General features: G+C 65.3%; 33 protein-coding genes (1 of these 33 running past the window's edge). 12 read left to right on the forward strand and 21 right to left on the reverse strand.

The features are described 5' to 3' along the window. A partial coding sequence (locus tag ACK4S9_RS09990; RefSeq protein WP_409725094.1) for an IS3 family transposase occupies nt 1-86 on the forward strand: 86 nt, incomplete at its 5' end. A gap of 88 nt (nt 87-174) precedes the next feature. Here the strand turns inward: ACK4S9_RS09990 and ACK4S9_RS09995 are convergent. The 14 genes from ACK4S9_RS09995 to ACK4S9_RS10060 form a co-directional block, all read right to left on the reverse strand. Next, nucleotides 175-702 (reverse strand): porin family protein, encoded by a 528-nt coding sequence (locus ACK4S9_RS09995; protein ID WP_409724916.1) that lies wholly within the window; start codon nt 700-702, stop codon nt 175-177. Between the two features lie 354 nt (nt 703-1,056). Beyond that, on the reverse strand, nt 1,057-2,895 hold the full coding sequence (typA, locus tag ACK4S9_RS10000) for a translational GTPase TypA (RefSeq protein WP_409724920.1): 1,839 nt from the start codon (nt 2,893-2,895) through the stop codon (nt 1,057-1,059). A gap of 222 nt (nt 2,896-3,117) precedes the next feature. After that, nucleotides 3,118-4,038 (reverse strand): tRNA pseudouridine(55) synthase TruB, encoded by a 921-nt coding sequence (gene truB, locus ACK4S9_RS10005; protein WP_409724922.1) that lies wholly within the window; start codon nt 4,036-4,038, stop codon nt 3,118-3,120. A 6-nt stretch (nt 4,039-4,044) separates the two neighbouring features. Continuing rightward, on the reverse strand, nt 4,045-4,452 hold the full coding sequence (gene rbfA / locus ACK4S9_RS10010) for a 30S ribosome-binding factor RbfA (RefSeq protein ID WP_409724925.1): 408 nt from the start codon (nt 4,450-4,452) through the stop codon (nt 4,045-4,047). 292 nt (nt 4,453-4,744) lie between these two features. After that, complete coding sequence (infB, locus tag ACK4S9_RS10015; RefSeq protein ID WP_409724927.1) at nt 4,745-7,597, reverse strand: translation initiation factor IF-2; 2,853 nt, start codon at nt 7,595-7,597, stop codon at nt 4,745-4,747. 46 nt (nt 7,598-7,643) lie between these two features. Continuing rightward, nucleotides 7,644-9,209: a transcription termination factor NusA gene (gene nusA / locus ACK4S9_RS10020; protein ID WP_409724930.1), complete on the reverse strand. Its 1,566-nt coding sequence runs from the start codon at nt 9,207-9,209 to the stop codon at nt 7,644-7,646. Beyond that, nucleotides 9,206-9,694: a ribosome maturation factor RimP gene (gene rimP, locus ACK4S9_RS10025; protein WP_409724933.1), complete on the reverse strand. Its 489-nt coding sequence runs from the start codon at nt 9,692-9,694 to the stop codon at nt 9,206-9,208. The genes nusA and rimP overlap by 4 nt, the downstream gene beginning before the upstream one ends. Before the next feature lie 337 nt (nt 9,695-10,031). Further along, nucleotides 10,032-12,017, reverse strand: a complete 1,986-nt coding sequence (gene rluB / locus ACK4S9_RS10030) for a 23S rRNA pseudouridine(2605) synthase RluB (RefSeq protein WP_409724936.1) — start codon at nt 12,015-12,017, stop codon at nt 10,032-10,034. After that, on the reverse strand, nt 12,004-12,750 hold the full coding sequence (gene scpB / locus ACK4S9_RS10035; RefSeq protein WP_409724938.1) for an SMC-Scp complex subunit ScpB: 747 nt from the start codon (nt 12,748-12,750) through the stop codon (nt 12,004-12,006). The genes rluB and scpB overlap by 14 nt, the downstream gene beginning before the upstream one ends. Nucleotides 12,751-13,079: 329 nt before the next feature. Next, nucleotides 13,080-14,093, reverse strand: coding sequence for a glucokinase (locus ACK4S9_RS10040; protein WP_409724940.1), 1,014 nt, complete (start codon nt 14,091-14,093; stop codon nt 13,080-13,082). Between the two features lie 143 nt (nt 14,094-14,236). Beyond that, nucleotides 14,237-15,181, reverse strand: coding sequence for a rhodanese-like domain-containing protein (locus ACK4S9_RS10045; RefSeq protein WP_409724942.1), 945 nt, complete (start codon nt 15,179-15,181; stop codon nt 14,237-14,239). 54 nt (nt 15,182-15,235) lie between these two features. Beyond that, the gene (locus ACK4S9_RS10050; RefSeq protein ID WP_409724944.1) at nt 15,236-16,927 is read right to left on the reverse strand and encodes an ABC transporter ATP-binding protein; all 1,692 of its coding nucleotides are present in this window, start codon (nt 16,925-16,927) and stop codon (nt 15,236-15,238) included. Next, entirely contained in the window at nt 16,924-17,946 is a 1,023-nt protein-coding gene (locus tag ACK4S9_RS10055; protein ID WP_409724946.1) for an ABC transporter permease, read from the reverse strand. The genes ACK4S9_RS10050 and ACK4S9_RS10055 overlap by 4 nt, the downstream gene beginning before the upstream one ends. After that, nucleotides 17,943-18,881 carry an ABC transporter permease gene (locus ACK4S9_RS10060; protein WP_409724949.1) on the reverse strand — a complete coding sequence of 313 codons (939 nt, stop codon included), beginning with the start codon at nt 18,879-18,881 and terminating at the stop codon, nt 17,943-17,945. Before ACK4S9_RS10060 ends, ACK4S9_RS10055 begins: the two co-directional genes overlap by 4 nt. A 346-nt stretch (nt 18,882-19,227) precedes the next feature. On the opposite strand from ACK4S9_RS10060, the gene ACK4S9_RS10065 reads away from it, so the two are divergent. Next, nucleotides 19,228-22,161 carry a TonB-dependent receptor domain-containing protein gene (locus tag ACK4S9_RS10065; protein ID WP_409724952.1) on the forward strand — a complete coding sequence of 978 codons (2,934 nt, stop codon included), beginning with the start codon at nt 19,228-19,230 and terminating at the stop codon, nt 22,159-22,161. A 60-nt stretch (nt 22,162-22,221) separates the two neighbouring features. On the opposite strand, the gene aroG is transcribed toward ACK4S9_RS10065, so the two are convergent. Further along, nucleotides 22,222-23,280 (reverse strand): 3-deoxy-7-phosphoheptulonate synthase AroG, encoded by a 1,059-nt coding sequence (aroG, locus tag ACK4S9_RS10070; RefSeq protein ID WP_409724955.1) that lies wholly within the window; start codon nt 23,278-23,280, stop codon nt 22,222-22,224. Nucleotides 23,281-23,843: 563 nt separating this feature from the next. Between aroG and ACK4S9_RS10075 the strand changes: the two genes are divergently transcribed. After that, nucleotides 23,844-26,720 carry a TonB-dependent receptor gene (locus ACK4S9_RS10075; RefSeq protein WP_409724957.1) on the forward strand — a complete coding sequence of 959 codons (2,877 nt, stop codon included), beginning with the start codon at nt 23,844-23,846 and terminating at the stop codon, nt 26,718-26,720. 130 nt (nt 26,721-26,850) lie between these two features. Beyond that, the gene (locus ACK4S9_RS10080) at nt 26,851-29,532 is read left to right on the forward strand and encodes a TonB-dependent receptor (protein WP_409724960.1); all 2,682 of its coding nucleotides are present in this window, start codon (nt 26,851-26,853) and stop codon (nt 29,530-29,532) included. A gap of 166 nt (nt 29,533-29,698) precedes the next feature. Here ACK4S9_RS10080 and tldD read toward each other — a convergent pair whose 3' ends face one another. Beyond that, nucleotides 29,699-31,159 carry a metalloprotease TldD gene (gene tldD, locus ACK4S9_RS10085; RefSeq protein ID WP_409724963.1) on the reverse strand — a complete coding sequence of 487 codons (1,461 nt, stop codon included), beginning with the start codon at nt 31,157-31,159 and terminating at the stop codon, nt 29,699-29,701. Nucleotides 31,160-31,284: 125 nt separating this feature from the next. Here tldD and ACK4S9_RS10090 point away from each other — a divergent pair, with 125 nt between their 5' ends. After that, a complete protein-coding gene (locus ACK4S9_RS10090; protein ID WP_409724966.1) occupies nt 31,285-31,668 on the forward strand; it encodes a hypothetical protein in 384 nt (127 codons plus the stop codon). Between the two features lie 281 nt (nt 31,669-31,949). Here the strand turns inward: ACK4S9_RS10090 and ACK4S9_RS10095 are convergent, their stop codons facing one another. Both ACK4S9_RS10095 and ACK4S9_RS10100 read right to left on the reverse strand, forming a co-directional pair. Next, nucleotides 31,950-32,747 carry a carbon-nitrogen hydrolase family protein gene (locus ACK4S9_RS10095; RefSeq protein ID WP_409724969.1) on the reverse strand — a complete coding sequence of 266 codons (798 nt, stop codon included), beginning with the start codon at nt 32,745-32,747 and terminating at the stop codon, nt 31,950-31,952. Nucleotides 32,748-32,753: 6 nt separating this feature from the next. Then, nucleotides 32,754-36,968 carry a YhdP family protein gene (locus ACK4S9_RS10100; protein ID WP_409724972.1) on the reverse strand — a complete coding sequence of 1,405 codons (4,215 nt, stop codon included), beginning with the start codon at nt 36,966-36,968 and terminating at the stop codon, nt 32,754-32,756. Nucleotides 36,969-37,138: 170 nt separating this feature from the next. On the opposite strand from ACK4S9_RS10100, the gene glnE reads away from it, so the two are divergent. From glnE to map, 4 genes are all read left to right on the forward strand, one after another. After that, nucleotides 37,139-39,853, forward strand: a complete 2,715-nt coding sequence (gene glnE / locus ACK4S9_RS10105) for a bifunctional [glutamate--ammonia ligase]-adenylyl-L-tyrosine phosphorylase/[glutamate--ammonia-ligase] adenylyltransferase (RefSeq protein ID WP_409724975.1) — start codon at nt 37,139-37,141, stop codon at nt 39,851-39,853. A gap of 309 nt (nt 39,854-40,162) precedes the next feature. Then, a complete protein-coding gene (locus ACK4S9_RS10110) occupies nt 40,163-43,060 on the forward strand; it encodes a TonB-dependent receptor domain-containing protein (protein ID WP_409724978.1) in 2,898 nt (965 codons plus the stop codon). 327 nt (nt 43,061-43,387) lie between these two features. After that, on the forward strand, nt 43,388-46,285 hold the full coding sequence (locus ACK4S9_RS10115; protein ID WP_409724981.1) for a TonB-dependent receptor domain-containing protein: 2,898 nt from the start codon (nt 43,388-43,390) through the stop codon (nt 46,283-46,285). 151 nt (nt 46,286-46,436) lie between these two features. Next, nucleotides 46,437-47,201, forward strand: coding sequence for a type I methionyl aminopeptidase (map, locus tag ACK4S9_RS10120; protein WP_409724984.1), 765 nt, complete (start codon nt 46,437-46,439; stop codon nt 47,199-47,201). Between the two features lie 141 nt (nt 47,202-47,342). Here map and gap read toward each other — a convergent pair whose 3' ends face one another. Continuing rightward, on the reverse strand, nt 47,343-48,353 hold the full coding sequence (gap, locus tag ACK4S9_RS10125; protein ID WP_409724987.1) for a type I glyceraldehyde-3-phosphate dehydrogenase: 1,011 nt from the start codon (nt 48,351-48,353) through the stop codon (nt 47,343-47,345). Nucleotides 48,354-48,432: 79 nt separating this feature from the next. Further along, nucleotides 48,433-50,430 (reverse strand): transketolase, encoded by a 1,998-nt coding sequence (gene tkt / locus ACK4S9_RS10130; RefSeq protein ID WP_409724990.1) that lies wholly within the window; start codon nt 50,428-50,430, stop codon nt 48,433-48,435. 119 nt (nt 50,431-50,549) lie between these two features. Here tkt and ACK4S9_RS10135 point away from each other — a divergent pair, with 119 nt between their 5' ends. Further along, a complete protein-coding gene (locus ACK4S9_RS10135; RefSeq protein WP_409724993.1) occupies nt 50,550-51,275 on the forward strand; it encodes a 16S rRNA (uracil(1498)-N(3))-methyltransferase in 726 nt (241 codons plus the stop codon). Nucleotides 51,276-51,371: 96 nt separating this feature from the next. On the opposite strand, the gene ACK4S9_RS10140 is transcribed toward ACK4S9_RS10135, so the two are convergent. Next, nucleotides 51,372-54,356, reverse strand: a complete 2,985-nt coding sequence (locus ACK4S9_RS10140) for a carboxypeptidase regulatory-like domain-containing protein (protein ID WP_409724996.1) — start codon at nt 54,354-54,356, stop codon at nt 51,372-51,374. Nucleotides 54,357-55,372: 1,016 nt separating this feature from the next. Here ACK4S9_RS10140 and ACK4S9_RS10145 point away from each other — a divergent pair. After that, nucleotides 55,373-56,989: an NAD(P)/FAD-dependent oxidoreductase gene (locus tag ACK4S9_RS10145; RefSeq protein ID WP_409724998.1), complete on the forward strand. Its 1,617-nt coding sequence runs from the start codon at nt 55,373-55,375 to the stop codon at nt 56,987-56,989. Between the two features lie 65 nt (nt 56,990-57,054). Then, nucleotides 57,055-57,671, forward strand: partial view of an EamA family transporter gene (locus tag ACK4S9_RS10150; RefSeq protein WP_409725096.1) — the 5' portion only. The gene runs 178 nt beyond the window's last position; 617 of the gene's 795 nt are visible here — the first part of the coding sequence; its start codon is at nt 57,055-57,057; the stop codon falls past the right edge of the window.

Here is a 57,671-nt window from a genome sequence, read left to right on the forward strand (position 1 = left end):
TTCACTATTACAACCACAACCGCATCAAGCTCAAGTTAAAAGGCCTGAGCCCTGTTCAGTACAGGACTCAGGCCTTGGCTGCCTAGAGAACTTAACCGTCCAACTTTATGGGGTCAGTTCACCCGCGCCAGGCGCGGGAGAGCTTTTTTGTTATGCGACTGCCGTTGGAAACTGTTAGAAGCCGTACTTCAGGCCCGCGCTCCAGACGTTGGCGCGGGCGCCGAAGTCCTTGGTCTTGCCGTAGCGCTCATATTCCGCCACCAGCGCCGTGTTCTGGTTCAGCTTGTACTCCACGCCAATGCCGGCGTAGCCGCTGGTGTCGTCCTGCTTGAAGTTGCCCACGTTGGTGTTCAGCTTGCGCTCGTTGTGCGAAATGCCCAGCTTGCCGTAGGCCGACACCTGTTCGTTGACCGGCATGGTGTATTTGGCGGCCACGTAAGTGCCATAGCCTTCGGTGTTGCCGCGCACCGCGCCGTTGGCGAAGTCGGTCTTGTGATGGTTGGTCCAGCCCGCCTCGACACCGAGGCGCTCGTCGAACTGGTAGCCGGCGAACAGCTTGGCGTCGGCCTTGTTCGCATCCACGGTCGAGTTCTTGGCAGTCACGGCGCTGGCGCCGACATAGCCACGGCCGGCATTGGTCTGGGCCTGGGCGGTACCGGCGACAGCGGCGGTGGCGATCAGTGCAATCATCAGCTTTTTCATACGAACTCCCTTCAAAGATCTTCATCTGTGTCGCAATTCCCAATGAATCGCGTTGTGTAGACACAATAGCATCCGGTACTGTGGAGCCCAAGAGAGCGGCTGGTAAGAACTGTAACAAGATGCAAAATGAAGACCAGATCTGCACTTATGTGCGCCAGATGACCGACGATCGCCTCAGCCTGGCGAACGCTACTATCCCTGAGGGTCATATCCCTGAGGGTCAGGTCTGACATTCGGACACGAACTCGAGCATATTGTCCTGTTCAGCTTGTGTCCAAACGTCAACCCTCGGTGTAAAGGCATAAAAAAACCCGCTGCAAGCAGCGGGTTTTATCGAACAAGCCTGGAGGCGAATTATGCGCCTTCGCGGCTCGCCTTCTTGCGCTCGTGTTCCTTCAGGAAACGCTTACGCAGGCGGATCGACTTTGGCGTGATCTCGACCAGTTCGTCGTCCTCGATGAACTCGACGGCGTATTCGAGCGACATCTGGATCGGCGGCACCAGGCGCACGGCTTCGTCGGTACCCGACGAGCGCACGTTGGTCAGCTGCTTGCCCTTGATCGGATTGACGACCAGGTCGTTGTCGCGCGAGTGGATGCCGATGATCATGCCTTCGTACACCGGGGTGTTGTGCTCGACGAACATGCGGCCGCGGTCCTGCAGCTTCCAGATCGCGTAGGCCACGGCGGCGCCGTCGTCCTGCGAGATCAGCACGCCGTTGCGGCGGCCGGCCAGGTCACCCTTGCTGGTGTCGACCGGTGCGTATTCGTGGAACACGTGGCTCATCAGGCCGGTGCCGCGGGTCAGGGTCATGAATTCGCCCTGGAAACCGATCAGGCCACGGGCCGGGATCAGGTATTCGAGGCGCACGCGGCCCTTGCCGTCCGATTCCATATTCTGCAGGTCGCCACGGCGGCGGCCCAGCTCTTCCATCACGCCGCCCTGGTTCACTTCTTCCACGTCGACGGTCAGGTTCTCGAACGGCTCGCACTTGACGCCGTCGATTTCCTTGAACACCACGCGCGGACGCGACACGGCGAGCTCGAAACCCTCGCGACGCATGTTTTCCAGCAGAATGGTCAGGTGCAGTTCACCGCGGCCCGAGACTTCGAAGATGGTGTCGTCGTCGGTCGGCAGCACGCGCAGCGCCACGTTCGACTTCAGTTCGCGCTCGAGGCGGTCGCGCAGTTGGCGGCTGGTGACGAACTTGCCTTCGCGGCCGGCCAGCGGCGAGGTGTTGACCATGAAGTTCATGGTCAGGGTCGGCTCGTCGACGGTCAGCATCGGCAGCGCTTCCGGGGTATCCACGGCGGTGACGGTCACGCCGATGCCGATGTCTTCGATACCATTGATCAGGACGATGTCGCCAGCGACGGCTTCTTCCACCTGCACGCGCTCCAGGCCCTTGAAGTTCAGCACCTGGTTGATGCGGCCCTTGACCGGGTTCTTGTCATCCTGGCCGTTCAGCACCAGCACATCCATCCCCGGCTTGATGCGGCCGCGGTTGATGCGGCCGATGCCGATCTTGCCGACGTACGAGGAGTAGTCGAGCGAGGTGATCTGCATCTGCAGCGGACCGTCCGGATTGTCGTCACGCACCGGCACGTATTTCAGGATGGCATCGAACAGCGGCTTCATGTCGCCGTCGCGCACGCTCTCGTCCAGGCCGGCGTAGCCGTTCAGGCCCGAGGCGTAGACGATCGGGAAGTCCAGCTGCTCGTCGGTGGCGCCGAGCTTGTCGAACAGTTCGAAGGTCTGGTTGATCGCCCAGTCCGGACGTGCGCCCGGACGGTCGACCTTGTTGACCACGACGATGGGCTTGAGGCCCAGGGCCAGCGCCTTGCGGGTCACGAAGCGGGTCTGCGGCATCGGGCCTTCCTGGGCATCGACCAGCAGCAGCACCGAGTCGACCATCGACAGCACGCGCTCGACCTCGCCGCCGAAGTCGGCGTGGCCCGGGGTGTCGACGATGTTGATGTGGGTGCCTTCGTACTCGACCGCGCAATTCTTCGACAGAATCGTGATACCGCGTTCTTTTTCGATGTCGCCGGAGTCCATCACGCGGGTGTCCACCGCCTGGTTTTCACGGAAAGTGCCGGATTGGCGCAGCAGCTGGTCCACCAGGGTGGTCTTGCCGTGGTCAACGTGGGCGATGATTGCGATATTACGAATCGCGCGTTTGGTGTCTGACATGTGTGTTTTCAACAGTGAATGTTGCGTGATGGTCGGAGGCGGCGATGATCATTACCGTTTACCGTAGCCCGCTACTATAGCACGCTATGTGGCTTGCTGCGCTGCAGCGAGCGGGAATTTCGACGAAAACTACCGTCGATACTAGCGCCAATCCATTGCTGGTGGTTGACGTTCTGGCCGCCGCTGGCGCGCCGTAGCGCGCCAGCAACGGTAAGCGGGCGCTTACTGCTGCGCTGCGATCAGGCGCTCGGGCGCCAGGATCGCATATTCCTGCAGGTGCGCGGTACCGAGCAGCTTGCCCTCATGGTAGACCCGCACCCGGCCCAGCTCGCCCGGGACGACCACGGATTCCTTGCCGAGCGCCAGGCGCTGGCCGTTCAGGAAGCGCTTCGCCAGCTCCGCCGTGAGCTCGACCGACGGGAAGCTCGACAGCAGTGCATCGACCGGGGCCAGCAGCGAGAGCGGATCGGCGTGCGCCTGCAGGTCTTCCAGCGAGATCATGCGCTCGGTGGAGAGCGCGCCCACCTGCACCCGGCGCAGCGCGTTCAGGTGCGCGCCGCAGCCGAGCGCGGCGCCGATGTCCTCGCCCAGCACGCGCACATAGGTGCCCTTGCTGCAAGTGACCAGGATCTTCAGCAGCGGCGCCGTATACTCGACCAGGGACAAGGCGTGGATGGTCACCGGCCGCGCTTCGCGCTCGAGCGTGATGCCCTCGCGCGCGTACTCGTACAGGGCCTTGCCGTCGCGCTTGAGCGCGGAATACATGGGCGGGACCTGGAAGATGGGACCGCGAAAGCGCGCCAGCGCGGCTTCGACCTGCTCGCGCGTGACATCCACCTCGCGCTGCTCGATGACCTCCCCTTCCGTGTCGCCGGTGGTGGTCATGATGCCGAGGTGGACCGTCGCCTCATAGGTCTTGTCGGCTTCCAGCAGGTCTTGCGAGAACTTGGTCGCTTCGCCGAAGCACAGCGGCAGCAGGCCGGTGGCGAACGGGTCGAGGGTGCCGGTGTGGCCGGCCTTCTTGGCGTTGAAGACGCGCTTGGCCTTCATGAGGGCGTCGTTCGAGGACAGGCCGACCGGCTTGTCGAGCAGGAGGACGCCGTCCACGAGGTCGCGCGGCTTTTTCGGAGGGCGTGCGTTCACTTGCGCTTACTCGCTGTCCGCATCTTCGTCCTGGCCGAAATCGGCGGCGCGGGTCGCGTTGGCCTGGTCGATCAGGGCCGACATGGCCAGGCCGCGCGTGGTCGAGGTGTCGTGCACGAAGTGCAGTTGCGGCAGCGTATGGATGTGCAGGCGCTTGCCGAGCAGGTTGCGCAGGTAGCCGGCCGCTTTCGACAGGCCTTCGAGGGTCTGCTTCACTTCTTCCGGGCTGTCCTTCAGCAGGGTGAAGTAGACCTTGGCGTGGGCGTAGTCGGGGGTCAGCTTGACTTCGCTGATGGTGACCATGCCGACGCGCGGGTCCTTGAGTTCGAAGGCGATCAGTTCCGACAGGTCTTTCTGGATCTGGTCGGCGACCCGCAGGCCGCGCTGGGGAATGCTTTTGCTGTGTTTTGCCATGATGTTGCTGCTGTGTTGTTCTTTTCTGGTTAGCTGAACTGTCGTGGCATCGTTATTGCCACTACAGCACCGTCATCCCGGCGCAGGCCGGGATCCAATTTTGTGTGTATACCAACTAAGTTCGAAAACAGCGGCAGCGCTACGAAATTGGGTTCCGGCCTTTGCCGGAACGACGACTCAAGGGTCGCGGGCCGATCCTCACTGACGGCGTCCGCCCTAAAAAACAAGGGCCAGGCCCTCGCGGCATTCGCCGCGAAGCGTCCTGGCCCTCATGGTACGCCCAATGTCGAAATTACAGCGTACGCGCCACTTCCGTGACTTCGAACACTTCCAGGACGTCGCCAACCTGGATCTCGTTCATGTTCTTCAGCGACAGGCCGCACTCCAGACCGGCACGGACTTCCTTCGCGTCGTCCTTGAAGCGCTTGAGCGAGTCGATCTCGCCGGTCCACACGACGATGTTGTTGCGCAGCAGGCGGACCGACGAGGTACGCTTGACCACGCCATCGGTGACCAGGCAACCCGCGATCGCGCCGACCTTCGACACCAGGATGACCTGGCGGATTTCCACCTGGCCGGTGATGGTCTCGCGCTTCTCCGGCGCCAGCATGCCCGACAGTGCCGTCTTGATCTCGTCGATCGCATCGTAAATGATGCTGTAGTAACGGATGTCGACGCCGTTGGCTTCGGCCAGCTTGCGTGCGGAGGCGTCGGCACGGGCGTTGAAGCCGATGATGACTGCCTTCGAGGCCACCGCCAGGTTGACGTCGGATTCCGTGATGCCGCCGACCGCCGCATGGACGATCTGCACGCGCACTTCCGAGGTCGACAGCTTCTGCAGCGAACCGACCAGCGCTTCCTGCGAACCCTGCACGTCGGTCTTGACGATGAGCGGCAGGTTCTTGACTTCGCCTTCGGCCATCTGGTCGAACATGTTCTCCAGCTTGGCGGCCTGCTGCTTCGCCAGTTTGACGTCGCGGAACTTGCCTTGACGGAACAGGGCGATCTCGCGCGCCTTGCGCTCGTCGGCCATCACCATCACTTCTTCACCGGCGCTCGGTACTTCGGTCAGGCCCTGGATCTCGACCGGGATCGACGGGCCGGCGGTTGCCACCGGCTTGCCATTCTCGTCGAGCATCGCACGGACGCGGCCGAACGAGGAACCCGCCAGCACGACGTCGCCGCGCTTCAGGGTACCCGACTGCACCAGGATGGTCGCCACCGGGCCGCGGCCCTTGTCGAGACGGGCTTCCACCACCAGGCCACGCGCCGGTGCTTCAGTCGGCGCCTTCAGTTCCAGCACTTCGGCCTGCAGCAGGACTTGCTCCAGAAGGTCGTCGATACCGGTACCGATCTTTGCGGACACCGGGACGAACGGCGAATCGCCGCCGTATTCTTCCGGCACCACGCCTTCGGCCACCAGTTCCTGGGTGACGCGATCGGTATTCGCGCCCGGCTTGTCGATCTTGTTGATCGCCACCACCAGCGGGACGCCGGCAGCTTTCGCGTGGGCAATCGCTTCCTTGGTCTGCGGCATCACGCCGTCGTCCGCCGCTACCACCAGGATGACGATGTCGGTGGCTTTGGCGCCGCGGGCACGCATGGCGGTGAACGCCTCGTGGCCCGGGGTGTCCAGGAAGGTGATCATGCCGCGCGGGGTATCCACGTGGTATGCGCCGATGTGCTGGGTAATGCCGCCGGCTTCGCCCGACGCCACCTTGGCGCGGCGGATGTAGTCCAGCAGCGAGGTCTTGCCGTGGTCGACGTGACCCATGACGGTCACCACCGGGGCGCGCGAGGTCGATTCGAACTCGGCGTGCTCGCCCTGGTCGGCCAGCAGCGCTTCCGGATCGTCCACGGCAGCCGGGAAGGCCTTGTGGCCCATCTCTTCCACCAGGATCATCGCGGTTTCCTGGTCCAGCACCTGGTTGATGGTGCACATCTGGCCCAGCTTCATCAGCTGCTTGATGACCTCGGATGCCTTGACCGACATCTTGTGCGCCAGTTCGGCCACGGTGATGGTTTCCGGCACGTGGACTTCGCGCACGATGGCTTCGGTCGGGGCCTGGAAGTTGCTTTCACGGTCGTCGCTGTGCGAACGACGGCCACCGCTGCGGCCGCCCGCACGCCAGCCGTCACGGCCAGTGCCGCCGCCCGGACCGCCACGGCCTTTCGGTCCGCTCGGTGCGCCGCGCTTCTTGGCGTCGTCCGACCAGGTCGAGGAGACATTGGCCGATTTGATCGATTTCTTGTCGCCCGGCTTCTTGTCGCCCGGCTTGGCGTCCGCCGGCTTCTTGTCGGCGCTGGCGGCAGGCTTGTGCAGGGTCCCGGCCGGTGCGGCAGGCGCCGCCGGCTTCGGTGCCGGTTCCGGCGCCTTGATGACGCGGCGCGGCTGGCTCATCATGAGCTTGATCTGGGCCACTTCGTCGGCCACGGCCTTGCGTGCGCGCTCGGTGGCGGCAGCACGTTCGGCCGCTTCCTTGGCGGCTTCCTCGGCGCGCTTCTTGGCTTCGTCGGCTTCGCGCTTGGCCTTTTCTTCGGCAGCGTTGTCGACGGCGGCCGGTGCGGCAGCGCTCGGCGCCGGCGCGGCGGCGGCGGCCTTGGCGGCGGCGTCGCGCTTGGCCTGTTCTTCGGCTTCGCGCTTGGCCTGCTCTTCGGCGGCTTTCGCCTGTGCGGCTTTTTCTTCCTCGAGCTTGGCCAGTCGCTCCTGCTTTTCACGCAGGTCGGCTTCCTGGCGGGCGATCAGCTCGGCCTGGCGGCGCGCTTCTTCATCGCGGCGCGCCTGCTCGGCTGCATCGACCACCGGGGCGGCGGCTTCGGCGGCTTTCGGGGTGACCAGGTCGTCACGCTGCACGAAGGTACGCTTCTTGCGCACTTCGACCTGGATGGTACGCGACTTGCCGCTGGCGTCAGCCTGCTTGATCTCGGTGGTCTCCTTGCGGGTCACCGTGATCTTTTTCTTCTCGCCGGTTTCGGTCGCACCGTGGGTACGGCGGAGATGGTTCAGCAGCTTGTCCTTATCATCTTTCGACAAGGGATCTGACGTCGAACTTTTTTCGACGCCGGCCGAGCGCAGCTGTGTCAGCAGCAGGTCTGCGGGCATCTTCAGTTCGGTGGCAAATTGGGCTACGTTGTTACTCGCCATTCAGTCCTCTTTTCTATGTGTCGCTGAGATGATAAAGATTTGCAAATTACGCCTTGGCCGTTTCTGCCAGGCTCCAGGCCTTCGCCTGCAGCGCCTTGGCGCGGTCATCGTATTTGCTGTCGACCAGCTTCATCTCTTCGTCGGTCACATCACTAAATTCATTCTTGATCAGGTCGCGGGCACGGTCCGACGACAGCGCCAGGATGGCACCGAATTCGTCGTAGGCGAGTCCAGCGAATGCTTCGACCGTCTTGATGCCAGCCAGGCCAAGCTTGCCGGCGGTGCTGCGGTCCATGCCTTCCAGGTTCACGAGGGCTTCTTCCATCCCTTCGAGGCCTTCTTCCGAAGCGATCGCTTCGGTCACCAGCGCATCACGGGCACGGGTGCGCAGCTCGTTGACGGTATCTTCGTCGAACGACTCGATTTCCAGCATTTCGGAAATCGGGACGTACGCGATTTCTTCAAGGCTCGAGAAGCCTTCATCCACCAGGATGTCGGCCACTTCCTGGTCGACGTCCAGCTTTTCCATGAACAGCGCGCGGATCGCGGCGGTTTCCTGGGCCACCTTGTTGGCCGATTCCTCGGCCGTCATGATGTTGATCTTCCAGCCGGTCAGTTCCGAGGCCAGGCGCACGTTCTGGCCCGAACGGCCGATCGCGATCGCCAGGTTCTCTTCGTCGACCACCACGTCCATGGCGTGCTTGTCTTCGTCGACCATGATCGACGACACGTTGGCCGGGGCCAGGGCGCCGATCACGAACTGGGCCGGATCGTCCGACCACAGTACGATGTCCACGCGCTCGCCGCCCAGCTCGCCGGTAACCGCTTGCACGCGCGAACCGCGCATGCCGACGCAGGTGCCGATCGGGTCGATGCGCTTGTCGGCGGTGAACACCGCGATCTTGGCGCGCACGCCGGCGTCACGGGCAGCCGACTTGATCTGCAGGAGGCCCTGCTCGATTTCCGGCACTTCCAGCTCGAACAGCTTCATGATGAATTCCGGCGCGGTGCGCGACAGGATCACCTGCGGGCCGCGCATGTTGCGGTCCACGCGCAGGATGTAGGCGCGGACGCGGTCGCCGATGCGCAGGTTTTCCTTCGGGATCATCTGGTCGCGCGGCAGGCGCGCTTCGATCTTGCCCGATTCCACGATGGCATCGCCGCGCTCCATGCGCTTGATGGTGCCGGTGACGAGCGAGTCGCCGCGCTCGAGGAAGTCCTGCAGAATCTGCTCGCGCTCGGCATCGCGCACGCGCTGCAGCACGACCTGCTTGGTGTCCTGGGCAAAGCGGCGGCCGAACTCGACCGATTCGATCGGGTCTTCGATGTATTCGTCCACTTCGATGTCGGGAATCTGTTCCTTGGCTTCGAAGTGCAGGATTTCCTGGTCGGGCAGCTGCAGGCCGGCCTCGTCGGGAACAACGTGCCAGCGGCGGAAGGTCTCGAATTCACCGGTGTCGCGATCGATGCTCACGCGAATGTCGACATCGCCTTCATAGCGCTTTTTCGTAGCTTGCGCGAGCGCGAACTCGAGCGCCCCGAAAACCACTTCCTTATCGACGTTCTTTTCGCGCGCGAGCGCATCCACCAGCAATAAAATTTCGCGACTCATGCTTTGCGACTCCTAAAATCCACCTGTGGCACGAGGCGTGCCTTGTCCAATTCGGCCAGCGTAAATTCCAACAACGCTGCGCCATCTTTATTATCAAATTCCAGACCGACCTTGTCGCCCTCGACGCCGCGCAGGATACCGGTGAAGGTTTTCCGGTTCGCGGTGCCCGGCATGGCGACGCGCAGTTTCACCGTGCATTCGTGCCCGGCAAAGCGCGCAAAGTCGGCCAGGGTCCGCACCGGGCGATCGAGGCCCGGCGACGATATCTCAAGCCGTTCGTAATCCACATTCTCGACGGTGAGCACGTGCGACAACTGGTGGCTGACCGTGGCGCAGTCCTCGACCGTGATCGGGCCCTTCTCTTCCACGACGTCGGCGGGGAAATCGATATACACGCGCAGGATCCCGCGCTCGCCCCGTTCGACGTCCACGAGTTCGTAGCCGAGGCCACTGACTGTTTTCGAGATGAGTTCAAACTGCTGCACGGCGCTTCTCCGAGGCTTTAATAAACGATTTACCAAAAAAAAAATGGGCATCTGCCCATCTTTTTGTATTCACAACCCAACCAGATGAAAGCACTTGCACCAAGAAAATACTGGGAAGAACTTCGATTAGGCTGCAAATTATACAGCTTTCCCGCCTCTCTCGCAATCACCGGGGCAAAAATGGGCGGCAGCTAGAGAGAAAAGCAACAGTTGGCAGGATGACCATACCGGGGCATGGGCTGCATTCTACGGCATTGCAGCATCGCGTGCCCGGCGACGCAGAAATTTCCTGCTGTCTGCAGGGTGGACGGCTCGGCCGTCCACCCTGCAAAGCCGATCAGCCGCGCCGGCCGCGGCGCGGCAGGCCGTGCTCGGAGCCGCGCGGACCCTGGCCGCCACGGCGTCCGCCGCCGGTGCCGGCAAAACCGAAGGTGGTCTGCAGCGGGTCCGGCTGCTTCGGACGGTTGCTGGTCTTGCCGCCGCCGAAGGAGCCTGCGCTGTTGCCGCCACGGCCCTTGCCCTGGCCGCCTTTTGCTCCCTGCCCTTGCGGACGGCCGCCGGCGAAACCGCCCGGCCCCTGCTGGCGGGGGACGCCGGCGCGCACCACCGGCGGGCCGAACGGATCCACATTGCGGTTGGCGTCGGCACGGTCGATGCGGTTGCCGTCGGAACGGCGCGCCTCGTCGCGCGCCTGCCCTTTGGCGCCGACCTTGCCCTTCGGGGCCTCGCCGCCCTTCTTCTCTACACCGAAGGCGGCCATCAGGGCACGCACGTCGTTTTCCTGCAACTCTTCCCAGCGGCCACGCTTCAGGCCGGTAGGCAGGGTCATGGCGCCGTAGCGGGTACGGATCAGGCGCGAGACGGTCAGGCCGACCGCCTCGAACATGCGGCGCACCTCGCGGTTGCGGCCTTCGCCGATGACCACGCGGTACCACTTGTTGATGCCTTCGCCGCCGCCGTCCTGGACCTTCGAGAACGAGGCCAGGCCGTCGTCCAGCTCGACGCCGGCGAGCAGCTTCTGGCGCATGCCTTCCTCGAGCTCGCCCAGGGTGCGCACCGCGTATTCGCGATCGATGTTGTAACGCGGGTGCATCAGACGGTTGGCCAGGTCGCCCGAGGTCGTGAACAGCAGCAGGCCCTCGGTATTGAAGTCGAGGCGGCCCACGGCCAGCCACTTGCCGGTCTTCATGGTCGGCAGGCGGTCGAACACCGACGGACGACCTTCCGGATCGTCGTGGCTGACGATCTCGCCAGCCGGCTTGTGGTACACCAGCACGCGCGGCGGCTTGCTGTTGTTGACCTTACGCTGGATCAGCTTGCCGTTGATGCGCACCGCGTCGGTCGGCAGGATGCGCTGGCCGATATGGGCCGGCTCGCCATTGACCGACACGCGGCCCGCGATGATCAGCTCTTCCATGTCGCGGCGCGAGCCCAGGCCGGCCTCGGCCAGCACCTTGTGCAGCTTCGGCGCGTCGTCGTCCGCGGTCAGGTCGCGGCGCACCGGCTTGGCCGGCGCCTTGCCGCCACGGCCGCCTTCGTTGGCATCGAAGTCGTCCGAGGTGACGAAGGAGAACACGGCGTCGGCATCGTTGCCTTTGGCACCCCTGCCCTGCTGTTGTTTCTGCTGCTTGCCCTGCTGCTTGCCCGGCCTGCCCTGCTTCGCGGCCGGCTGTGCGCCTGGCTGGGCTTGCTGACCTTGCTGACCTTGCTGACCTTGCTGGCCGCGCTGGCTTTGCTGACCGCGCCCCTTCTGGTTGCGGCCGCGCTGTTCGCGCTTGCCATCCGCCTGCGCTTGCGGCGCAGCTTCGGCTGGCGCAGCCTCGGCTGGCGCGGTCTCGGAAGCTGCGGCAGCGGCGACGGCCTGCTCGTGCTGGCGCGCTTCGCGCTCCTGGCGTTTTTCGCGCATCTGGCGCGGGCCGCGCGGCTTGCGCTGCTCGGCTTCCGGCGCTGCCGGCGCCGCGTCAAGGGCAGGCGCTGCAGCCGGCGCTTCCGCAACTGCGGCAGGCGCAGCATCGGCGGCCGCCGAGCCTGCGCTCGCCGCCTTGGCAGCGCGCGGCTTGCGCGGCTTGGCGACCGGCTTCTCGGCCGCTTCGGCTGCGCCAGCCGGCGCCGGGGCCGCCGTATCGGCGGGCGCAAGGGCCAGGTCTGCGCTCGGCGCCTTGCGGGTGCGCTTCGGCTTCGCGGCAGCGGCCGGCTGTTCGGCATCGGTGACGGGTGCGGCGTCCGCTACGGCGGGAGCCGCGGGCTTGCGGGTGCGCTTCGGTTTGGCGGCAGGAGCGCCTTCGGCCTCGACGGGCTTCTCGTTCGGTTCAGTTGGGTTCATCGTTCGTATCTTTATTGTGCTGACCCGGCCCAGCGGCTGCCGCCGTCTCCTGGTCAAGAATGGGGACTTCGACGGACGTGGCGTCCGCGTCGGTGCCTGTCTCGTCGGCGGGCGCCGCAGCGTCCGCCCTGTCAAAATTGTCGTTCAACGCCGCTTCCAGCGCCTCGAGGCTGCGGTTGTCCGGTCCTTCGCTGACCGCCTGCAGCGGCGGCAGTTGCGACAGCGAGGCCAAGCCCAGGTCGTCGAGAAACTGCTTGGTGGTGCCCAGCAGTGCCGGACGCCCCACCACTTCGCGGTGCCCCACCACGTCGATCCAGCCGCGGTCTTCCAGCAACTTGATGGTCTGCGAGTTCACGGCGACCCCGCGGATTTCCTCGATGTCGCCGCGCGTGACCGGCTGGCGGTAGGCGATGATCGCCAGGGTTTCCAGCGTCGCACGCGAGTATTTCGGCGGCTTCTCGGGCGCCAGGCGGTCGAGGTAAGGCTTCATCTCGGGCCGGCTCTGGAAGCGCCAGCCGGAAGCCAGGCTGACGATCTCGATGCCGCGCCCCTGCCAGTCCTGGCGCAATTCTTCCAGCAGAATCTTGATCGTGTCGCTACCCACGCCGGCGCCCACCTGGCGGCCGCCCGCGTCCACCTCGGCGAACAGTTTCTTCATGCCGTGGATCGTCAACGGCTCGCGCGCACACAGCAAGGCGGTCTCGAGGACGCGCTTGGCCTCGTCAGTATTCATATCGCGGTGTCGTCACGCTTCGAATGCACACATCAAACAAAACTGGTTTAACGGATGCCAGCCGCGGGGCCGAGCCCGGCCGCGGTGCGAAGGTGCTGCGCGCAATACTCTGGAATCCGTAGGGTCCGGGCCGAAACGCGCCGGACTGACTAAGAGAGGCTGCCCGCGTGCCACGCGGGCGATCAACGTTGGTCTTTCAGGGGAAACGCGGGGGCTGCGCAAGGCGCAAGCCGACAGCATCGTTCCCGACAACTGACGGCCATTGTAACCGATAAAACCCCGAAAAGGACAAGACGGCAGGATCGAAGGCGCGGGAAGGCCTTATTTGATCAAGCCGCAGCCAGTTTTTCCGACAAAATCGCCGACACGCCCAGGAAGGCCGGGTAGTCCGCCGTGATCACATAGGTCGGGACCTGGCCCAGGTAGGCGCTGAAGCGCCCTTTCTGCTCGAAGCGGCGGCGGAACGAGGATCTGTCGAAGCGCTCACCCAGGCGCGGCACGATGCCGCCGCCGATGTAGACGCCGCCCTGGGCGCCCAGGGTGATGGCGAGGTTGCCGGCCGCGGTGCCGAGCATGCCGCAGAAGGCTTCCAGCACCTCGTCGCACAGCGCGCATTCGCCGGCGAGGGCGCGGCGCGAGATCTCGGGCGCTGCCAGGGCCTCCGAGCGGCCGGCACGCTCGCTCAGCGCGCGGTAGATCAGTTCCACGCCCGCGCCCGACAGCAGGCGCTCGCAGGAAACATGCTCGAATTCGCGCCAGGCATACTGGAGGATCGCCACTTCGGCCTCGTTGACCGGGGAAAAGCCGACGTGCCCGCCCTCGCTGCGCAAGGCGGTCCAGCTATTCCCGCATGGAATCAGCCCCGAGACGCCGAGGCCGGTGCCGGCGCCCAGCAGGCCAAGGGGCGCGTCGGGCACGGGCGTGCCGCCGCCGACCTGGCGCTTCTGCCCGCCCAGGTGCGGCAGCGAACGCGCCAGCGCCGAAAAGTCGTTGACCACGGCCAGCGTATCGAAACCGCATTCGCGGCGCAGCGCCTCGATCGAGAAGGCCCAGTGGTGGTTGGTCATGCGCACCTGGTCGCCGGTGACCGGGTTGGCGATGGCAATGGCCGCATGACGAATGCCGGCGCCGGAACCGGCTAACTGCGGCAGCGCAAGATAAGCGCGGATGGCGTCGCCCAGGGTCGCATGCTGCTGGCAAGACAATACCTCGATCGCCTCGAAGCGCCCCGGGCCGGTCTCCAGCGCGAAGCGGGCATTCGTGCCGCCGACGTCGGCGAGCAGGCGGGCGCCACCGGCATGGGTGAGGGATGCGGAATCAAGGCTGGAGGGAAAGGCGGTCATTGCAGCTAATAGAAGAGCGATGACCAAGCTTACACAACTTTGTAGTGTTCTTACAAGTAGATTTTGTAGTTTAGGTACATCGCTCTCACCCTCATGCTACATGTACGAAAGCCGTGACGCGAACGAAGTAGTCGAACTACCTCTCAGCATGGTGCCGGGTGCAGTTCCGGAACGGCGCCGCCCCGGGCGTTCCATGCTTCCAGGCCGCCGCGCAAGGGACGGGCGCGGTGGAACCCGTTGGCCAGGAACTGCTTGGCGACCTCGGCGGCCGTGACGTCGTTCGGGCAACTGCAATAGACGACGACGTGACGGTCCTTGTCGATGCTGGCCATCAGTTGCTCCGGCGCGCAGGACTGGAACGCCACCGCGCCGGGAATCGCCGTTTCCAGCTGCTGGGCCGTCAGGCTGCGGGCGTCGACGATCACCGGGTCGTGGCCGCCGTCGATCAGCGCCATGAGTTCGGCGATCCCGATGCGCGGCACGGCGTTGCGGGCCCGGTGGCGGCGCTGCTCGACGTACTTGACGGCGATGAACAGGGCCAGCAGCGTGGCCAGTACCGCCAGCGCGGTGCCGCCGGCGGTCTCAAGCCAGCCGAGCAGGTCTTCGACGCCGTCGTGGAACAGGATGCCCAGCAGGATGCCGGTGCCGCTCCACAAGGCCGCGCCGGTGACGGCATAGGCGAGGAACTGGCGGGTGCGGGTGCCGATGGCGCCGGACAGGGGTGCGGCGATGGTGTTGAAGCCGGGGACGAACTTCGACACCAGCAGCGACCTGGCGCCGAAGCGGCGGAAACGGTCCTCGGTCTGGTTCACGCAGGAATCGGGCGACAGCGAAATCTTGCACAGCAGGCGCAGGACGCGCTTGCCGTAGAAGCGCCCGGCGCGGAACCAGAACATGTCGCAGATCAGGCAGGCCAGCACCGCGGAGAGCAGGCACAGCTGCCAACTGAGCGCACCGTCGACCGAGAGCGCGCCGGCCACGACCAGGATCGGGAAGGCGGGAATGGGCAGGCCGAACTGCTCGACAAGGACGATGCCGAACACGATCAGCACACCGTAGACCTGGAGCAGTTCGACGAGTTGGGGCATCGCGCTAGTGTAGCGGAGATTGAGGGGCGGCGCTGGCGACTGCTGTTGCTTTTTCTACGCACCCCGGGGTATCGCCGCCAGCAGCGAGCGCGTGTACTCATGCCGCGGGTTGCGGTACAACTCGTCGGAATCCGCCATCTCGACCACCCTGCCATGGTGCATCACCATCACCTGGTCGGCAATGTACTTCACGACCGACAGGTCGTGCGAGATGAAGATGTAACTCATGCCGTACTCGTCCTGCAGGTCCTGCAACAGATTCAAGACCTGGGCCTGCACCGAGACGTCCAGCGCCGACACCGATTCGTCGCACACCAGGATGTCCGGCTTCATGGTCAGGCAGCGCGCGATGGCGATGCGCTGGCGCTGGCCGCCGGAGAATTCGTGCGGGTAGCGCTGGAAGGCCTGTTCCGGCAAGCCGACCCGCCGCAACAGCTCGTGCGCCATCCCGACCCGCTCGGCGTCGCCGGCCCCGATCCGGTGGATGCGCATCGGCTCGAGCAGGATCTGCCCGACCGTGAAGCGCGGGTTGAGCGAGGCATAGGGGTTCTGGAAGATGATCTGGATGCGCCGCTTGTAGGCCTGGTAGTCGCGCTCCGGCATGGCGAACAGGTCCTTGCCCTCGAAGATGGCGCTGCCGCCGGTGGCGCGGTGCAGGCGCAGCAGGGTCAGGCCGACCGTGGTCTTGCCCGAGCCGGATTCGCCCACCACGCCCAAGGTCTTGCCGCGCGCCAGGGTGAAGGAAACGTCCTCCACCGCCTTGAATTCGCGTTTTTTAAACAGTCCGTCGCGCAGCCAGAAGCTCTTGGCCAGGTTCTTCACCACCAGCACAGGCTCGTCGCCGGGCGCCGCGCCGCGCGTACGCTGGGGCAGTTCTTCCTCGGAGGCATACCGGCCGCTCAGGTAGTCGTCGATCACGGGCAGGCGCAGCGGACGCCCATCCAGCTGCGGCCGGCAGTGCAGCAGGGCCCGGGTATAGGCGTCGCGCGGGGCGCCGAAGACCTGGGCCGCCTCCCCTTCCTCGCGCACCTCGCCGTGGCGCATCACGATCACGCGGTCGGCGATCTCGCCCACCAGGGCGAGATCGTGGGTGATGAACAGCACCGACATCCGGTGCTTCTTCTGCAGGCGCTTGATCAGCTCCATGATCTGCCTCTGGATCGTCACGTCGAGCGCCGTGGTCGGCTCGTCCGCGATCAGGAGCTTGGGCTCGCAGGCGATCGCCATCGCGATCATCACGCGCTGCTGCTGGCCGCCCGACATCTGGCTCGGGTAGGCGTCGATCTTCAGCGCGGGGTCGGGAATCCCGACCTCGGCCAACAGTTCGAGCGTGCGCGCCCGCGCCTGCCTGGCGCTCATGCCCATGTGCCGGCGCAGCACCTCGCCGATCTGGAAGCCCACCGTGAACACCGGGTTGAGCGAGGACATCGGCTCCTGGAAGATCATCGCGATGTCCTTGCCGCACAAGGCCCGGCGTTCGGCCACGGACAGGTCCAGCAGCTCGCGGCCGTCGAAGCACGCGCGCGAGCCGGGATCGACGATGGTGGTGTCAAGCGGCAGCAGGCCCATCACGGCCAGCGAGCTGACCGACTTGCCGCTGCCGGATTCGCCCACCAGCGCGACCGTGCTGTTCCTCGGCACGTCGAAGGAAACGCCCTTGACCGCCTCGACCGTGTTCTTGCGGTCGACGCGGAAGGCGATGCGCAGGTCGCGCACCCGCAGCAGTGGAGTCGGGTCGGTCATCATTTGAGCTTCGGGTCGAGGGCGTCGCGCAAGGCGTCCGCGAACAGCGAGAAGGCCGTCACCAGGAGCGCCATCGCGCTCGCGGCGGCCGCCAGCTGCCACCACTTGCCCAGGATGAGTTCGTTCTGCGCCTCGTTCAGCATGCTGCCCCAGGACACCACGCCGACCGGCACCCCGAATCCCAGGAAGGACAGGATCACTTCGGCCTTGATGAATCCGACCACCAGGATCGACATCTGCACCAAGGCCACATGTGAGACGTTCGGCAGGATGTGGCCGAACATGCGCGACCAGGCGGACGCGCCGATGGCGTCGGCCGCCATCACGTATTCGCGCGCCTTGTGCTTGATGTATTCGGCGCGCATCAGTCGGTAGGGACCGGTCCAGCCGGTCAGGCCGAGGATGAGGACGATGGTCATCACCCCTTTCTGCTGCAGCACCGCGGCCACCGTGAGGATCATCAGGATCGAGGGGATCGAGGTGAAGATGCTGTAGAACCAGTTGAACAGGTCGTCGACGAACCCGCCGTAGAAGCCCGACAAGGCGCCGAACAGGGTGCCCAGCGCCACCGCCACGAAAGCCGCCGCCAGGCCGACCACGATCGAGGTCTCGCCGCCCTTGATGGTCTTCTTGACGATGTCATGGCCCCATTTGTCGGCCCCGAAGGGCAGCGTGGTCGCCTTTTCCACCGGCGGATGGCTGGCGCGTACTTGCGCCTTGAGCTCGGCCAACTCCTGCGCCAGCGGGTCGAAGGCGTTCGGCGGCGTCTCGCGCGGCAACTGGGCCGCGGCCAGCGCCCGCGCGCCCGCGTCGGCGCCGACGAAGGTCGGCGGCGCGTAGTTGACCGCCACCTCCTCTTCCCAGTCGGCGGCGATCAGGCCGGCGCTGGACAACACCAGCATCAGGAGAAAGCCCAGCACCACCGCCAGCGCGCCCATGGCGACGCGGTCGGCGCGCAGGCGGCGCCAGGCCAGGGCCCACAGGCCCGGGGATGACATCGGCGCGCTCACGGCATCCCTCATTTGAACTGTACCCGCGGATCCACGGCCTGGTACAGCAGGTCGGCCAGCAGGTTGAACACCATGGTCGCGGCGGCCACGTAGACCGTGATCGCCTTGATCACCGGGAAGTCGCTGCGCTCGACCGCCAGGATGACTTCGCGCCCGATGCCCGGGATGCCGAAGAAGCGCTCGAGCAGGAAGGCGCCGATGAGCAAGGCCGGCAGGTTGGCCATGACGTGGGTGATGATCGGGATCGCCGCATTGCGCAGCACATGCACCCACACCACGCGCCGCTCGGGCAAGCCCTTGGCGCGCGCGGTGCGCACGTAGTCCTGCCCCACCTCGTCGAGCACGAAGCTGCGGTACAGGCGCAGGGTGGGCGCGATCGAGACGGCCAGGCCGATGATGATGGGCAGCAGCGCGTAGTGCAGCAGGTTCTCCCCCAGGCTGTCGCCCCACCCCTGCACCGGGAACAGCCCCAGCTTGTAGGCGAACACGTACTGGAACACGATGATGTAGACCAGGATCGAGATCGACATGCCGACCGTGCAGGCCACCATCACCGCGCGGTCGGTGAGCGAACCGCGCACGAAAGCGATGCTCAAGGCCAGGGCGATGCCCAGCACGGTTTCCAGGATGGTGAGCGGGACCAGCACGGTCAGGGACGGGCCCAGGCGGCTCGCGATGATCTGCGACACCGGCTCGCCCGTGCTCCAGGCATTGCCGAAGTCGAAAGTCAGGATCTGCTTGATGAAAATCCACAGCTGGACCGGATAGGGCTGGTCGGTGCCGAGCTGGCGCCGGATGTTCTCGATGGCGGCGGCATCGGCCATCTTCCCGGCCAGCAGGTAGGCCGGGTCGCCGCCGACCCAGTTGAACAACAGGAATACCAGCACCACGACCCCGAGCATGGTCGGCAGCATCTGCCACAGCCGGCGGACGATAAAGCGAAGCATGGAACTCCTGAAGGTGGATGACGCGGCGTCTCGTCCGCCCCGGCCGAGCCGGACGGAAGGGCGTAACGATAGCGCATATTCTGCCGTCGTGGCAGCGCGCGGTGCCGCTGCCACCCCATTCCATTTTGTTTCCCGCCCATAACTTCAGTCGAGAAATTTGTAAAGACATTTACGGTGCAGTTGTATTTTTGACTTGTACAGACATTCCATTTGACAACGTATGTACACCAATGTATTTATTGCGCGTTGGTAAAAGATGCCGTTCAAACACGATTACGGCAATGTCATCGCAAGCTCCGCAGCAAAGCTCAGGAAAGCGCTGCGGATTCACCTGGGAAAACTTAACATGATGGTTGAAACAGTGCTCTCTCGTTCAGTTCGATTGATGTTCGCCGGCGGCATGGTCTTTGCCGCCAGCGCCTATGCGCAAGACGCGCAGCAGGCGACGCAGCAGACGGCAAGCGCCGAAGGGCAGCAATTGCAGCGTGTGGAAGTGACTGGCTCGCGTATCGCCACGGCCAACCTGGAAAGCGTCAGCCCGGTCACCGTCGTGGGCGCCAAGGATATCAAGCTCGAAGGCACACGTTCGGTGGAAAACCTGCTGAACAACCTGCCTCAGGTCTTCGCCGACCAGGGCGGTTCGATCTCGAATGGTTCTTCCGGCACGGCCACCGTCAATCTGCGCAACTTCGGCGCCGACCGTACCCTGGTGCTGGTCAATGGCCGCCGCCTGCCGGCCGGCTCGCCGCGCAATACCGCAGCCGACCTGAACCAGATTCCGGCAGCGCTGATCAAGCGCGTCGAAGTGCTCACCGGCGGCGCCTCGGCCATCTACGGCTCCGACGCGGTCGCAGGCGTCGTCAACTTCATCATGAACGACAGCTTCCAGGGTATTCAACTGGAAACCAACTACGCCTTCTACAACCACGAGCAGAAAGGCGGGCCGGCAGCGCAAGCCGCCAAGCGCCGCAACTTCCCCGTGGCCGACGACAAGGGAGCGGACGGCAAGATCAAGGATGCCAACCTGCTGCTGGGCGGTAACTTCGCCGACGGCCGCGGCAATGCCGTCGCCTTCCTCGGCTACAAGAAAGAAGATGCGCTGCTGCAGTCCGAGCGCGATTTCACGTCCTGCTCGCTGGACGGTTTCAGTTCGGGCAATACCTTCAACTGCGGCGGTTCGGGCACCAGCTTCCCCGGCCGCTTCTTCACCGCGGCGGGCCAGCGCACCGTTGCCGACGCCAATGGCAACACCCGCCCCTACGTCGCCGCGACCGACCAGTACAACTACGGTCCGCTGAACTACTTCCGCCGCCCGTCCGAGCGGTATACCTTCAGCAGCTTCACCCGCTACGACATCAACGAACAGGCACGCCTGTACACCGAGGCCAGCTTCCACGACGACCACACCGTCGCCCAGATCGCCCCGTCCGGTCTGTTCGGCTTCGACGCCTCGGGTGCGAATGCGATCCGCTGGGAGAATCCGTTCCTGTCGACCGCCTGGAAACGCGACCTCGGCCTGACCGGCCCCGGCTCGACCGCCGATGCCATCATTTTCCGCCGCAACGTGGAAGGGGGCGGCCGCCAGGACGACCAGCGCCACACCTCCTACCGCGGCGTGATCGGCGTGAAGGGCGACGTCGGTAACTGGAGCTACGATGCTTTTGCCCAGATGGGCAAGGTGCTGTACTCGGAAACCTATTTCAACGACTTCTCCAACCAGCGCATCGGCCGCGCACTGAACGTCGTCACCGGCAGCAACGGCCAGCCGGTCTGCCAGAGCGTCATCGACGGCACCGACCCGAACTGCGTACCGTATAACATCTGGGCATTGGGCCAGGTTTCGCCAGAAGCCTTGAAATACCTGCAGACCCCGGGCTTCCAGAAAGGCAGCACCTCGCAAAGCGTGCAGGGCATTAACCTGTCGACCGACCTGGGCGAGTACGGCATCAGGCTGCCGACCACCAGCCGCGGCATCGGACTCGCACTGGGCTGGGAACATCGCACCGAGAAGCTCGACCTGGCCACCGATACCGCCTTCGAAACCGGCGACCTGGCCGGCCAGGGCGGCCCGACCCTGGGCGTGGCCGGCCAGTTCAGCGTGCGCGATTACTATGCCGAGGCGCGCATCCCGGTGCTGGAAAAACTGCCTTTCGCCGATGCGCTGACCTTGAGCGCCTCCTATCGCAAGTCGGATTATTCGACCGGCCAGAAGACCAATTCCTACGGCGTGGGCGCCGAATGGTCGCCCGTGCAGGCCGCCAAGTTCCGTTTCAGCTACCAGCGTGCAGCGCGCGCGGCCAACGTGGTCGAACTGTTCACCCCGCAGGGTCTCAGCCTGTTCGGCATGGCGAACGACCCGTGCGCCGGCGCCCGTCCGTCGGCCACGCTGGCCCAGTGCCAGCTGACCGGCGTCAGCGCGGCGCAGTACGGCTCGATCGAGGACAGCCCGGCGCAGCAGTACAACCAGATCAGCGGCGGCAATACCGACCTGGCGCCGGAGAAATCGGATTCCTACACCCTGGGCCTGGTCTTGACCCCGATGCGCAACCTGAGCCTGACCATCGACGCCTTCGACATGAAGGTCGAGGGCACGATCGGCGGCCTGTCGGCATCGACCACCCTGACCCAGTGCATCCAGACCGGCGATCCGAAGTTCTGCGGGCTGATCCAGCGCGACCGTCTCGGAACCCTGTGGGCGCTGCCCGCCGGACGCATCGTCGCCACCAACCAGAACCTGGGCATCAGTTCGACCCGCGGCCTGGACCTGGGCGCCAACTACGGCATGAAACTGGCCGGCTACGGCAGCCTCGACCTGTCCTACATCGGCACCTTCCTGGACGAATTCAAGCAGGAAGACTTCCCGGGCTCGGGCGAGTATGACTGCGCCGGCCTGCATGGCACGACCTGCGGAACGCCGCTGCCGAAGTACCGCCACAAGATCCGCGCGGTATGGGGTACGCCATGGCGTGGCCTGGAATTCGGCGTCACCTGGCGCCACATCCGCGGCGTCAAGCTCGACGCGACCAGCGACAACCCGCTGCTGGGCACCGAGTTCGAGCCGGCCGACGAGAAGCTGGCGGCACGCGACTACCTGGACCTGGTGGGACAATGGTCGGTCAACAAGAACCTGACCCTGCGCATGGGTGTCAACAATGCGCTGGACCGGGACCCGCCTGTCACCGGCGTGGTGGCGGCGGTGTTCGGCAACGGCAATACCTATCCGCAGGTGTATGACGCCATGGGCCGTCATATCTTCCTGAACCTGACCGCCAAGTTCTGATCGGGCGGATCGAAACCGGGAACGGCGCACCCACCGGGTGCGCCGTTTTTTCGTCCGTTCTTATTCCTGCCGCAGCCTGCGCTGCTTCACCGCTTGCGCCAGTCCCTCCAGCACCCCGATGCTGGTTTCCCAGTCGATGCAGCCGTCGGTCACCGACTGGCCATAGGTCAGTTCCTTGCCCGGCACCAGGTCCTGGCGGCCGCCCACCAGGTGCGACTCGATCATCACGCCGACGATGCGGTCGTCGCCAGCCGCGATCTGGGAGGCGATGTCGGCGCACACCGGCACCTGGTTCTGCGGGTTCTTGCTGCTGTTGGCATGCGAGGCGTCGATCATCAGGCGGCTGGCCAGGCCATTGGCCGCCAGCTGCCTGCACGCCTCGTCCACGCTGGCCGCGTCGTAGTTCGGCGCCTTGCCTCCGCGCAGGATGATGTGGCAGTCCTCGTTGCCGGAAGTCGACACGATCGCCGAATGCCCGCCCTTGGTCACGGACAGGAAGTGGTGCGGCTGCGAGGCCGCCTTGATCGCATCGGCCGCGATCTTGATGTTGCCGTCGGTGCCGTTCTTGAAACCGACCGGACAGGACAGGCCCGAGGCCAGCTCGCGGTGCACCTGCGATTCGGTGGTCCTGGCGCCGATGGCGCCCCAGCTGATCAGGTCGGCGATGTACTGCGGGCTGATCACGTCCAGGAATTCGGTGCCGGCCGGCAGCCCCAGCTCGTTGACGTCGCGCAGCAGCTCGCGCGCCATGCGCAGGCCGTCGTTGATGCGGAAGCTGTTGTCCATGTAGGGGTCGTTGATCATGCCCTTCCAGCCGACCGTGGTGCGCGGCTTCTCGAAGTAGACGCGCATGATGATCTCGAGCTCGCCGGCAAAGCGCAAGCGCTGCTCGGCCAGGCCGCGCGCATACTCGAGCGCCGCCTTCGGATCGTGGATCGAGCACGGGCCGACCACCACCATCACGCGGTCGTCCTGGCCGTGCAGGATGCGGTGCAGGGCGACGCGGGCGCTGGCCGCGGTCTGCTCGGCGGCCGGGGTGACCGGAAACTCGCGGATCAAGTGCGCGGGCGGCGTCAGTTCCTTCATTTCGCGGATGCGTAAATCGTCGGTGCGAGGCATGCTGTACTCCGTATCTTGGTCTGGGCTGGGCTGGAAATAAAAAAACCGCCATCGCTGGCGGTTTGTCTGGATTTGCGTCGGACTGTTCCTGAAATTGCGTGAACCTGCCGCTACTCCACCGCCAAGGGGCTGGAATGGCTAAAGTAAAAGTAGCAGGTAAAGAAAACGTGCTGGCGCATGGAAAATCCGGGGCGGTCTGGAGACCTGGTTCGATCGACTATAACGCCATTGTGTAACGCTTGGCAAGCCTTTTCCGGGAGGCTCTGTCCAACCGAAGAGTCCAGGCGCGCGGCTCGCGCCGCTTGCGCGCCACCAGCACGCGGACTGCCATCGGCAGATTTGGCAACCGGTTGCGGGAATCCTACAGCTGTTCCCTACCTTTCCGCGCACCTTGATCCGGATCAGTCGCCGTTCATCCAGCGGTGCAAAAGTCGATTCAAGCCCCCGATTGCTTCGCGCCGCTCTTGTGTTCCCACAAGAAAAGTTGTTTAGGAACTTGATTGTACTCAACCAAGGGGCGGCGCGAAGGCGACGGGAACAATCCCAACCACTGGAGTCCGGACATGACTGAAACCCTGCTCTCGCGCGCCCTGCGGCGCATTTTTGCCGGCGGCGGCGCCGTCGGCCTGTTGTCAGTCGGCTTTCCCCTGTTGGCCGCAAGCCCCCACGCGGCGGCACAGGAAGTGGCGCCGAAACCCATTGCCCGCGTCGAAATCACCGGTTCGAACATCCGCCGGGCCCAGGCCGAAACCGCGTCCTCGGTGCTGACGGTGAACCGCGCCGACATCGAACGCTCCGGCAAGACCACCGTCGCCGAACTGCTGCAGACGCTGGCCGTCGACAACCAGGGCTCGGTGCCGGTCAACTTCGGCAGCGGCTTTGCCGCCGGCGCCTCCGGCATCTCGCTGCGCGGCCTCGGCACCGCCTCGACCCTGGTGCTGCTCAACGGCCGCCGCATGGCGCCCTACGGCCTGGCCGACGACGGCCAGAAGGTGTTCGCCGACCTCAACGTCATCCCCTCGGACGCGGTCGAGCGGGTCGAGATCCTGAAGGACGGCGCCTCGGCCATCTACGGCTCCGACGCGATCGCCGGCGTGGTCAACATCATCCTGCGCCGCGACTTCCAGGGCACCACGGCGCGCGCCCTGTTCGGCACCGCCGAGGCCGGCGACGGCCAGCACCACAACCTCGCCCTCACCTGGGGCAAGGGCGACCTCGACACCGACCGCTACAACGCGCTGCTGACCTTCGAGTACAAGCGCACCGACGAAATCTGGAACCGCGAGCGCGGCAACCGCGACTACATCGGCAAGGCCGACCTGCGCCCGTGGGGTTTCTCGGCCCAGGAAGCGCTGGGCGGCACCGGCGCCATTACCGGCAACAACGCGGCCGGCAGCGCGATCAACGGCAACGTGCGCAATCCCGCCACGTTCGACTACTACAACCGCGGCAACCCGGCCGGCCTCGGCTTCACCCGCACCTTCCCCGGCGCAGCCTGCAGCAACTTCACCAACCACCCGCAGGGCGATCCGGGCGGCGGCTGCCTGGTGGATGCCGCATTCCTGTACAACCAGATCCAGCCGCAGACCGAATACGTCTCGCTGTTCGGACGCGGCACCGCCATGGTGCGCCCGGGTCTGGAGGCTTACGGCGAGCTGAACCTGTATAGCAACCTGACCCAGTCGTCCACCACCCCGTCCGGGCTCAACGCCAACGTCGGCTACCCCGGCGGTCCGGTCAGCAACGCCGGTGTGCAGTTCGGCGCCACCCACCCCGACAACCCCTATTTCGGCACCCCGGCGCGCCTGCGCTACCTGGCGGCCGACGTCGGACCGCGCCGCTCCGACATCGAGTCCTTCTTCACGCGCGCCCTGCTCGGCGTGCGCGGCACCACCCAGGGCTGGGAATGGGATACCTCGCTGCTGTATTCGCGCAGCAAGGTACAGAATGAGCGCACCGGCTATCTGGCGCGCGACGCCACCTTCGCCCTGCTCGACCCGAGCCCGGCCAACGTGGCCGCGGCGCTCGCCAACAATCCGGCCTACCGCGCACTGCCGGTGGGCAGCTACTGGCGGATCGCCGAGAATGCCGGCTTGAATTCGCCGGCCGTGTACGCCGCGCTGTCGCCACTGATCAGCAACGACGCCCATACCGAGATCGCCCAGATCGACTTCAAGGCCACGCGCGAGTTCGGCAAGCTGCCGGGCGGCGCGCTCGGGGTGGCGGTCGGCGCCGAGTTCCGCCACGAATCGGCCGAACTGGAGCCGACCAGCGGCACCGAGCGCGGCAACATCATCGGCCTCGGCTATTCGGCCTATGACGGCCAGCGCAACGTGACCGCCCTCTACGGCGAAGTGCTGGCGCCGGTGTGGCAGGGCGTGGAAATCACCGGCGCGCTGCGCTACGACCACTTCACCGACGTGGGCGACGCCTGGACTCCGAAAGCCGGCATCAAGTGGACGCCGGTGCGCAACTTCGCCTTGCGCTCGACCTTCGCGCGCGGCTTCCGCGCACCCAGCCCGGCCGAGAACGGCGTCGGCGGGCTGGCCGCCTTCTCCACCGCCAGCGACCCGCTGCGCTGCGGCCTGGGCGTGCAGTCGGCCTGCAACCCGGCCTCGATCGCCATCATCACCTCGCCCAACCAGGCGCTCAGCCCGGAACGCTCGAAGAGCTGGAACGTGGGCGTGATCTGGGATCCGCTGCCGCGCACCAGTATCTCGGTCGACTTCTGGCAGATCAAGCGCAAGAACGAGATCAACCAGGAGCAGATCGACGCCGCCATCGCGGCCGGCAGCGTGGCGCGCGACCCGACCACCGCGGTGCCGACCATTCCGGGCGACCCGGGCGCCATCACCGCGGTGCTGGCCCGCTACGTCAACTCGGCCAGCACCAAGGTGCGCGGCATCGACCTCGACGCCCGCCAGAGCTTCGCGCTGCCGAGCGGCTACGGCAACCTGGTGTTCGACGCCAAGTACACCTTCCTCGACAAGTGGGAGCGCACCGAGCAGGACGGCAGCACGCGCGACTACGCCGGCACCCACGGCAACTGCGACGTGACCAACTGCGTCGGCACGCCCGACCACAAGGTCAACCTGCGCGCCACCTGGGAGCGCAGCAACTGGCGCGTGTCGCTCAACGCGAACTACCGCGGACGCATCGACAACACGCTGTTCAAGAACGATCCGGAAGGCTGCGCCACCCATTTCGCCAACGGCAACGACGCACCGACCGATTGCGAACTGGCTTCGTTCACGACAGTTGACCTGGTGTTCCGCTGGAAGCCGCAGCAGCGCTGGGAAGTATTCGGTTCGATCCAGAACCTCTTCGACAAGAAAGCCCCGCTCGATCCGCTGACCTACGGCGCGGTGTCGTACAACCCGCTCGACTACTACGGCGCGATCGGCCGCTTCGCCACCATCGGGGCGCGCTACACGTTCTGAAGCAGGCAGCCGCGGGCAGGCGCAGGGAGATTCTTTCCCTGCGCCTGCCTGCGTACGCCCCCTCCACCCTGCCTTGCCCGCCTTGCCCTGCATTGCCTTGCCGCCCGCCCACCACCATCCGGAGCCGAAGATGACCGAAACCACCCTGTCCCGCGCCCTGCGCAGGCTGTTCGCCTGCGGCTCGGCGGCCGGCCTTGCGCTATGTGCGCCGCCCCTGCTGGCCCAGACCTCTCCCCCCGCCCTGCAGCCGCCGCCGACCCCGACGGCGGCGCCGATGCAGCGCGTCGAGATCACCGGCTCCTCGATCCGGCGCCTGGCCACCGAGACCTCGCTGCCGATCACGACGGTCCGCGCCGCCGATTTCGCCAAGCAGGGCCTGGCGACGGCGCAGGAAGTGCTGAACGCGATTCCGATGAACCAGTCGTCCGAGGGCTCGACGGCGGCGGTCGGGTCCGGCACCGGCGGCCGGGCCACCGCCGACCTGCGCGGCCTGGGCGGCGACAAGACCCTGGTGCTGCTCAACGGGCGGCGCCTGGCGAACCACCCGTATTTCGCCGATTCGGTCGACCTCAACATCATTCCGGTGGCCGCGCTGGAACGGGTCGAAGTGCTGCGTGACGGCGCCTCCGCGATCTACGGCACCGACGCCATCGGCGGCGTGATCAATTTCATCACCAAGCGCTCGGTGGAAGGGACGGCGCTGGTGGTCGAGGCCTACGAGCCCTATGCCCAGGGCGGCGGCAACGAGCAGCGCATCAACCTGTCGGGTGGCTGGGGCGAGCTCGAACGCGACGGGCTGAGCATGTGGGGCGTGATCGACTGGCACCAGCAAAGCCCGCTGCGCGCCACCGAGCGCCGTTTCTCCAACACCGGCATCCGGCCCGAACGCGGCATGTTCGAGGTCAGCGGCACCACCTTCCCCGCCAATTTCTTTTCCGATCTCGGCGTGACCGGCAACCCGTATGCCCCGGCCTGCCAGCCGCCCGATTCGGTGGCGTTGCCGGGCGAACCCCTGTGCGCCTTCGACTACACCCGCTTCGTCGACAATATCCCCAAGACGCGCCAGTTCAGCGCCATGGCCCGGCTCAACAAGAAATTCGGCGAGCACACGGCCGGCCTGGAATTCGTGCACGGCCGCAGCACCAACGAGGCCCGGGTGGCCCCGCCGCCGCTGTCCGGCATCGGCGTGATCATGACGGGCGACAGTCCCTTCTATCCCGGCAACGGGATCGTGCCGGCCTTCCCCGGCCTGACGGGCGAGCCGCTCGACATCTCCTGGCGGCCGCTCGAGACCGGCCGGCGCAACAATTTTGATTCCAGCATCACCGACCGCCTGCTGGCCAGCCTGGAGGGCACGCTGGCCGGTTGGGACTACAACACGGCGATTTCCTACTCGCTCGGCAAGGCGAAGAGCGTTTTCAACGGCGGCTACGTCATCGACCAGCGCATCATCGACGGAGTGGGGGCCGGCATCCTGAACCCCTTCGGCCCGCAGGACGCGCAAGGGACCGAGTACCTGCGCAATTCGATCCTGTCCGGCGAATACCTGCATGCGCGCATCCACAGCGCGGCGGTGGATGCACGCGCCAGCCGCGAGCTCATGACGCTCCCCGGCGGTCCGCTCGGCTTCGCCATCGGCGCCGAGTTCCGGCGCGACCGCGCCAAGTATTTCGTCAACCGCGAACTGGCCTCGCAGGCCTCCAGCTCGGGCTCGGCCGACGCGCGCGACCAGTCAGGACAGCGCAGCATCTGGGCCCTGTTCAGCGAAGTGAACGTACCGATCGTCAAGGACCTCGAGCTCAACGTCGCCGCGCGCTACGACCACTACAGCGACGTCGGCGGCAGCTTCAATCCGAAGGTGGCGCTGCGCTGGCAGCCGACCCGGCAACTGCTGCTGCGCGGCTCCTTCAACAAGGGCTTCCGCGCCCCGACGCTGTTCGACCTGTACGGCCCGCAGACCACCACCAACAGCTCGGACACCTACGACGATCCGGTGCTGTGCCCGAACGGCGTGCCGGCGCCCGGCGCCAACCCGAACATCGCCTGCGGCCAGCAGCAGTTCGTGCGCGGCGGCGGCAATCCCGACCTGTCGCCGGAACGTTCGCGCACCTACAGCGCCGGCATCGTGGTCGAGCCGGTCCGGAACCTCACGCTCTCGGTCGATTACTGGAACATCCGCCTCAAGGACCAGATCAGCGAGCTTGCCGAGCAGACCATCTTCGGCAACTACGACAAGTACCGCAACCTGTTCGTCTACGACCCCACCGGCACCAGCCTGCAGTACGTGCTGGCCATTACCGACAACCTGGGCGAAGTGAAGACCCGTGGCCTCGACCTGTCGGTGGCCTACCGCATGCCGCGCACGCGCCTCGGCAACCTCAGCGTCAACCTGGACGGCACCTACGTCAACAAGTACGACTACCAGAACGAGCCGGGCGGACCGTTTACCCAGAATGCGGGGCGCTACGCCGACGCCACCCCGGTCTTCCGCTGGCGCCACAATCTGCTGTTCACCCTGGCGCGCGGCGATTGGAGCTTCAACCTGGCCAACCGCTACATGTCGCACTACCTGGATCAGAACACGGCGGTGGCGCCGGAATTCTTCAACAAGGTCGGGCACTACTCGATCTGGTCGCTCTCGGCGACCTACACGGGCAACAAGAAGGCCGAGCTGACGGCGGGCATCAAGAACCTGTTCGACGAAGAACCGCCTTTCACCAACCAGGTCACCAATTTCCAGCTGGGCTACGATCCGCGCTATACCGACCCGCTCGGCTTCACGGTCTATGCGCGCGTGACTTACCGCTTCTAAGACAAAACCCAACCGGGCTGATAGGTAGCACGGCGATCTCGTTTGCCTCGAAACCGTCGCACCGGCGAAGGCCTGTGCCTAAGTTCGTCGCGTACCACGAGCCGGCGAGAACGAACGAAAAAAAGCCGGCCCTCGAGCCGGCTCCCTTATTGCAGCGCCTCCTGTTTCAGCCGGTGCCGCCAACCGTCACGCCTTCGATGCGCAGGGTCGGCTGGCCGACGCCGACCGGCACGCTCTGGCCTTCCTTGCCGCACACGCCCACGCCCGAATCCAGGCGCATGTCGTTGCCGATCATGGAAATGTTGTTCATCACTTCCGGGCCGTTGCCGATCAGGGTCGCGCCCTTCACCGGATAGCTGATCTTGCCGTTCTCGATCATGTAGGCTTCGCTGGCCGAAAACACGAACTTGCCGTTGGTGATGTCGACCTGGCCGCCGCCGAAATTGACCGCATACAGGCCGTTCTTCACCGAGGCCAGGATTTCTTCCGGATCCTTGTCGCCGGCCAGCATGTAGGTATTCGTCATGCGCGGCATCGGCAGGTGGGCGAAGGACTCGCGGCGCGCATTGCCGGTGACCGGCATCTTCATCAGGCGCGCGTTCATCGTGTCCTGGATATAACCCTTCAGGATGCCGTCCTCGATCAGGGTGGTGCACTGGGTCGGGTTGCCTTCGTCGTCCATGTTGAGCGAGCCGCGGCGGTCCTGCAGGGTGCCGTCGTCGACCACGGTCACGCCCTTGGCCGCGACGCGTTCGCCGATGCGGCCGGCGTAGGCCGAGGAACCCTTGCGGTTGAAGTCGCCTTCCAGGCCGTGGCCCACCGCCTCGTGCAGCAGCACGCCGGGCCAGCCCGGTCCGAGCACGATGGTCATCGGGCCGGCCGGCGCCGGACGCGCTTCCAGGTTGACGCAGGCCGATTTCACCGCTTCGGTCGCGTACTTGTCGAGCAGCTCGTCGCTGAAGTAGCCGTAGTCATAACGCCCGCCGCCGCCGGAGGAGCCGACTTCGCGGCGGCCGTTCTGTTCGGCGATGACGGTGACGGACACGCGCACCAGCGGGCGGATGTCGGCCGCCAGCACGCCGTCGCTGCGCACCACCAGCACCACGTCGTATTCGCCGGCCAGGCCGGCCATCACCTGCACCACGCGCGGGTCCTTCGCACGCGCCATCTTTTCCACGCGCTCCAGCAGTTTCACCTTCGCCGTCGCGTCGAGCGAAGCGAGCGGATCGTGCGGCAGGTAGAGCGAACGGCCGCCGGTCGGGCGCGCCGCGCTGGCGATCTTCACCTTGCCGGCGCCTGCGCGGGCGATGGTGCGGGTGGCCGCCGCCGCGTCCAGCAGCGCCGTTTCGGAAATATCGTCGGAATACGAAAAGGCCGTCCGGTCGCCCGACACGGCGCGCACGCCGACGCCCTGGTCGATCGAGAAGCTGCCGGTCTTGACGATGCCCTCTTCCAGACTCCAGCCCTCGCTCTTGGTGAACTGGAAATACAGGTCGGCGTAGTCGACCTTGTGCGTGAACATCGAGCCCAGCGCATTGAGCAGCTTGCCCTCGTCGAGGCCGAATGGCGTCAGCAGCACGTCGCGCGCGACAGCCAGGGAGGAAAGGTTCGGTTCGAATGGTTTCATTTTGCGTTCGGTCTTCGTGTGGAAAGATCATTGTGCCATATCTGCCCGCTTCGTATCGGACACGATCCGGCCCGACAGGGAGGACCCGGTGCATCTGGCAAAAACCTACTTGCCGGCAGAATAACGTGCCCCGTACACTGCGCCTTAACAAAGGTCTGCAACCGGCCCAGAAGCGGACGTTTACCTTCGTCACCCTAGTTAAAAAGATGTCGGACTATCAAGCCTCTTGGCAAAGGGCGGAACTCCTGTTAGCGACAGCAAAGACACTACTCCTGCCGGAAGTCGCTGCAGCCAACGAAACCGACCTGCGACAATTCGATGAGTTTTTGGATGCCAACGAACTCGGACTGGCGTTTGAATGTCTTGAGTCGATCACTTACGAAGATCAGCCAACATGCCTTCCGCTTCTTCGTCTGTTGAGGTCCACTGCGGAAGAAATGAACTTGCGCGAAAACTTGGCGGAACTCGACAACAGAATTAACGCCTTGGAAAAACCGCTTACCCAGTAACGTGCAACGTCCGGAATGGGTCGATAGCGGACGCTACAATAGGTCCGCAATGGGTCAGGAGCGGACGGTGCAGAACGTTATTTGAAGCGTCTAATTGACATGACTGAACGGGTAAGACCGACTCTCGAAAAATCGTTCTGGCCTCGACATCTGGCTATGTGCCCGAGCGCGACGACCAGTTCTTGCGCGACCTGTTAGCTGCACGCGTAGAATTAGTCAGCGCGAGCAAGGACGCGCCCCGCCGCGGGATCGCTAGCTGGAGCCCACTTGCTCGCGGATGCTTACAGCTTGCGGTGCTTCAGCGCCGGCAGGCTCTCGCGCACGCTGGTCAAGAAATCCTCGTCGAGCGTGCCGCCGATGACGCCCTCGCCTTCGCGCAGCACCGCCTTTACTTCGCCCCAGGGATCGACCAGCATGCTGTGTCCGAAGGTGCGGCGGCCGTTGGCGTGCAGTCCTCCTTGCGCCGAGGCCAGCACGTAGCACTGGTTCTCGATCGCACGCGCGCGCAGCAGGATTTCCCAGTGCGCGAGACCCGTGGTGTGGGTGAAGGCGGCCGGCACGATGATCAGGGCGCACTCGCCCATCGCCCGGAACAGCTCCGGGAAGCGCAGGTCATAGCACACCGACAGGCCGACCCGGCCGAAGGGCGCGTCGAACACGCCCACGCTCTCGCCTGGCACGATGGTGCGTGCCTCGTCATAGGACTCGCTGCCCTTGTTGAAGCCGAACAGGTGGATCTTGTCGTAGCGGCTGGCCGGCTTGCCCTGCGGGTCGTAGACCAGGGTAGTATTGAGCACCTTGCCGTCGACCTGCGACACCAGCGGCAGCGTACCGCCCACCAGCCAGATGCCGTGCTCGCGCGCGAGCATCGCCATGCAATCCTGGATCGGGCCACTACCTTCCGTTTCCGCGTGCGCCACCTTGTCGCCGTCGCTCATGCCCATGATCGGCCAATATTCCGGCAGCGCCACCAGCTGCGCGCCCTCGCTCGCCGCTTGCGCCACCAGCCGGCGGGCGGTCGCCAGGTTGTCTTCCACCCGCGGGGTGGACACCATCTGCACTGCGGCTACCTTGGTCATGTCCTGTCACTCCTTCTTGGCATTGGGGCGCGCGCCAGGCTGGGCCTGTGCCCTGGCCTGGGGCGCCGGCGTGGGATTGTCGATCTTGGTGATGGTCGGGGAGCGCCACGGTCCCGAAATCTGCATCTGGTAAGTGAGTGCCTTCATCACCGGCGCGCGCAGGAACAGTTGCGCCAGGTAGCTGCCGATGCCCACGATCGGATTCACCGCCAGGCCATACACCAGCGGTCCAGTGCCGAGGTTGAATTCGGGGATCACCACCACCCGCAGGTTGGTGGTCTCGTGGGCGATGTCGGCGGTGCCGTCCATCAGGATGGTCGCCGCCACCCCGTGCATCTTGAGGTTGTCGGTGCGCAGCACGCCGCGCTGGATCAGGGCGTTGGCGCTGATGCCGTCGAAAGCCAGGCCTTCCGAGAACACGTCGTGGAAATCGAGCTTGAGCAGGCGCGGCAGGGCCTGCAGGCTGAGCACCCCGAGCAGCTTGGCGGCGCCCGGATCCTGTTTCAGGAACTGGCCTGATTCCACGTTCATCTCGATCTGGCCCGACAGGCTCGGGATGTCCAGGTCGTAGGGCAGCCCGCTCCAGGAGATATCGCCCGACATCTTGCCCTTGCCGCGGCGCAGGGTTTCAGGGAAGCCGAGGCGGTCGAGCAGCTTGCCGGCGTCATCGATGTCGAGGATGAAGTTCAGGCTGGTATTGCTGCGCCCGTCCTTGTGCAGCCAGCGTCCGTTGGCCTTGAGCTGCCCGTCCGGGTTGTCGAGGCTGAGCCGGTTGATGCGCCACTCGCGTCCGGCCAGCGCCTGCACGTTGTTGGCCTGCAGTTCGAGGCGGCCGAGGCGCTTGTCGGCCAACTGGAATTGCTCGGCCACGATGTCGAGCGAGGGGATGGTGGCGCTGGCGCCGCGGTTCGATTCCAGCAGATGCTTGACCTCGGCTTCGCTCGATTCCGGGATCACCAGCGAGGCCAGCCGTGCCGTCACCTTGCCGACAGCCTGGCCGGCGCCGGACTCAAGCCAGGTCACGTAGCCGCTCGCATGGCGCGAATGCAGGTTGGCCTGCCAGGTGTTGGCCAGGTGGGTGGCGCCCAGCACCACGTCGGCCATGCGCCGCTCGCCGATGGTCAGCTCGCCGACCCGGCCGCCGATCAGGCTCGGCATCACGTACTGGGCAAACCCGGCGGCGCCGCCATCGCCGGCGCCGCCGCCATCCTCGCCCGCGATCGCCTTGCCGGCCGCGATCCAGCCGTCCGCGTTGAGCGCGCGCATGTTCACCTGGATCATCATGCCGCTGTCCGGCGCCGGCGCCGGCACGTTGACGCCGATGCCGCCGCGCAGCACGGTCCAGGGCGCGTGCCCGGTCTTCTCGCGCTGGTAGCGCGCCGCCACGCCTTCGCCCAGCATGACGCGGATCTCGTCGCGCGCCACGCCGCCCACCAATGGCTCGCCCGCCAGGACGAAGCGCAGCGGCAGGCTGTCGGCCTCCGGCTTGTTGAGCGGCGCAGGCAGTTCCAGGCCCAGGCCGGCCAGGTTCGATTCGAGGGTGATCAGGCGCCGCCCTTCGCGCACCACCACGCTGCCGGTGTAGGGCGTGCTGCCCGACAGGCGCTGCGCCAGCCGTCCCAGCGCCGGCGCCGGTGCGGTGCGGCGCATGCCCTCGGCCGAGAGGTTGCCGTGCAGGCGGATCGCGACGCTGCCGTCCTTCTGGGTGCCGCCGGACAGGCCCAGCGGCCCACCCAGGAAGCTGGCGCCCACGCCGTTCAGGGCCACGCCGCGCTCCCAGAATTCGATTCGGCCTTCCGCCGCCTGCAAGGCCGGCAGTTCCGGGAACAGGCTGATGTCGTTGCCCAGCAGTTGCAGGCTGCCCTGTACCTTGGTCTCGGGCAGGTGCGCCAGCGGCATGCGCAGCCGCAGGCCCAGGCGCGCATTGCCGCCGGCGCGGGTTTCATCGGTAAAGTGGCCGATCCACTCCGGCACCGGGCTGGCCGCCACGTAGCGCAGGAACTCCTGCATCGGCGCGGCAGCAACGCCGTCGATCTCGAGCATCATCTTCTCGTGGGCGCCCAGGTCCGGGATCACCGCTTTCACCTTGGACAGTCCCACTCCCATGGTGCGCAGGGTGTCGCCGCGGATTTCCATGCGCGCGCGGTCGAATTCGATGCGGCCGTTGATGTTCTCGGCCAGCGGCCACAGCGGGGTGCCGTCCGGGTGACGATGGCCCGGCGCATACTCGAGGCGCGCATTCTCGAGGCGGCCGGCGGCATGGAATTCGCCCCGGGCGCGCTCCAGTACGTTGGTGGCGCGGAACGGGAAACCGGTCAGGTCGCCGCGCAGGCGCAGGCGCGCATCGCGCAGGGTGCCGCCCTGCAGCGCGTCGGTCAGCCAGTGGGCCAGGTGTTCGGGGGTGGCCAGCGGCAGGTAGCGCCCGACCGAGCCGATCGCGAAGCCGTCGAGCGTGGCGCTGATGTCGGCCGTGCCCGGCCCTGCCGGGCCGCCATCCGGCAGCAGCGGCAGGCTGTGGCGTCCGGACAGCGAGCCGCTCAAGCCGCCTTGCGCAAAAGCCAGGCGCTCGACCTCGACCAGCAGCTGCTTGCCCGGGTCGACATTCCAGCGCGCCTTCAGGTCGAGGCGGTCGAGCGGCATCGCGCTTTGGGCAAACCAGGCCGGCATGTGCAGTACCAGCGCGCTCGAGTCGAGCGTGACGCTGCCGCCGGTCTGGCTGGCGTCGATGCTGCCGCTCAGGTTCTGGAAACCGGGCGTGGCGGGACGGGGCGGCATGGCCGGCTGGCCGCCGCGGGCCGGTTGGGCCGGACGCGCCGGCTGGGCATTGATGGCCAGGCCGGCGACCTCGCCGCGCAGGCGATAGCTGCGCAGCGCCGGGTAGCGCCCTTCCCATTCGGCCGCCACGTCGAGCAGGCGCCCGCGCGGGGCATAGTCGAGCAGCATCTGGCGCTGCTGGGGCGGCAGCGGCAGGTAGCCGGCCAGGGCCGCCAGGGCGCCGATGTCGAGCTGGCGCGCGCTCAGCTCGCCGTATTCCGGCTTGCCCTCGCGCGCCGGACGCCAGGTCTGCTCGAGCGTCGCGGGCGGCAGCGCGTGGCCGTCGCGGGTGGTGACGGAAAAATCGCTCAGGCTGATGGTGTGGCCGTGGGCGCCGAAGGTGGGCTTGCCTTCGTCCTTCCCCTGCAGCATTTCCTCGCGCGCGGCGAGGCGTCCGGAGATGCGCGCCAGCTCGAGCGGCGCCAGGGTCTCGCCCAGGCGCGCGTTGACGTCGGCCAGGGCCAGGTCGGCGGTGAAGCCGGCGACCCTGGCCTGGTCGACATTCAGCCACGCGCGCACCGAACCGCGTCCGCTGCTCACCTGGAACGGCAGGCCGGGCAAATCGAGGTGCTGCTTCCAGGCCACCAGGTCGGCATCGCGCAGGTCGGCATACAGCTCGCCCTTCCAGCGCGCGATATCCGAGGGACGGGCGCCGAAACGGTGGCGGAAGCGCGCGCGCACGTCGAGCGGCTGGCCGAGCGCGCGCGGCGGCGTGGCGCGCAGCGCGAAGCGGTGGCCGCCGCCGAAACGGTTCAGCAGCGCCAGGGTCACGTCGGACAGGGCCAGGGTCGGCCTGCCGCGCAGCTCGTCGGTCCAGTCGACCCGGCCGCCGCGGATCGCGATCTCGCGCTGGCGCAGCAGCCAGTCGGCGCCGCGCCCGTCATCCTTGTTATTGGGATCGAGCCGCACCCCGGCCACGCTGATGATGCCGTCGCGGCCGCGCCGTACGTCGAGCTGCGGGCCGCGCACTTCGAGCGCGTGCAGGCGCGGCTCCAGGGCGGCCAGGCTCCACCAGGACAGGGCCGCCGTCACCTGTGGCAGGGCCAGCAGCTGGCGTCCGCCGCGGTCGATCAGGCGCACGTCGCCCAGCGTCAATACGGGGTGGATGCCCTGCCAGCCCGCTTCCAGCCGCGCTATGGTCACGCGGTTGCCGAGTGCGCGGCCGGCGGCCGCTTCGATGTCGCTTTTATACAGGTCGATGTTGGGCAGGATGGCGTAGCGCAGCGCCAGGAACAGCAGCGCCAGGCCGAAATACAGCAGCAGCACCAGCTTGATGGCAAAGCCCAGGAAATGGTGCGAGGCCAGGTTCGCATAGCGATAGCACGCGCGTAGCCGATGCCAGCGCGCGCGTGCTTCCTCGATCGCTGGCCGGTGCACGGCCGTCGCCTGCAGGTCCTGGTTGTCCATCAAGCTGCTCAAAAAGGCTCGCCGTAAATTTGATTCTCTAATAACAGATAGTTGCAACAGTCGCGGCGTCTACCTTACCATCGTACTGACCTCTCGTCTCCCAGCAGCACGGCGGGCAATTCTACCGCACGACGCCTGCCTGACGGCAAAAACCACACCGGATCGACACCATGCACCCAGCTTCGCCGTCTGTACGTTCCCGCTTCCTCCAGCGCTGGCTCGGCGCCGACCCCGCCCGCCCCGCCCTGCTCGACGAGGCCCGCCGATTATCCCTGTCCAGCGCCGACTTCGGCGCCTTGTTGGCACGCGAACTGGACGCTGGCCTGCCGCTGCCGCGCGCCATGCGGCGCCTGCGCAACCTGCTGGTATGCGGCCTCATCCGGCGCGACCTGGAAGGCCTGGCCGACCTGGACGAGGTGGTCGGCGCCATGACCCGCTTCGCCGACTTCGCCATCCGGACCCACACCGAGGCCCTGAGCGCGGAACTGGTGGCGGCCCACGGCATGCCGACGGGCGAGGAATCGGGCCGGCCCCAGCAGCTCATGGTACTGTCCATGGGCAAGGGCGGCGGCGGCGAGCTGAACGTTTCGTCCGACATCGACCTGATTTTCGTCTACCCCGAGGACGGCGAGACCGCCGCCGGCCCCGGCCAGCGCCAATTGTCCAACCACGAATTCTTCGTGCGCCTCGGCCGCCGCCTGATTGCCGCCCTGTCGGAAATCATCGAGGACGGCTTCACCTTCCGCGTCGACATGGCGCTGCGTCCGAACGGCAATTCCGGCCCGCTGGCCGCCAGCCTGGCGATGGTCGAGGAATACCTCATTGTGCAGGGCCGGGAATGGGAGCGTTATGCCTGGGTCAAGGCGCGCGCGGTCACGGGCGATCCGGAGGATATCGCCGCGTTGGATGCGATCGTGCGTCCCTTCGTGTTCCGGCGCTACCTCGACTTCGGCGTGATCGATGCGATCCGCAACATGCATGCCCAGATCCGCGCCGAGGTCAAGCGCCAGGAGCGCCTGCACCCCGAGCGCAGCCACAACGTCAAGCTGGGGCGCGGCGGCATCCGCGAGATCGAATTCCTGGCCCAGGTCTTCCAGCTGATCCGCGGCGGGCGCGACCCGGCGCTGCGCGAGCGCTCCACCCGCGCCACCCTGCGCCTGCTGGCCGAGCGCGAGCTGCTGCCCCAGGATACGGTGGCGCGCCTGCTCGAAGCCTATACTTTCCTGCGCAACCTGGAACACCGCCTGCAATACCTGGACGACGCCCAGACCCACACCCTGCCGGCCAGCGACGAAGACCGCCTGCTGGTGGCGCAGATGATGGGCCTGCCCGACGTGGCCACTCTCCTTGCCCGGATGGAGGAACAGCGCAGCTTCGTGGCCGCCCAGTTCGACGCGATCTTCGCTGACAAGGCCGAGCCCGCCGATTCCGAGGCGACCCTGCTGGCGGACGATCCGGAAAACCGCGAAGCGATCGCCGCCCGCCTGCGCGAACTCGGCTACGACGACCCGGCCGGGGCGGCGGCGCGCCTGGTCGCCACCCTCCAGGGTCCGCGCCTGACCAGCCTGCCCGAAGCGAGCCGCGCCAGGCTGCTGGCGCTGGGCGACGCGGCCCTCGGCCAGATCGCCACCGTGGTGCTTGAGGCCGGGGTCGGCAGCCACGCCGCCACGCTCGGACGCCTGCTCGACTTTTTCGAGGCGATCGCACGCCGTTCGGCCTACTTGTCGCTGCTGACCGAATACCCGCACACGCTCGAACGCGTGATCCGGATGATGAACGCCAGCGGCTGGGCCGCCACCTTCCTGACCCAGCACCCGATCCTGCTCGACGAACTGCTGGACGACCGTAACGAGGGCGCCGGCGACATGCGCCAGCTGGCCGCCAGCCTCGACGAGCAACTCAATGCCGCCGCCGGCGACACCGAGCGCCAGCTCGACATCCTGCGCGAAGCCCACCATGCCCAGCTGTTCCGGCTGCTGGCCCTGGACCTGGCCGGCGAACTCTCGGTCGAGCGCCTGGCCGACCACCTGTCCCTGCTGGCCGACACCATCGTCGGCGCCACCATCCGCCATGCCTGGCGCACGGTCGCCAGCCGCCACCGCGAGGAGCCGCGCTTCGCGGTCATCGCCTACGGCAAGCTGGGCGGCAAGGAGCTGGGCTACGTGTCGGACCTCGACGTCATCTTCCTGTTCGACGACGAGGACGAGATGGCGCCGTCCAACTACGCCAAGCTGGCGCAGCGCTTCATCACCTGGAACACGGCGCACACGGCGGCCGGCATCCTGTTCGACATCGACACCGCGCTGCGCCCGGACGGCGCCAGCGGCATGCTGGTGTCCACCGTGGCCGCTTTTGAACGCTACCAGCACGAATCGGCCTGGATCTGGGAACACCAGGCACTGACCCGGGCGCGCTTCTGCGCCGGCGACGCCGCCATCGGCGCGCGCTTCGAGCGCATCCGCGACGCCGTGTTGCGCAAGGACAGGAGCGGCCAGGAGCAGCAGCTGAAGGACGAGGTGCGCGCGATGCGCAAGCGCATGCGCGACGCCAACGTCAACCCGGGCACCCTGTTCGACCTCAAGCAGGACGAGGGCGGAATGATCGACATCGAATTCATCGTCCAGTACCTGGTGCTGCGCCATGCGTCCCGGTACCCGCAGCTGACGGCAAATGCCGGCAACATCGCGCTGCTGAAGGTGTCGGGCGAGCTCGGCCTGATCGACGCGGGCCTGGCGCAGGCGGTTGCCGATGCCTACCGCGCGATGCGCCGGCTGCAGCACCAGGTGCGCCTGCAGGGCCAGGAAAAGGCGCGCGTCGATCCGCAATTGCTGGGTAGTCATCCGGACGCCGTGCGGCGCCTGTGGCAGGCCTGTTTCGGCGACTGATACCCATGGCGCATGCCCGCACCGGGCTGGTGCGGGCGCACATCTAGCATGCAATTTCTTTTTGCGGCGCACAATTCATGTGCGCCGTTTTTCTATTGACTTTCAAGTCAGAAATTTACATTGAGTAACTGTTGTTTTTAGAACAGTTTTGACCCTCTCGTATATTGACTATAGTCAAGACAGAGTGATCTTATACAGATGTGTATGCAAGTGGGAATGCTGCTTACAAGCAGCATGCTCGGCCGCACAAGTTGCAACTTTTGAAAACATAAATCGCGTCTGATTGTTAGACGCAAAGATGGAGAACACATGCAACAACGAACCAAGATCGCGTTGGCAGTCGCCGTCGCCCTCCAGTCCATGGTTTCCGTAGCTCAGGCTCAAGAGGTCCTGCAGCGCGTGGAAGTCACCGGCTCGCGTATCCGCCAGGTTGACCTGGAAACCGCACAGCCGGTCCAGGTAATGACCCAGGAACAAATCCAGAAGACTGGCCTGGTCACTGTCGGCGAGATTATTGCCAACATGTCGTCGGCCGGCTCCCCAGCCTTCAGCAAGGGCGGCACCCTGACCTCGAACCGCGAGAACGGCGGCCAGTATGCCAACCTGCGCAACCTTGGTTCGCAGCGTCTTCTGGTGCTGGTCAACGGCAAGCGCTGGACCCAAACCGTGGCCGGCTTCACCGACATGTCGACGATCCCCTCGTCCATGATCGAACGCATGGAAATCCTGAAGGATGGCGCCTCGTCGATCTATGGTTCCGATGCGATTGCAGGTGTCGTCAACATCATTCTGAAGAAGTCGATGGAAGGCGGTCAGGTCAGCCTGTACACGGGCCGCAACGAATCCGTGGCCGACGGCCGCAACAAAGACTTTTCACTGAGCTATGGCGCCGGCAACGACAAGGCCTCGCTGATGTTCGGCCTGTCGCACACCGAGTCGGGCGCCGTCTGGTCGCGTGATCGCGAGTTCACAGCCTACTCGCGCACCAATGAATTCCCGCTGGAAGGCCTGGGCGGCGGCCCATGGGGCCGTATTCGCCAGGTCAGCGCCAGCGGCGGCGCCACCGGCTTCGACCGCATCCTGAACCATACCGGCGACCAGAACAACCCCGGCATCGGCCAGGATTCGCGCAATCCGGCCAACTACCACAATGTCGTTGGCGGCGCGCCGATTGCGGCCGACAACTTCAACACCACCAGCCAGATGATGTTCGCGATGCCGTCCAAGCTCGACACCATCTTCACCAAGGGCGAACTGCAGCTGCCTTACGACATGCGCTTCGTGACCACCGCGATGTACGCGCAGCGCAAGAGCCTGTCGACCGTGGCCGGCTACCCGCTGAGCTCAACCTCGCAGAGCAAGTACCCGGTCTACGTCGACAAGGACAGCTATTACAACCCCTACGGTAACCAGGTGGCCGGCGCCGGCCTTGGCCAGGACCTTTTCTTCTATCGTCGCACGATCGAGGTACCACGCGAAACACGCAATACCAACCGTACGCTGCACATCGACGCCACGCTCGAAGGCAGCTTCGAACTGCGCTCGCTGCCATGGAACTGGAGCGTCGGCTACAACCATAGCAAGGTCGATGGCGATACCCAGAATACCGGCAACCTCAACCTGCTGAATTTGAAGCGCGCCCTTGGTCCGTCCTTCCGCAACGCTGCGGGCACGATCCAGTGCGGCACCGCGGCAACTCCGATTCCGCTGGCGGATTGTGTGCCATGGGATATCCTCGGTGGCCCGACGGCGGCAACCCCGGCAGCGCTGAACTACGTTATGTCGGTTGGCGGCTATAACTACAGCAGCAAGGTAGACAGCGCCACTGCCGACATCAGTGGTGAATTGTTCCAGCTGCCGGCAGGCGCCCTGGGCATGGCGGCCGGTATCGAACACCGTACCGTGGAAGGCGAGGACCTGCCGGGCCAGTTCAACCGTTCCGGCTATTCGACCGACCTGGCGGGCAACCCGACCAGCGGCCGCTACACTGTACGTGAAGCATATGCCGAGCTGAACATTCCAGTACTGAAGAACAAGCCTTTCATCGAATCGCTGTCCTTCAACCTGGCCACCCGCTATTCGGACTACAGCAACTTCGGTTCGACCAACAACAGCAAGGTCAGCTTCACTTACCGCCCGACCAAGGACCTGATGTTCCGCGGGACCTGGGCCGAGGGCTTCCGCGCCCCGACCGTGGGCGACAGCTTCGGCGGCGGCCAGCAGAGCTTCGACAGCTACCTCGACCCATGCGATACCGTCTACGGCGACGCAGCGCGCAACCCTACTGTGCTGGGCCGTTGCAACAGCGGCTTCGGCGGCGTCACCGGCACGCCGGGGGGCTTCCGCCAGCGCACCCAGACCGGTGCCAACATCACCTCGAGCTCGAGCGTGCAGAGCTCGGTGCCGTTCAACGTCGGTGCAGGCAACGCTACCCTGCAGCCGGAAACCGCGGTTACGCGTACCCTTGGCACGGTGTTCAACCCGTCCTTCGTCCCGGGCTTCTCGGCGGCAATCGACTGGTATAGCATCCAGATCGACAACCGCATCGTGGGTGTGTCGTCGAACTACATCTTGGGCGAATGCTACAACCAGGGCCAGGCGAACTTCTGCTCGCTGATCACGCGTGACGCAACCGGCATGGTCGTGGACCTGCGCCGCGGCAATGCCAACCTCGGTCAGATCAAGACGGAAGGGGTGGACGTCGAAATGCGTTATCGCCTGCCGCGCTTCTCGTGGGGCCAGGTCAACCTGCGCAGCGAAACCACCTACCTGGACGAATACTCGACCAAGAGCGGCCCGACTGCCCAGTGGATCGATTACTCGGGTGATTACGACCTGCATCGCTGGAAGTCGAACTTCACCACCGACTGGGCACTGGGCAACTGGAGCGCAAGCTGGGGCATGCGCTACCTGAGCGACGTTACCGACAGCTGCCTGAGCATCCCGAACCGCTGGCAGTGCAACGAGCCGGACACCCGTCGTCCGGGCGCTACCTCGAACGGTGCGAATCGTTTGGGCTCGCTGACCTTCCATGACATCAGCGTCGGCTATAAGTTCGCCTGGAACGGTAACGTGCGCGTCGGCGTGAACAACGCCTTCGACAAGAAGCCGCGCTTCACCGTCCTTGGCGCAGCATCCTCTACCTACGTGGATGCCGACCTGCCGATCGACCGCTTCTTCTACGTGCGCTACAACCAGGCATTCTGATCACACACTACAATTAGCGGTTTCCACGCAATTTAATTGCGCAGCAAGCCCGTTCGGCGCAAGCCGGGCGGGCTTTTTCACATTTGAACAAGCGATATGCACGTGTCAATGGTGAATCCAATCGTGCGCGTAAGTACACAATTTAGCAACAGTTGAGTGATCAACAACCCGGATTCCGTTGACAGTCATGCATACCCAGTGCTTTGATTGCTGACTTGAAAGTAATTCCAGTTAAAACATTGACTACTTTCAGGTGGTCGATAGACCTTCCCGGTGGCTTTGCTGCAAAACGGCATGGCTGCGTTTTCACCCAAGGAGTTTGGCAACATGATGGAAAAAATCTTGTCCCAGTCGATCCGCGTGATCTGCCTGGGCGGCATGACCCTCGGCATGACCGCCGCAATCGCACAGGAAGCTTCGCAGCCGCTGCAGCGCGTTGAAGTGACTGGTTCCCGCATCCGCCAGGTTGACCTGGAAACGGCACAGCCGGTCCAGATCCTGAACCAGGAACAGATCCAGAAAACCGGCCTGGTCACCGTCGGCGACATCCTGAACAACCTGTCGTCGGCCGGCGCGCCTGACTTCAGCCGCAGCGGCTCGCTGACCTCGAACACCGAAGCCGGCGGCCAGTACGTCAGCCTGCGCAACCTGGGCTCGAACCGCCTGCTGGTGCTGGTGGACGGCAAGCGCTGGACCCAGACCGTTGCCGGCTTCACCGACCTGTCGACCATCCCGTCGGCCATGATCGAGCGCATGGAAATCCTGAAGGATGGCGCTTCGTCGATCTACGGCTCGGACGCAATCGCAGGCGTGGTCAACATCATCCTGAAGAAGAACATGGAAGGCGGCCAGGTGAACCTGTACACCGGCGCCTACGACGAAGGCGACGGCCGCAACAAGGACTTCTCGCTGACCTACGGCGCCGGCAACGACACCGCATCGCTGATGTTCGGCCTGGCGCACACCACCCAGGGCCGTGTCGACACCCAGACCCGCGAGATCACCGCGACCTCCTACGGCCCTGCCCACTTCGGCGACGGTTTCGGCGCAGCGCCATGGGGCCGCATCCGCCAGGTGTCCCCGAGCGGCGCCGCGACCGGCTTCAATCAAATCCTGAATCACACCGGTGACTGGACCGGCAACGGCGTCGGCGCCAATTCGCGCAACCCGAACAGCTACCACACCTATGCCGGTATCAACGAGGACAAGTACAACTCGTCGCAGGACATGGACCTGCTGTCGCCGAACAAGCTCGACACCCTGTTCGTCAAGGGCGAGATCGCGCTGCCGAAAGACATGCGCTTCAAGACCACCGCGATGTACTCGCAGCGCGAGTCGACCCGCACCATCGCCGGCTATCCGCTGCAGTCGACCAGCCAGGCCAAGTACCCGGTCTACATCGACAAGGACAGCTACTACAACCCGTACGGCAACCAGGTGGCCGGCGCCGGCCTTGGCCAGGACCTGTTCTTCTACCGCCGCACGACCGAGCTCAAGCGCGTCACCGAGAACGAGAACCGCACCCTGCACATCGATGCGACCCTGGAAGGTGAGTTCAACTTCCGCGACACCGCCTGGAACTGGGACATCGGCTACAACCACAACAAGGTGTCGGGCATTTCACGTGACAGCGGCAACATCAACCTGCTGACCCTGAAGCGCGCCCTCGGCCCGTCGTTCATGAACAGCTCAGGCGTGGTCCAGTGCGGCACCCCGACCTCGCCGGTCCCGCTGGCTGACTGCACCCCTTGGGACATCCTGGGCGGCCCGTCGGCTTCGACCCCGGCTGCGCTGGCTTACGTGAACACCTCGGGCGCCAAGACCTACGGCTCGACCATCAACAGCGCCACCGCCAACATCGGCGGCGAAGTGTGGCAGCTGCCGGCCGGCGCCCTGGGCGTGGCCGTCGGCGTCGAGCACCGCGAAGTCAAGGGCTCGGACGTGCCTGACCAATTCTCGCAGTCCGGCTACTCGACCAACCTGTCGGGCCTGCCGACCTACGGCCGCTACACCGTGCGCGAAGCCTATGCTGAAGTGAACATCCCGGTGTTCAAGGGCCAGCCTTTCGCTGAACTGCTGAGCTTAAACCTGGCCACCCGCCACTCGGACTACAGCAACTTCGGCGTGACCAACAACAGCAAGGCCAGCTTCATGTACAAGCCGGTCAAGGACGTGCTGGTCCGCGGTACCTGGGCGGAAGGCTTCCGCGCTCCGACCCTGGACGACCTGGCAGGCGGCGGTTCGCAATCCTTCGACACCTTCCTGGATCCGTGCGACACCGTGTTCGGCGAAGCAGCCCGCAACTCGGCCGTGGCGGCACGCTGCGCCAGCGGCTTCGCAGGCGTGCGCGGCACACCGGCGAACTTCCGCCAGCTGCGCCAGGCAGGCACCCCGATCACCAGCACCAACGGCGACCAGTCGCTGGTGGCCTTCAACTCGGGCGCCGGCAACTCCTTCCTGTCGCCGGAGACCGCGGTCACCAAGACCGCCGGCTTCGTCTACAGCCCGTCGTTCCTGAGCGGCTTCAGCGTCGGCCTGGACTGGTACAACATCAAGGTCACCAACCGCATCACCGCGATCAGCGCAAGCTACGTGGCGAACCAGTGCTTCCGCGAAGGCAATGCCAACTTCTGCAGCGTGATCCAGCGTGACCCGGTCACCGGCCAGATCAACCAGCTGTCGCGCGGCAACGCCAACCTGGGCGAAGTGGAAACCGAAGGCCTGGACCTGGCGATCAACTACCGCTTCCCGCGTAGCGCCTACGGTCAATTCAGCGTGCGCAGCGAAACCTCGTACACCGACAAGTACCGCACCCGCACCACCGCGGACCAGGAATGGAACGAGTACGCCGGCGACTACTTCTACAACCGCGTGAAGTCGAACAACTCGCTGGATTGGGCGATGGGCAACTGGAGCGCCAACTGGGGCTTCCGTTACTTCAGCCCGGTCAAGGACCAGTGCTGGAGCTCGACCGTCGAGTGCAACATGCCTGACGCCGAAACCGCTTCCTTCGGCACCGGCGCCAACAAGCTGGGCTCGGTCACCATCCATGACCTGAGCGTCGGCTACAAGACCGCGTGGAACGGCCGCATCCTGCTGGGCGTGAACAACGTCTTCGACAAGAAGCCGCGCATCGCCTACAGCACCCAGGCCAGCTCGTCGGCGGTTGACGTCGACCAGCTGCTGGACCGCTTCGTCTACGTCCGCTACACCCAGAACTTCTAATGGTGTAGCACGCGGGCCCCGCGAGGCTCCCCGTGACGACAATGCCCGCCAGGTTCGCCTGGCGGGCATTTTTTTCGTCCTCCGGCAGGTTCGCCTGGCGGACGTTTTTTCATCGGGTATCATGGCGGATTGCGCAGAAAACGAAGACTTCATGGCAATCAAACTCAAGAACGACAAGGACATCGCAAAGATGCGCGTCTCCGGCCGCCTCGCCGCCGAGGTGCTGGCGATGATCAAGGAACACGTGGTGCCGGGCGTCTCCACCGAGGAACTCGACCGCCGCTGCAACGAGTACATCCGCAAGGTGCAGAAGGCGACCCCGGCCAACGTCGGCTACCACGGCTTTCCGAAGACCCTGTGCACCTCGGTGAACGGCGTGGTCTGCCACGGCATCCCGAGCGAACAGGAAGTATTAAAGGAAGGCGACATCGTCAACATCGACGTCACCGTGATCAAGGACGGCTGGCACGGCGACACCAGCCGCATGTACTTCGTGGGCGAGCCTTCTCCCCAGGCGAAGAAGCTGGTCGACACCACCTATAACGCCATGATGGCCGGCATCCGCAAGGTCGCCCCCGGCGCGCGCCTGGGCGACGTCGGCCACGCGATCCAGAAGCTGGCCGAAGGCGCCGGCTTCTCGGTGGTGCGCGAATACTGCGGCCATGGCATCGGCCGCGTCTACCACGAGGAGCCGCAGGTGCTGCACTACGGCCGCCCGAACACTGGCCTGCTGCTCAAGGAAGGCATGACCTTCACGGTGGAGCCGATGATCAACCTGGGCGGCGCCGACGTCGACCAGCTCGAGGACGGCTGGACCGTGGTCACCGCCGACGGCTCGCTGTCGGCCCAGTGGGAGCACATGGTGGCGGTCACGAAGAACGGCGTCGAGATCCTGACGCCCTGGCCAGACGCCTGAACTCAACCGGGGTCAGGTCTGACATTTGGACACGGGCTGAGCAGTACAGGCGCGTAACAGTCGAGTTCGTGTCTGAATGTCAGACCTGACCCCCATAAAAAAACCGGCCGAGGCCGGTTTTTTTATGATGTGGCGCGGGAATTACTTGGCGTTCATCAGGGCAACGGTGGTGTCCAGCATGCGGTTCGAGAAGCCCCACTCGTTGTCGTACCAGGACGAGACCTTGACCAGGCGGCCCGACACTTTCGTCAGGGTGGCGTCGAAGTTCGACGATGCCGGGTTGTGGTTGAAGTCCACCGAGACCAGCGGGTCGGTATTGTAGGTCAGGATGCCTTTCAGGGCGCCTTCCGAGGCCGACTTCATGATCTGGTTGACTTCGTCGACGGTGGTGTCGCGCTTGGCGATGAAGGACAGGTCGACGATCGACACGTTGATGGTCGGCACGCGGATCGCGAAGCCGTCCAGCTTGCCGTTCAGTTCCGGCAGCACCAGGCCGACCGCGGCGGCGGCGCCGGTCTTGGTCGGGATCATCGACTGGGTGGCCGAACGGGCGCGGCGCAGGTCTTCGTGCATCACGTCGGTCAGCACCTGGTCGTTGGTGTAGGCGTGCACGGTGGTCATCAGGCCGGTTTCCAGGCCGATGGCGTCATGCAGCGGCTTGACCAGCGGGGCCAGGCAGTTGGTGGTGCAGGAAGCGTTCGAGATGACGGTGTCGGTCGACTTCAGCACGTCCTGGTTGACGCCGTAGACGATGGTGGCGTCGACGTCCTTGCCGCCCGGCGCCGAGATGATGACCTTCTTGGCGCCGCCCTTCAGGTGAGCCGAGGCTTTTTCCTTGGTGGTGAAGAAGCCGGTGCACTCGAGCACCACGTCCACGCCCAGCTCGCCCCATGGGATCTCGGCCGGGTTACGCTGCGCGAACACGCGGATCTTGTCGCCGTTGACGATCATGTTGTCACCTTCGACCGACACGGTGCCCGGGAACTTGCCGTGCGCGGTGTCGTAGCGGGTCAGGTGGGCGTTCGATTCGGCGTTGCCGAGATCGTTGATCGCCACGATCTGGATGTCTTGTTTCTTGCCGCCTTCGTAGAAGGCGCGCAGGATGTTGCGGCCGATGCGGCCATAACCGTTGATTGCAACTTTGATCGTCATTGCTTAGCTCCTGATTAGAAAAAAACTTTTTTCACATTGCAGATGCAAAAAGGGCCGCCGTCAGGCAGCCCTTGAAACTTTACGCCGCGATGACGCCCTTGGCCTTGGCCACGACGTTCTCGACGGTGAAGCCGAAGTGCTTGAACAGCACCGGCGCCGGCGCCGATTCGCCGAAGGTGTCGATGCCGACCACCGCGCCTTCCAGGCCCACGTACTTGTACCAGAAGTCGGTCACGCCGGCTTCGATGGCCACGCGCGGGATGCCGCGCGGGAGCACTTGCGCCTTGTAGGCGGCGTCCTGGCGCTCGAACACGTCGGTCGACGGCATCGAGACCACGCGGGCATGGATGCCCTCGCCTGCCAGCGCGTCGGCGGCCTTCATGGCCAGCTCGACTTCCGAACCGGTGGCGATCAGGACGACCTTCGCATCGGCGGCGTCGCGCAGCACGTAGCCGCCCTTGGCCACGTTGGCGATGGCGGCCGCGTCACGCTCCATGAACGGCAGGTTCTGGCGCGAGAAGATCAGGGTGCTCGGGCCATCCTTGCGCTGCACTGCCGCGCCCCAGGCCACCATCGATTCGACGGTGTCGCATGGACGCCAGTTGTCCAGGTTCGGGATCAGTCGCAGCGACGAGACGTGCTCGATCGACTGGTGGGTCGGGCCGTCTTCGCCCAGGCCGATCGAGTCGTGGGTGAACACGAACAGCGAACGGATCTTCATCAGCGCGGCCATGCGCAGGGCGTTGCGGCTGTAGTCCGAGAAGGTCAGGAAGGTCGCGCCGAACGGGATGAAGCCGCCGTGCAGGGCGACGCCGTTCTGGATCGCGGCCATGCCGAATTCGCGCACGCCGTAGTTGATGTGGTTGCCCGGGATGCCCGAGCGCACCGCCACCGATTCCTTCCAGTTGGTCAGGTTCGAGCCGGTCAGGTCGGCCGAGCCGCCCAGGAATTCCGGCATGTTTGGCGCCAGGGCCTGGATCGCGTTCTGCGAGGCCTTGCGGGTGGCGATGGTTTCCTTCTTTTCCACGCAGGCGGCGATGGCGGCGTCCAGGGTTTGCTGGAAGTTACCCGGCAGCTCGCCCTTCATGCGGCGCTCGAATTCGGCGGCCAGCTCGGGGTGCGCGCCGCGGTATTCGGCGAACTTGGCGTTCCATTCGTTCTCGAACTCGGCGCCGCGCGCCTTGGCGTCCCAGGCTTCGTAGATCTCGCCCGGGATGTCGAACGGGATCGGATCCCACAGCAGGTGCTGGCGCACGGCCGCGATTTCCTTGTCGCCCAGCGGGGCGCCGTGGACTTTATCTCCGCCTTCCAGGTTCGGGGCGCCCTTGCCGATGATGGTCTTGCATTGAATCAGGGTCGGACGGTCGGATTGCTTGGCCTGCTCGATGGCGGCGGACACGTCGGCGACGCTGTGGCCGTCGATCTGGCCGATCACGTTCCAGCCGTAGGCTTCGAAGCGCTTGCGGGTGTCGTCGGTGAACCAGCCTTCCACGCGGCCGTCGATCGAGATGCCGTTGTCGTCGTACAGCCAGATCAGCTTGTTCAGGCGCAGGGTGCCGGCCAGCGAGGCCACTTCGTGCGAGATGCCTTCCATCAGGCAGCCGTCGCCCAGGAAGGCGTAGGTGTAGTGGTCGACCACGTCGTAGCCCGGACGGTTGAATTCATAGCCCAGCAGCCATTCGGCCAGCGCCATGCCGACCGAGTTGGCGATGCCCTGGCCCAGCGGGCCGGTGGTGGTTTCCACGCCCGGGGTGATGCCCACTTCCGGGTGGCCAGCGGTCTTCGAGTGCAGCTGGCGGAAATCGCGCAGGTCGTCCATCGTCAGGTCGTAGCCGGCCAGGTGCAGCATCGCGTAGTGCAGCATCGAGCCGTGGCCGTTCGAGAGCAGGAAACGGTCGCGGTTGAACCAGCCCGGGTTGGCCGGATTGTGGCGGTAGTGCTTGTCCCACAGCGCGACGCCGATCTCGGCCATGCCCATCGGCATGCCCGGGTGGCCGGAGTTGGCTTTCTGGACAGCGTCCATCGCCAGCGCGCGGATCGCGTTGGCCATCAGGGTGGTGGTTTGCGTAGATTTCATGAGCTTACGGTGGTCTGGATTGGAAAGCGGTGGCGTGCAGCTAGGCCGTAACCCGGTATTTTAGCAGACCGGGGTGCTGCCGAATTAAAATGCAGGTTTTCGTCTGTATAAAGAGCCGCATGCCCCGCTTTTATTGTCCCGCCCCGCTCGCGTCCGGCGCCACCGTCGACCTGCCCGAAGCCGTCGCCCACCACCTGCACGTGCTGCGCATGCAGCCGGGCGAGCCCCTCACCCTGTTCGACGGCCGCGGCGGCCAGTACGCCGCCATCCTGGCCGACATCGGCAAGCGGCGCGCCAGCGCCGCCGTCCAGGCCCATGAGCCGCTCGACGTGGAACTGCCCTATGCGATCACCCTGGCACAGGGCCTGCCGGAAGGCTCGAAGATGGACTGGATCATCGAGAAGGCGGTGGAACTGGGCGTGGCGCGCATCGAACCGCTGGCCGCGCGCCGCAGCGTGGTGCGCCTCTCGGCCGAGCGCGCGGAAAAGCGCCACCTGCACTGGGAGGGCGTGATCGTGGCGGCCTCCGAGCAGTGCGGGCGCAACCGGCTGGCGCAACTGGCGCCGGTGACTGACTTTGGACGCTGGATCGCCACGTCCGCCCCCGCGCCCCGCATCCTGCTCAGCCCGCGCGCCAGCACCTCGCTGGCCGACTGGGCCCGCGCTGAGGGTCCGCAGGCGCTCACCCTGATGGTTGGCCCGGAAGGCGGTTTTACCGGCGAAGAGGAAGATGCGGCCATCGCAGCCGGCGCGACCGCCCTGTCGGTCGGCCCGCGCGTGCTGCGCACCGAAACCGCGGCGCTGGCGGCGGTGGCGATGTTGAACGGGCTCTGGAACGGCATGTAGTTTTTACCGTTTGGTAAAAAACTGCTTTCTACATCTATATAGAGATGAAAAAAAACCGGCCCCTCGCGGGGCCGGTTTCATGCTGCCTGTTCTCGATCAGAACGAGTAGCGTGCGCCCAGGTACAGGCGGCGCGGGTCGAGGAAGGCGTTCGCCTGGCCGAACTTGTACTTGCCGGTCGAGTTGACCAGGGCCTGGGCCGCGGTACCCGACTGCTTGTCCAGCACGTTGAACAGGTCGACGAAGAATTCGACCTTCTGGCTGCCGGCCAGCTTGTAGGTGTACTTCAGGCGCATGTCGAAGGTGTAGTACGACGGGCCGGTCTGGCTGCCGATCGAACCGGCCTTGATCCAGGTATCGGTCACGCCGCCGAACGTGTACTCCTCGTCCATCTCCGGCAGGTAGCGGCTGGACACCAGCTGCGAACGGGTGTACAGCAGGCCGCTGTTCCAGTTGAACACGCCGCTGACCTCGAGGCCGTTGTCGAAGTAATAGGTGCCGTAGCCCTTGAACTGGTGCTTGATGTTGCCAGGCTGCGGGCCATAGGCGTTCGGCGCGCGCGGATCCAGCGCCACCCAGTCGCCCTGGAAGTCGGCGTTACTGTCGGAGTTGGTATTGCCCTTGGCTTCGTTCCAGGTGTACGACACCGAACCCATCCAGTTGTTGCGCTTGGCCTTGGTCAGGCTGACCTCGACGCCCTGGTAGTCACGCTTGCCGCCGGCCAGCGTGCCCAGCACGTAGTTCGAGTTCGGCTTCGACGGGAAGCCGAAATACGAGTACGGCAGGTAGAACGGGGAACCCGGACCGGCATGGCTTGGTACCGTGTTGTTCGGATCCGAGTAGATCTCCAGGTCGTAGTCTTCCAGGATGTCGCGGGTGCGGCGCTTGGTGTAGGCGATCGACGCGGTCCAGTCGCGGCCGATGTTGGTCGCGTAGCCGAGCATGAACTCGTCGGTGTACGGGGTCTTGGTGGTCGGCGCGAACACGGCATCCGGCTGCTTTTCGCCGCCGCGGGTACGGAAGGTCAGCCAGCGGTCGCCGACGAAGACCTGCTCTTCCTGCACCGGACCGGTCAGGTTGCCGGCGAAGTCCGACATGTTGGTGCGGATCGGGTCGTAGTAGCGGCCCAGGAAGCCCCAGATCTTGCTGCGGCCTTCGCCGGTCGGGTCGTACACCACGTTCAGGCGCGGCGCGAACTTCCACTCGAACTTGGCAGACTGGTTGCCCTTCGAATCCTTGTGGGTCCACTCTTCGGCACGCACGCCGGCGCCGACGGTCAGCTGGCCCTTGGTCCAGGTATCCTGCAGGTAGGCGGCCTTGCCGGTCGCTTCCACGGTGTAGGGCGAGGCTTGCGCTTCGCGGATGCGGTACAGGTTGACCTGGCCGCCCGGGTTGCCGGCGGTGCTGCCGAAGCGCAGCGCACGGACTTCCGGATCGGTAATGGTGCCGTCGCGGTTGGCGTCGAGCAGGGTGTAGAAGTAGGCGCGGTCGGTGGCCGAAGCGCCGTTGATAGCGCTGATAATGCGCGGAACGTCGGCGGCAACGACCGGGCGGCTGGTCCAGCCGGCGCCGACGGCGTCGGTGAACGAGACATTACCCTGGCCGACATTCATCGAAGTAAAGATCGCCTTGTCCGGGCCGGAGTAGCGCGAATCCTCGAAATACTCGTTCTTCGAGGTCAGGAAGCCGCCCTTGATGGTGTGGGTGCCCGCGTTGGCGGTCTCCCAGAAGTACTCGGCGGTCAGGCCGATCTCGTCGCGGTTGCGCTCTGAGATGAAGTCGGTGCCGGACCCGCCCAGCTGGGCCGATGCCAGCGGCACGTTCGGGGTGTTGCGGAAGGTGACGTTATTGCGGGTGGCCGGGTTGGCCGCGAAGTCCGATACTTCACCCTCGTGGCGGAACGCGTATGCGGTCACGCGCAGGTTCTCCATGTCGCGCGAATACTGGATGTTGTAGTTGTTGCCGCCCTGCTTGCGACGGGTGTCGCGGTTGTTCAGAGTGGTGGCGGTGGTGGTGCCGGTGGTCTCGGTCGGGTCGTTGAAGAACGAAGCCACCAGGCGGTCGTTCTCGGTCGCCTGCCAGGTCAGTTTCAGGAAGCCGAGGCGGTCGTCGCGGTTGACGGTACGCATGAATTCGTTGGTGTCCGAATTGACCACGTCGGTCTCGCGCGCCTTCTTCTGGTAGGAACCGAAGAACCACAGCTTGTCCTTGATGATCGGACCGCCCAGGGTCACGGCCGCGTCGTAGGTCGAGAAGCCCGACGAGACCGAGTTCTTGTAGTCGGCGACCAGGTTGTCGTTCTGGAAGTAGTAGTTGATCGAGCCGTGGTATTCGTTACCGCCCGACTTGGTGATCACTTTCGAGACCAGGCCCGAGCCGCCCGCGTATTCGGCCGGGATGCCGCCGGTCAGGATCTGCTGTTCCTGGATGATTTCCGAGTTGATGTTCGAGCCGAAGGTGCCGGTGCTCGGGTCGGTGACGTCGACGCCGTCCAGGATGTAGACGTTGTCGGACGAGGAGCCGGTGGCGCCGCCGATGTCGGAATAGTTCACGCCGGACTTCGAGGACGGGTTGCCGCCTGCCGAAGGCTTGACGCCCGGGACCAGCTGCAGGTAGCTCTGGTAGCTACGGCCGGTCGGCAGCGATTCCACGACGCCCAGGTTCAGGATGGTGCCCACGGTAGCCGAGGTGGTGTCGACCTGCACCAGGCGCGAACCGGTCACGACGACCTGCTGTGCGCCCGAACCGCCGGCGTCGCCGCCGATCGAATAGGCCACCAGCGGGTTCTGGTTCGAGACCACGGCCACGCCGGTGGCGGCGAAATTCGTGTAGCCAGGCGCGACCACTTCGACCTTGTAGTCGGTGGCCGGGTCGAGGCCGGCGATACGGACGGTGCCGTCCGCTTCGGTGGTGCCGGTCTTGGTGACCAGGCTGCTCGGCGAGCTCACGCGCACCGTTGCGCCAGCGACCGGCTTGCCCCCTGCGCCGGTAATGGCAATACGCAGGCCACCGGTTTCAGCGGCCAGGGCAGCGCCCATGAAGCACATGCCGATCGCCACCGAAATCGCCGAACGACGCAGCATGGTCGCCTTCGACGTTTGTTTTACCGTATGCAACATAACTCTCCCATTCCTGTAGAAGCACATTTTTTTAAAATCGGAGCAATGCAAGCGTAGAGCCCCGACGCACCAGCCGCGTTATTGCATTCACGGTATGGCGCTTGCCTGCCCTGGGGATCCGACCTCTCTCCCAAATGGCAAAATGAGGAATATTTATTCCTCGTCTCGCTGCTTGTTCCAGCTCAACTTCCACATAGAATCATAGGCAAAGTTATGGCGTCAATAATAACTATTGGAAATGTGCATACTTACAACACTCACGTCTTGGCCTTATGTCTGTCGCATGAAACTGCTGATTTTGCGGCAATGCAGCATAGATTGTGTGCCAAAAACGTCGGAATCCGGATAAAAACATGGAAAATTATGTCTTTACGGAATTATTTACATTGCAACGCCGCTACACCGAATTTTGGGTACTTTAGGCGCAACAATTATGCCTTGAGGAAATAGGCGTAAATTCGCGTGAATCAGGGGACAAAATGCTGAAATGGATTTTTCGGTAATAGCCTACTGACGAAAAATTCATCTATGCTCTGCGGTGGTGCATGGAAATCATCGAATACATCGCTGCCCGCTTCGGAAATGGACGAGCCCTCATGGCGCCGCCCTCCGACAGGGCCCCGCCATGGTGCAGTGACCGGAATGCACAAGGCCGTGCCTGCATGCAGGACACGGCCTTGTCGTCGATCAGGACAGGCGCCGCCTGCCCTGGCCTTCAGGCGATCAGAACTCGTACTGCGCCATGATGCGGACCGTGCGGCCGCTCCGCACGTTGAACGGACGCAGGTAGTTCGGGCCCCACCAATGGGGGGGAGGGTGGATGTTTGTTTTTTGCAACATGCAGATGGCTGGCGGTGCGCGGCACTGGCGACTGGGCAGCCTCCAAGTGGGCGGCTCTTGGGTAAAATAGCGGATTGGCCGGCATGGCCCCGGCCTTTTCTTTCATTGTTGCATTGCCAGCAACCACGTTTCCGACTCCTATGCTCCGAATCAGCGAACTCAAGCTTCCCCTCGACCATCCCGACACCGCCCTGCGCGAAGCCATCCTTGCCCGGCTCGGCATCGACGCCGCCGACCTCGTCGATTTCACCGTCTTCAAGCGCAGCTACGACGCGCGCAAGAAGTCGGCCATCGTGCTGATCTACCAGGTCGACGTCGACGTGCGCGACGAGGCCGCCGTGCTGGCACGCCTTGCCAGGGACCAGCAGGTCTTTCCCTCGCCCGACACCGGCTACAAGTTCGTCCCGGCCGCCAGGCCGGCGCCGGGCACGCCGCGCCCGATCGTGGTCGGCATGGGCCCCTGCGGCATGTTCGTGGCCCTGATCCTGGCCCAGATGGGCCTGAATCCCCTGGTGCTCGAGCGCGGCAAGATCGTGCGCGAGCGCACCGTCGACACCTTCGGCTTCTGGCGCAAGCGCAAGCTCAATACCGAGTCGAACGTGCAGTTCGGCGAGGGCGGCGCCGGGACTTTCTCGGACGGCAAGCTGTACAGCCAGATCAAGGACCCGAAGCATTACGGCCGCAAGGTGCTGACCGAGTTCGTCAAGGCCGGCGCGCCCGAAGAAATCATGTACGTCAGCAAGCCCCACATCGGCACTTTCCGCCTGGTGAAGATGGTCGAGCAGATCCGCGCGGAGATCACCCGGCTGGGCGGCGAGATCCGCTTCGAGACGCGGGTCGACGACATCTATGTGAGTGAAGAAAACGGCGTGCGCCAGGTGCAGGGCGTGCGCCTGTCGAACGGCGAAGAAATCGCCACCCGCCACCTGGTGATGGCGATCGGCCACAGCGCGCGCGACACCTTCGAACTGCTGTACGAGCGCGGCGTCTACATCGAGGCCAAGCCCTTCTCGATCGGTTTCCGCGTCGAGCACCCGCAGTCGCTGATCGACGTCTGCCGCTTCGGACCGAACGCCGGCAACAAGCTGCTGGGCGCGGCCGACTACAAGATCGTGCACCACGCCTCCAACGGCCGCTCGGTGTACAGCTTCTGCATGTGCCCGGGCGGCACGGTGGTGGCCGCTTCGTCGGAAGAAGGCCGCGTGGTCACCAACGGCATGAGCCAGTATTCGCGCAACGAGCGCAACGCCAATAGCGCCATCGTGGTCGGCATCACGCCCGAGGACTACCCGGGCCACCCGCTGGCCGGCATCGCCTTCCAGCGCGAGCTCGAATCGCGCGCCTACGTGCTGGGCGGTTCCAACTACGACGCGCCGGGCCAGTTGATGGGCGACTTCGTGAAAGGCATTCCGTCGAAAGAATTCGGCTCGGTGGTCCCGTCCTTCAGGCCGGCGGTGCACCTGACCGACCTGGCGCCGTCGCTGCCGGATTACGCGATTCAAGCGCTGCGCGAAGCCTTCGTCGCTTTCGACAAGCAGATCAAGGGATACTACAAGGAAGACGCGGTGCTGACCGGCGTCGAGACCCGCACCTCCTCGCCGATCCGCATCAAGCGCAACGACGACGACCTGCAAAGCCTGAACACGCGCGGCCTGTTCCCGGCCGGCGAAGGCGCGGGTTACGCCGGCGGCATCATGTCGGCGGCGGTGGACGGCATCCGCGTGGCGGAAGCCGTGGCGCTGGCGATGGCCGCGTGAAGCCGGCGGCGGGAGCGCCGGCCGGCGCCGGGACCTTCGGCCCCGGCCTGGCGATCCTGGCCTCGATGGTGTCGGTGAACGCCGGCGCCGCCTGGGCCAAGGGCCTGTTCCCGCTGGTCGGCAGCCAGGGCGTGACCGCGGTGCGGGTCGGCCTGGCCGCCGTCATCATGCTGGCCGTGGTGCGCCCCTGGCGCAGCCTGCCCGCGCGCGCGGACGCACTGAATCTCCTCGTCTACGGCCTGATGCTGGGCTGCATGAACCTCTTGATCTACGGCGCTTTCGCGCGCATCCCGATCGGCATCGCGGTGGCCATCGAGGTGGTCGGCCCGCTGGCCGTGGTGGTCCTGTCCTCGCGCCGCGCGCGCGACTTCGCCTGGGTGCTGCTGGCCGGTCTCGGCCTGTGGCTGCTGGCGCCCGTGCATGAGGGCGTTCCCCCGCTCGATCCGGTCGGGGTGGCGTATGCGCTGGGCGCGGCCTTCTGCTGGGCGATGTACATCGTGTTCGGCAAGCGCGTGTCTACCCTCAACGGCAGCCACGCGGTGGCCTGGGGCATGCTGGCGGCGGCGCTGTTCACGGTGCCGGTCGGCGTCGCCCATGCCGGCGCGGATCTGCTGCTGCCGGCCGTGCTGGCCGGCGGCCTGGCGGTGGCGGTGCTGTCGAGCGCCCTGCCCTACACGCTCGA

Source organism: Massilia sp., assembly GCF_046293535.1.
In the GTDB taxonomy this organism is placed as follows: domain Bacteria; phylum Pseudomonadota; class Gammaproteobacteria; order Burkholderiales; family Burkholderiaceae_D; genus Telluria.

What these genes read in the sequence shown, in the direction of transcription:
- ACK4S9_RS09995 (WP_409724916.1), bottom strand. Translation starts at nt 702, where the DNA reads ATGAAAAAGCTGATGATTGCACTGATCGCCACCGCCGCTGTCGCCGGT.
- typA (WP_409724920.1), bottom strand. Translation starts at nt 2,895, where the DNA reads ATGTCAGACACCAAACGCGCGATTCGTAATATCGCAATCATCGCCCAC.
- rbfA (WP_409724925.1), bottom strand. Translation starts at nt 4,452, where the DNA reads ATGGCAAAACACAGCAAAAGCATTCCCCAGCGCGGCCTGCGGGTCGCC.
- infB (WP_409724927.1), bottom strand. Translation starts at nt 7,597, where the DNA reads ATGGCGAGTAACAACGTAGCCCAATTTGCCACCGAACTGAAGATGCCC.
- nusA (WP_409724930.1), bottom strand. Translation starts at nt 9,209, where the DNA reads ATGAGTCGCGAAATTTTATTGCTGGTGGATGCGCTCGCGCGCGAAAAG.
- rluB (WP_409724936.1), bottom strand. Translation starts at nt 12,017, where the DNA reads ATGAACCCAACTGAACCGAACGAGAAGCCCGTCGAGGCCGAAGGCGCT.
- scpB (WP_409724938.1), bottom strand. Translation starts at nt 12,750, where the DNA reads ATGAATACTGACGAGGCCAAGCGCGTCCTCGAGACCGCCTTGCTGTGT.
- ACK4S9_RS10040 (WP_409724940.1), bottom strand. Translation starts at nt 14,093, where the DNA reads ATGACCGCCTTTCCCTCCAGCCTTGATTCCGCATCCCTCACCCATGCC.
- ACK4S9_RS10045 (WP_409724942.1), bottom strand. Translation starts at nt 15,181, where the DNA reads ATGCCCCAACTCGTCGAACTGCTCCAGGTCTACGGTGTGCTGATCGTG.
- ACK4S9_RS10050 (WP_409724944.1), bottom strand. Translation starts at nt 16,927, where the DNA reads ATGATGACCGACCCGACTCCACTGCTGCGGGTGCGCGACCTGCGCATC.
- ACK4S9_RS10055 (WP_409724946.1), bottom strand. Translation starts at nt 17,946, where the DNA reads ATGAGGGATGCCGTGAGCGCGCCGATGTCATCCCCGGGCCTGTGGGCC.
- ACK4S9_RS10060 (WP_409724949.1), bottom strand. Translation starts at nt 18,881, where the DNA reads ATGCTTCGCTTTATCGTCCGCCGGCTGTGGCAGATGCTGCCGACCATG.
- ACK4S9_RS10065 (WP_409724952.1), top strand. Translation starts at nt 19,228, where the DNA reads ATGATGGTTGAAACAGTGCTCTCTCGTTCAGTTCGATTGATGTTCGCC.
- aroG (WP_409724955.1), bottom strand. Translation starts at nt 23,280, where the DNA reads ATGCCTCGCACCGACGATTTACGCATCCGCGAAATGAAGGAACTGACG.
- ACK4S9_RS10075 (WP_409724957.1), top strand. Translation starts at nt 23,844, where the DNA reads ATGACTGAAACCCTGCTCTCGCGCGCCCTGCGGCGCATTTTTGCCGGC.
- ACK4S9_RS10080 (WP_409724960.1), top strand. Translation starts at nt 26,851, where the DNA reads ATGACCGAAACCACCCTGTCCCGCGCCCTGCGCAGGCTGTTCGCCTGC.
- tldD (WP_409724963.1), bottom strand. Translation starts at nt 31,159, where the DNA reads ATGAAACCATTCGAACCGAACCTTTCCTCCCTGGCTGTCGCGCGCGAC.
- ACK4S9_RS10095 (WP_409724969.1), bottom strand. Translation starts at nt 32,747, where the DNA reads ATGACCAAGGTAGCCGCAGTGCAGATGGTGTCCACCCCGCGGGTGGAA.
- ACK4S9_RS10100 (WP_409724972.1), bottom strand. Translation starts at nt 36,968, where the DNA reads ATGGACAACCAGGACCTGCAGGCGACGGCCGTGCACCGGCCAGCGATC.
- glnE (WP_409724975.1), top strand. Translation starts at nt 37,139, where the DNA reads ATGCACCCAGCTTCGCCGTCTGTACGTTCCCGCTTCCTCCAGCGCTGG.
- ACK4S9_RS10110 (WP_409724978.1), top strand. Translation starts at nt 40,163, where the DNA reads ATGCAACAACGAACCAAGATCGCGTTGGCAGTCGCCGTCGCCCTCCAG.
- ACK4S9_RS10115 (WP_409724981.1), top strand. Translation starts at nt 43,388, where the DNA reads ATGATGGAAAAAATCTTGTCCCAGTCGATCCGCGTGATCTGCCTGGGC.
- map (WP_409724984.1), top strand. Translation starts at nt 46,437, where the DNA reads ATGGCAATCAAACTCAAGAACGACAAGGACATCGCAAAGATGCGCGTC.
- gap (WP_409724987.1), bottom strand. Translation starts at nt 48,353, where the DNA reads ATGACGATCAAAGTTGCAATCAACGGTTATGGCCGCATCGGCCGCAAC.
- tkt (WP_409724990.1), bottom strand. Translation starts at nt 50,430, where the DNA reads ATGAAATCTACGCAAACCACCACCCTGATGGCCAACGCGATCCGCGCG.
- ACK4S9_RS10135 (WP_409724993.1), top strand. Translation starts at nt 50,550, where the DNA reads ATGCCCCGCTTTTATTGTCCCGCCCCGCTCGCGTCCGGCGCCACCGTC.
- ACK4S9_RS10140 (WP_409724996.1), bottom strand. Translation starts at nt 54,356, where the DNA reads ATGCTGCGTCGTTCGGCGATTTCGGTGGCGATCGGCATGTGCTTCATG.
- ACK4S9_RS10145 (WP_409724998.1), top strand. Translation starts at nt 55,373, where the DNA reads ATGCTCCGAATCAGCGAACTCAAGCTTCCCCTCGACCATCCCGACACC.